The 56699-nt window shown below is 51.4% G+C and carries 53 protein-coding genes, 1 tRNA gene, 1 pseudogene and 1 riboswitch (1 of these 56 cut by a window edge); of the genes and pseudogenes, 24 read left to right on the top strand and 31 right to left on the bottom strand.

What is annotated here, in order from left to right:
* Positions 1 to 18: 18 nt before the first annotated feature.
* A complete protein-coding gene (locus JWJ90_RS00805; RefSeq protein WP_240194686.1) occupies positions 19 to 831 on the bottom strand; it encodes a DUF4198 domain-containing protein in 813 nt (270 codons plus the stop codon).
* A gap of 67 nt (positions 832 to 898) precedes the next feature.
* Positions 899 to 1213 (bottom strand): hypothetical protein, encoded by a 315-nt coding sequence (locus JWJ90_RS00800; RefSeq protein ID WP_205225276.1) that lies wholly within the window; start codon positions 1211 to 1213, stop codon positions 899 to 901.
* 193 nt (positions 1214 to 1406) lie between these two features.
* Here JWJ90_RS00800 and JWJ90_RS00795 point away from each other — a divergent pair, with 193 nt between their 5' ends.
* Together JWJ90_RS00795 and feoB are read left to right on the top strand one after the other, a co-directional pair.
* Positions 1407 to 1673, top strand: coding sequence for a FeoA family protein (locus JWJ90_RS00795; RefSeq protein WP_205225275.1), 267 nt, complete (start codon positions 1407 to 1409; stop codon positions 1671 to 1673).
* 83 nt (positions 1674 to 1756) lie between these two features.
* The gene (gene feoB, locus JWJ90_RS00790; RefSeq protein ID WP_205225274.1) at positions 1757 to 4261 is read left to right on the top strand and encodes a ferrous iron transport protein B; all 2505 of its coding nucleotides are present in this window, start codon (positions 1757 to 1759) and stop codon (positions 4259 to 4261) included.
* Between the two features lie 228 nt (positions 4262 to 4489).
* Here feoB and JWJ90_RS00785 read toward each other — a convergent pair whose 3' ends face one another.
* From JWJ90_RS00785 to JWJ90_RS00775, 3 genes are read right to left on the bottom strand one after another with little or no spacing between them, the layout of a single operon-like run.
* Complete coding sequence (locus tag JWJ90_RS00785) at positions 4490 to 5479, bottom strand: metal ABC transporter solute-binding protein, Zn/Mn family (RefSeq protein ID WP_205225273.1); 990 nt, start codon at positions 5477 to 5479, stop codon at positions 4490 to 4492.
* A gap of 16 nt (positions 5480 to 5495) precedes the next feature.
* Positions 5496 to 6371, bottom strand: a complete 876-nt coding sequence (locus JWJ90_RS00780; RefSeq protein ID WP_205225272.1) for a metal ABC transporter permease — start codon at positions 6369 to 6371, stop codon at positions 5496 to 5498.
* The gene (locus JWJ90_RS00775; RefSeq protein ID WP_205225271.1) at positions 6368 to 7108 is read right to left on the bottom strand and encodes a metal ABC transporter ATP-binding protein; all 741 of its coding nucleotides are present in this window, start codon (positions 7106 to 7108) and stop codon (positions 6368 to 6370) included. Before JWJ90_RS00775 ends, JWJ90_RS00780 begins: the two co-directional genes overlap by 4 nt.
* A gap of 341 nt (positions 7109 to 7449) precedes the next feature.
* Here JWJ90_RS00775 and JWJ90_RS00770 point away from each other — a divergent pair, with 341 nt between their 5' ends.
* From JWJ90_RS00770 to JWJ90_RS00750, 5 genes are all read left to right on the top strand, one after another.
* Entirely contained in the window at positions 7450 to 7896 is a 447-nt protein-coding gene (locus JWJ90_RS00770; protein WP_205225270.1) for a Fur family transcriptional regulator, read from the top strand.
* Positions 7877 to 8956 carry a permease gene (locus JWJ90_RS00765; protein ID WP_205225269.1) on the top strand — a complete coding sequence of 360 codons (1080 nt, stop codon included), beginning with the start codon at positions 7877 to 7879 and terminating at the stop codon, positions 8954 to 8956. The genes JWJ90_RS00770 and JWJ90_RS00765 overlap by 20 nt, the downstream gene beginning before the upstream one ends.
* A 9-nt stretch (positions 8957 to 8965) precedes the next feature.
* A complete protein-coding gene (locus JWJ90_RS00760; RefSeq protein ID WP_205225268.1) occupies positions 8966 to 9682 on the top strand; it encodes a TIGR03943 family putative permease subunit in 717 nt (238 codons plus the stop codon).
* A gap of 42 nt (positions 9683 to 9724) precedes the next feature.
* Positions 9725 to 9926: riboswitch (cobalamin riboswitch) on the top strand.
* Between the two features lie 52 nt (positions 9927 to 9978).
* Positions 9979 to 12102 (top strand): ribonucleoside triphosphate reductase, encoded by a 2124-nt coding sequence (locus JWJ90_RS00755; protein WP_205225267.1) that lies wholly within the window; start codon positions 9979 to 9981, stop codon positions 12100 to 12102.
* A complete protein-coding gene (locus tag JWJ90_RS00750) occupies positions 12086 to 12679 on the top strand; it encodes an anaerobic ribonucleoside-triphosphate reductase activating protein (RefSeq protein WP_205225266.1) in 594 nt (197 codons plus the stop codon). Before JWJ90_RS00755 ends, JWJ90_RS00750 begins: the two co-directional genes overlap by 17 nt.
* A gap of 102 nt (positions 12680 to 12781) precedes the next feature.
* Here JWJ90_RS00750 and JWJ90_RS00745 read toward each other — a convergent pair whose 3' ends face one another.
* From JWJ90_RS00745 to JWJ90_RS00705, 9 genes are all read right to left on the bottom strand, one after another.
* Entirely contained in the window at positions 12782 to 14113 is a 1332-nt protein-coding gene (locus JWJ90_RS00745) for a diacylglycerol/polyprenol kinase family protein (protein ID WP_205225265.1), read from the bottom strand.
* Positions 14110 to 15210 (bottom strand): BtaA family protein, encoded by a 1101-nt coding sequence (locus JWJ90_RS00740; RefSeq protein WP_205225264.1) that lies wholly within the window; start codon positions 15208 to 15210, stop codon positions 14110 to 14112. The genes JWJ90_RS00745 and JWJ90_RS00740 overlap by 4 nt, the downstream gene beginning before the upstream one ends.
* Complete coding sequence (locus tag JWJ90_RS00735) at positions 15203 to 17803, bottom strand: PEP/pyruvate-binding domain-containing protein (RefSeq protein ID WP_205225263.1); 2601 nt, start codon at positions 17801 to 17803, stop codon at positions 15203 to 15205. Before JWJ90_RS00735 ends, JWJ90_RS00740 begins: the two co-directional genes overlap by 8 nt.
* Positions 17796 to 18737 (bottom strand): UbiA family prenyltransferase, encoded by a 942-nt coding sequence (locus JWJ90_RS00730; protein ID WP_205225262.1) that lies wholly within the window; start codon positions 18735 to 18737, stop codon positions 17796 to 17798. The genes JWJ90_RS00735 and JWJ90_RS00730 overlap by 8 nt, the downstream gene beginning before the upstream one ends.
* A gap of 67 nt (positions 18738 to 18804) precedes the next feature.
* A complete protein-coding gene (locus JWJ90_RS00725; protein ID WP_205225261.1) occupies positions 18805 to 20067 on the bottom strand; it encodes a hydroxymethylglutaryl-CoA reductase in 1263 nt (420 codons plus the stop codon).
* A gap of 39 nt (positions 20068 to 20106) precedes the next feature.
* A complete protein-coding gene (locus JWJ90_RS00720; protein ID WP_205225260.1) occupies positions 20107 to 21666 on the bottom strand; it encodes an AMP-binding protein in 1560 nt (519 codons plus the stop codon).
* Positions 21663 to 22607 (bottom strand): hypothetical protein, encoded by a 945-nt coding sequence (locus tag JWJ90_RS00715; RefSeq protein WP_205225259.1) that lies wholly within the window; start codon positions 22605 to 22607, stop codon positions 21663 to 21665. Before JWJ90_RS00715 ends, JWJ90_RS00720 begins: the two co-directional genes overlap by 4 nt.
* 272 nt (positions 22608 to 22879) lie before the next feature.
* The gene (locus JWJ90_RS00710; RefSeq protein ID WP_205225258.1) at positions 22880 to 23452 is read right to left on the bottom strand and encodes a DNA-3-methyladenine glycosylase I; all 573 of its coding nucleotides are present in this window, start codon (positions 23450 to 23452) and stop codon (positions 22880 to 22882) included.
* 184 nt (positions 23453 to 23636) lie between these two features.
* Positions 23637 to 24059 (bottom strand): DUF5086 family protein, encoded by a 423-nt coding sequence (locus JWJ90_RS00705; protein WP_205225257.1) that lies wholly within the window; start codon positions 24057 to 24059, stop codon positions 23637 to 23639.
* A gap of 251 nt (positions 24060 to 24310) precedes the next feature.
* Here JWJ90_RS00705 and JWJ90_RS00700 point away from each other — a divergent pair, with 251 nt between their 5' ends.
* A complete protein-coding gene (locus JWJ90_RS00700; protein ID WP_205225256.1) occupies positions 24311 to 25738 on the top strand; it encodes a hypothetical protein in 1428 nt (475 codons plus the stop codon).
* A gap of 600 nt (positions 25739 to 26338) precedes the next feature.
* Here JWJ90_RS00700 and fic read toward each other — a convergent pair.
* Positions 26339 to 26950, bottom strand: a complete 612-nt coding sequence (gene fic, locus JWJ90_RS00695; RefSeq protein ID WP_205225255.1) for a protein adenylyltransferase Fic — start codon at positions 26948 to 26950, stop codon at positions 26339 to 26341.
* A gap of 463 nt (positions 26951 to 27413) precedes the next feature.
* Here fic and JWJ90_RS00690 point away from each other — a divergent pair, with 463 nt between their 5' ends.
* Positions 27414 to 27737, top strand: coding sequence for a type II toxin-antitoxin system RelE/ParE family toxin (locus JWJ90_RS00690; protein ID WP_205225254.1), 324 nt, complete (start codon positions 27414 to 27416; stop codon positions 27735 to 27737).
* A complete protein-coding gene (locus JWJ90_RS00685; protein ID WP_205225253.1) occupies positions 27734 to 28024 on the top strand; it encodes a helix-turn-helix domain-containing protein in 291 nt (96 codons plus the stop codon). Before JWJ90_RS00690 ends, JWJ90_RS00685 begins: the two co-directional genes overlap by 4 nt.
* Before the next feature lie 582 nt (positions 28025 to 28606).
* Here JWJ90_RS00685 and JWJ90_RS23870 read toward each other — a convergent pair.
* From JWJ90_RS23870 to JWJ90_RS00665, 4 genes are all read right to left on the bottom strand, one after another.
* On the bottom strand, positions 28607 to 28765 hold the full coding sequence (locus JWJ90_RS23870) for a DUF3313 family protein (RefSeq protein ID WP_205225252.1): 159 nt from the start codon (positions 28763 to 28765) through the stop codon (positions 28607 to 28609).
* Positions 28762 to 28941 (bottom strand): transposase, encoded by a 180-nt coding sequence (locus JWJ90_RS23865; RefSeq protein WP_205225251.1) that lies wholly within the window; start codon positions 28939 to 28941, stop codon positions 28762 to 28764. The genes JWJ90_RS23870 and JWJ90_RS23865 overlap by 4 nt, the downstream gene beginning before the upstream one ends.
* Positions 28941 to 29165 carry a sigma-70 family RNA polymerase sigma factor gene (locus JWJ90_RS23860; RefSeq protein WP_205225250.1) on the bottom strand — a complete coding sequence of 75 codons (225 nt, stop codon included), beginning with the start codon at positions 29163 to 29165 and terminating at the stop codon, positions 28941 to 28943. Before JWJ90_RS23860 ends, JWJ90_RS23865 begins: the two co-directional genes overlap by 1 nt.
* A gap of 551 nt (positions 29166 to 29716) precedes the next feature.
* A complete protein-coding gene (locus JWJ90_RS00665; protein WP_205225249.1) occupies positions 29717 to 30412 on the bottom strand; it encodes a transposase in 696 nt (231 codons plus the stop codon).
* A gap of 340 nt (positions 30413 to 30752) precedes the next feature.
* On the opposite strand from JWJ90_RS00665, the gene JWJ90_RS00660 reads away from it, so the two are divergent.
* Both JWJ90_RS00660 and JWJ90_RS00655 read left to right on the top strand, forming a co-directional pair.
* Positions 30753 to 31307: a Panacea domain-containing protein gene (locus JWJ90_RS00660; RefSeq protein WP_205225248.1), complete on the top strand. Its 555-nt coding sequence runs from the start codon at positions 30753 to 30755 to the stop codon at positions 31305 to 31307.
* Between the two features lies 1 nt (position 31308).
* The gene (locus JWJ90_RS00655) at positions 31309 to 31677 is read left to right on the top strand and encodes a hypothetical protein (protein WP_205225247.1); all 369 of its coding nucleotides are present in this window, start codon (positions 31309 to 31311) and stop codon (positions 31675 to 31677) included.
* 29 nt (positions 31678 to 31706) lie between these two features.
* On the opposite strand, the gene JWJ90_RS00650 is transcribed toward JWJ90_RS00655, so the two are convergent.
* Positions 31707 to 33815 carry an EAL domain-containing protein gene (locus tag JWJ90_RS00650; RefSeq protein WP_205225246.1) on the bottom strand — a complete coding sequence of 703 codons (2109 nt, stop codon included), beginning with the start codon at positions 33813 to 33815 and terminating at the stop codon, positions 31707 to 31709.
* 432 nt (positions 33816 to 34247) lie between these two features.
* Between JWJ90_RS00650 and JWJ90_RS00645 the strand changes: the two genes are divergently transcribed.
* Positions 34248 to 36296 (top strand): methyl-accepting chemotaxis protein, encoded by a 2049-nt coding sequence (locus JWJ90_RS00645; RefSeq protein WP_205225245.1) that lies wholly within the window; start codon positions 34248 to 34250, stop codon positions 36294 to 36296.
* 33 nt (positions 36297 to 36329) lie between these two features.
* Here the strand turns inward: JWJ90_RS00645 and JWJ90_RS00640 are convergent.
* Positions 36330 to 36404: transfer RNA gene (locus tag JWJ90_RS00640), tRNA-Thr, on the bottom strand.
* A 456-nt stretch (positions 36405 to 36860) separates the two neighbouring features.
* A complete protein-coding gene (locus tag JWJ90_RS00635; protein ID WP_205225349.1) occupies positions 36861 to 37322 on the bottom strand; it encodes an arsenate reductase ArsC in 462 nt (153 codons plus the stop codon).
* 647 nt (positions 37323 to 37969) lie between these two features.
* Between JWJ90_RS00635 and JWJ90_RS00630 the strand changes: the two genes are divergently transcribed.
* The 3 genes from JWJ90_RS00630 to JWJ90_RS23110 all read left to right on the top strand — a co-directional run bounded on the left by JWJ90_RS00630 (position 37970) and on the right by JWJ90_RS23110 (position 39314).
* Positions 37970 to 38278: a ferritin family protein gene (locus JWJ90_RS00630; protein ID WP_205225244.1), complete on the top strand. Its 309-nt coding sequence runs from the start codon at positions 37970 to 37972 to the stop codon at positions 38276 to 38278.
* 18 nt (positions 38279 to 38296) lie between these two features.
* Positions 38297 to 38719, top strand: coding sequence for a hypothetical protein (locus tag JWJ90_RS00625; RefSeq protein WP_205225243.1), 423 nt, complete (start codon positions 38297 to 38299; stop codon positions 38717 to 38719).
* Between the two features lie 79 nt (positions 38720 to 38798).
* Positions 38799 to 39314: a hotdog domain-containing protein gene (locus JWJ90_RS23110; protein WP_205225242.1), complete on the top strand. Its 516-nt coding sequence runs from the start codon at positions 38799 to 38801 to the stop codon at positions 39312 to 39314.
* A 111-nt stretch (positions 39315 to 39425) separates the two neighbouring features.
* Here JWJ90_RS23110 and dxs read toward each other — a convergent pair whose 3' ends face one another.
* Genes dxs through xseB form a run of 3 tightly spaced genes read right to left on the bottom strand, consistent with a single transcriptional unit; the run spans position 39426 to position 42455 of the window.
* Entirely contained in the window at positions 39426 to 41333 is a 1908-nt protein-coding gene (dxs, locus tag JWJ90_RS00615) for a 1-deoxy-D-xylulose-5-phosphate synthase (protein WP_205225241.1), read from the bottom strand.
* Between the two features lie 2 nt (positions 41334 to 41335).
* Positions 41336 to 42232 (bottom strand): farnesyl diphosphate synthase, encoded by an 897-nt coding sequence (locus JWJ90_RS00610; protein ID WP_205225240.1) that lies wholly within the window; start codon positions 42230 to 42232, stop codon positions 41336 to 41338.
* The gene (xseB, locus tag JWJ90_RS00605) at positions 42207 to 42455 is read right to left on the bottom strand and encodes an exodeoxyribonuclease VII small subunit (protein WP_205225239.1); all 249 of its coding nucleotides are present in this window, start codon (positions 42453 to 42455) and stop codon (positions 42207 to 42209) included. The genes JWJ90_RS00610 and xseB overlap by 26 nt, the downstream gene beginning before the upstream one ends.
* 206 nt (positions 42456 to 42661) lie before the next feature.
* On the opposite strand from xseB, the gene JWJ90_RS00600 reads away from it, so the two are divergent.
* The 8 genes and pseudogenes from JWJ90_RS00600 to JWJ90_RS23855 all read left to right on the top strand — a co-directional run.
* Entirely contained in the window at positions 42662 to 43585 is a 924-nt protein-coding gene (locus JWJ90_RS00600) for a tyrosine recombinase XerC (protein ID WP_275889039.1), read from the top strand.
* A gap of 113 nt (positions 43586 to 43698) precedes the next feature.
* Entirely contained in the window at positions 43699 to 44238 is a 540-nt protein-coding gene (gene hslV, locus JWJ90_RS00595; RefSeq protein ID WP_205225238.1) for an ATP-dependent protease subunit HslV, read from the top strand.
* Positions 44235 to 45656, top strand: a complete 1422-nt coding sequence (hslU, locus tag JWJ90_RS00590; protein ID WP_205225237.1) for an ATP-dependent protease ATPase subunit HslU — start codon at positions 44235 to 44237, stop codon at positions 45654 to 45656. The genes hslV and hslU overlap by 4 nt, the downstream gene beginning before the upstream one ends.
* 8 nt (positions 45657 to 45664) lie before the next feature.
* Entirely contained in the window at positions 45665 to 46189 is a 525-nt protein-coding gene (locus tag JWJ90_RS00585; RefSeq protein WP_205225236.1) for a zinc ribbon-containing (seleno)protein DG, read from the top strand.
* Positions 46190 to 46216: 27 nt separating this feature from the next.
* Positions 46217 to 47014 (top strand): SAM hydrolase/SAM-dependent halogenase family protein, encoded by a 798-nt coding sequence (locus tag JWJ90_RS00580; RefSeq protein WP_205225235.1) that lies wholly within the window; start codon positions 46217 to 46219, stop codon positions 47012 to 47014.
* 109 nt (positions 47015 to 47123) lie between these two features.
* Positions 47124 to 47756, top strand: a complete 633-nt coding sequence (locus tag JWJ90_RS00575; RefSeq protein ID WP_205225234.1) for a YiaD family glycine zipper/OmpA-like lipoprotein — start codon at positions 47124 to 47126, stop codon at positions 47754 to 47756.
* A 259-nt stretch (positions 47757 to 48015) separates the two neighbouring features.
* Entirely contained in the window at positions 48016 to 48303 is a 288-nt protein-coding gene (locus tag JWJ90_RS00570) for an antibiotic biosynthesis monooxygenase family protein (protein ID WP_205225233.1), read from the top strand.
* Between the two features lie 148 nt (positions 48304 to 48451).
* Positions 48452 to 48706 (top strand): annotated as a pseudogene (locus JWJ90_RS23855) (cupin domain-containing protein); the annotation flags it as partial.
* Between the two features lie 92 nt (positions 48707 to 48798).
* Here the strand turns inward: JWJ90_RS23855 and dnaE are convergent.
* The 6 genes from dnaE to JWJ90_RS00535 form a co-directional block, all read right to left on the bottom strand.
* On the bottom strand, positions 48799 to 52320 hold the full coding sequence (gene dnaE, locus JWJ90_RS00560; RefSeq protein WP_205225232.1) for a DNA polymerase III subunit alpha: 3522 nt from the start codon (positions 52318 to 52320) through the stop codon (positions 48799 to 48801).
* Positions 52321 to 52358: 38 nt separating this feature from the next.
* Complete coding sequence (locus JWJ90_RS00555; RefSeq protein WP_205225231.1) at positions 52359 to 52574, bottom strand: hypothetical protein; 216 nt, start codon at positions 52572 to 52574, stop codon at positions 52359 to 52361.
* 158 nt (positions 52575 to 52732) lie between these two features.
* On the bottom strand, positions 52733 to 53635 hold the full coding sequence (locus JWJ90_RS00550; RefSeq protein WP_205225230.1) for a pentapeptide repeat-containing protein: 903 nt from the start codon (positions 53633 to 53635) through the stop codon (positions 52733 to 52735).
* Positions 53636 to 53866: 231 nt separating this feature from the next.
* Entirely contained in the window at positions 53867 to 54730 is an 864-nt protein-coding gene (locus tag JWJ90_RS00545) for a motility protein A (RefSeq protein WP_205225229.1), read from the bottom strand.
* Positions 54727 to 55746, bottom strand: a complete 1020-nt coding sequence (locus JWJ90_RS00540; RefSeq protein WP_205225228.1) for an OmpA/MotB family protein — start codon at positions 55744 to 55746, stop codon at positions 54727 to 54729. Before JWJ90_RS00540 ends, JWJ90_RS00545 begins: the two co-directional genes overlap by 4 nt.
* A gap of 130 nt (positions 55747 to 55876) precedes the next feature.
* On the bottom strand, positions 55877 to 56699 hold the 3' portion of the coding sequence (locus tag JWJ90_RS00535; RefSeq protein ID WP_205225227.1) for a diguanylate cyclase domain-containing protein. It continues 776 nt past the right edge of the window; only the last 823 of its 1599 coding nucleotides appear in the window; its start codon lies off the right edge, out of view; the stop codon is at positions 55877 to 55879.

Below are 56699 nucleotides of genomic sequence, written 5' to 3'. Positions count from 1 at the left end.
CCTCACCCCCAGGAGGATTTACATATCCTTTGCCTGGAGCCAGACAACGGCATCACGGGAGCATTTTTTGCCCTTGTAGGTATATTCAGGATCAAGGTCAAGAGCGGCAAACCCCCACCAACCCGCCTTGGGGATACCAAATGTGAACACCCCGTTCTCATCTGCAAATATTGTCTGCAGCACAAAGGAATCCTGGGGTGCCTCGGCAGCGGCCTCCTTGGCAAAACCGTTTTTGTCAAGCAAGGGTTTATGATTCAGATACTCGATCTCAACCTCGGCTCCTGGTACGGGCTTCCCGTTGACAAGAACCTGCCCCTGAAAAACATTACCGGTCCAGCGGTCATAGGGTTTGGCCAGTGGGACAATCTCGGTCGGCAGCCCGACAGGCTCATGCCAGGCACCCGGCTCACCGCCAACATTAACAATGACCTTGGTGTTCTGCTTGATGTAAAAACCATCCCCCTCTTCCCAATACGGCTCGGGAATGAGGCAAAAGGCATGATCACCTCCGCGTGCCTGGTAGGTGGTTTCCCACGCCTTGCCGCTGTTGGTCAGGCTCGTCCAGGTGATCGGCTTAAGAGTCTTCAGCAGATCGGTTTTTTTGGGTGCATTCTCACCGCGGCTGCGGACCACAAAAAACTGCTCCGGGGTCCCCATATCCATGGTATGACCGGCCTCAAACGGATGAGTGAAAACCAGTTTCAAAGGAATCTTGCCTCCTTTGTCGAGCGCCATCTCCGGGGTGTAGATCATCTGAAAATGAGCCGAGGCCGCAACCGCAGACCCCAGGACCATGGCTCCGGTAAATGCCGCTGCCAGTAACTTGTTCATGGATCTCCTCCTAATTCTGATTACGTTTTTTAATTGCAACGAGTCGACAAAATACAATGCCTATGCATTACTCGACGATTTCCGCACCGGGCACAGTAATCTGATGCCCCTCTCCGGCATCAAAAATCACAGTGTATTCGCCCTCAGGCTTGGAAAAAGTGTACTCGGAATCCTCATTCATGTTCCCTTTTGTCAGCACTTGACCATCAGCGCCCTGCACTCTCAGTGCCACTCCGGAAGCAGACGATCCATCAGAAAATCCCCCCTCGCAAGTAATGGTCTGATCGCCGTTATCAAAACAAGAGCACAACGGCGTGTGGGCCTGCGCCAGTCCTGCACTAAAAAATACACTGAAAGCTGCAATACTTAGTCGACGAAACATAGGTCACCCAAATTTTGTTTGTTAGCGGTTGTAAAAGTTATCGGTCGTCGAACTTAGCCGTTCCTAAATTTTGTGTCAACTAACTTTTTAGCCTTATATAAAAAAATTTTATTCGCATAAATTTTATTGACCTGTGAAAAAAATTAGCATAGAGAGTAGGCTTATTTTAGAAAAGCCTAACACGGAGACCATAATGAAACATAGAAAGCGCAACCGGTGCTGCAGACTCTGCGATATCCCCCCCGGGCAAACGACGCGTATTCGCTGTCACCATGCAAAAGGTGCAATTCGCCAACGACTGCTCGATCTTGGTTTTGTACCGGAATCCGAGGTCGATGTGGTCCGCCGAGCCCCTCTTGGAGACCCGATCCAATGCAAGGTGGCCGATTATAACGTGACCCTGAGGAATGCCGAAGCAGCACTCATTGAAGTAGAAGAGGTATCCCCCGAATCCGCCTAATCGCCTCACCTCTGACCAACACCGTTGCCTCCGCTTACAAGCCGACAACACCCCATTCACCAGAACTCTGTACACGAACTCCAATGGAACAGAAGAAAAACCTTCTTGTCGGCCTGGCAGGCCAGCAAAACTCTGGAAAATCAACAACCTTTAACATGCTCACTGGGGCCAACCAACATATCGCCAACTACCCCGGTGTGACGGTTGACAAAAAGTCGGGCTCCTATACATTCGAAGGTGTCCGGGTGGAGACGGTTGACCTGCCCGGCACCTACAGCCTGACCTCCTTTTCCCTTGAAGAACGGGTGGCCCGTGATTTTCTGATCAACGAAAAGCCGGACGTCATTGTCAACGTCGTAGACGCCTCTTCGCTCAAGCGGAGTCTCTATTTTACCTTTCAGGTCCTGGAAATGGGCTTTGGGGTTGTGGTCGCCCTGAACATGATGGATGTGGCCACGCGTAACGGCATGACCATTGATATCGAAAAACTGCAGCATCGGCTTGGTGTCGATGTCATCCCGACGGTGGGACGGAAAGGGAGGGGGAAAAAAGAGTTACGCAGGGCTATTCTGGCGACCACGAAACGCAAGGAGGGGTTGCCGCTGACCATCTCCTACGAGGAAATCGAGCCACTGCTCAAAAAACTCCAGGAGAAACTGGCAACAACAGTACTGGCTGAGAACTACCCGCTGAGGTGGCTTGCGGTCAAACTTGTTGAAGGGGACAGCGAGGCAGAGCGTATCCTTATTGAGCATCTTGGCTCGTCATCTGCCGAACTGGAGTTGACCAGAAAAATTCGACGGGAATTTGAGGAAAACCACTACATGACGGTTGCCGATTATATGGTCGGCTGCCGAGACAGGCTGGCAAGCTCCATTGTGGAGAGCTGTGTGACCAGGGAGGCACAGGGCGGTTTTAACATCTCGGAAAAGATCGACAAACTCCTGCTCAACCGTTTCGCGGCCCCGATCTTTCTGATACTGACGGTCTTTCTCATCTATCAGCTTTCCATTGTCAAAGGGTATGAACTGACCCAGTATTGGTGGCCATTTCTTGCCAAGTTCCGGGCTATTGTCGCCTCCCTCTTGCCGGATGCAGGCCTGCTGCACGACCCCTATATCCGTTCCATGGGACTGTGGATGGTGGATTCCGCCAATGCACTGCTGAACTACATTCCTATTTTCCTGATCCTGTTTTCCCTGATCGCCATTCTTGAAGACTCGGGGTACATGGCAAGGATCGCCTTCATTCTTGACAAGATGTTCAACGCCTTTGGCCTGCACGGCCAATCAACCCTGCCTTTTATCCTTGGCGGTGTTTTTGCCGGCGGTTGTGCGGTTCCCGGGGTTATGTCCACCAAGGGGATCCCCGATGAGCGCTCGCGCATGGCGACGATTCTGACCGTCCCCTATATGAATTGCCTGGCGAAAATCCCCTTTTATACCCTGCTGGTGAATGTCTTTTTTGTTCAATACAAGTCCTGGACCATGCTGTTTTTGTCGACCTTCACCATCTTTGCAGCCCTGCTCGTCGCCAAATTCCTGACCGCCACTGTTCTGAAAACCAAGGAGACGGCTCCCTTTGTCATGGAGCTGCCCAATTACCATCCACCGACTCTTTTCGGTGTAGGCCAGAGGGCCATTGAGCGGACCTGGCAATACATCAAAAAGGTGGGTTCCATCGTCATTGCCGTCTCTGTCTGCGTGTTCACTCTCTTGCAGTTTCCTGGCCTTGATGACAACCGTGAGGCCTATTACCAGAAAGAGATGGATAAGGCTGTGACCAAATTCTATACAAAGATAGAGGGCAATGCCTATGCGCCGCAGTTTCAGGAAGAGGCATCCCTGGTCGCCCTGATCAACCTGTACACCGACTTCAAAACAGCCAGGCTCAATGTGAAAAGCGCCGACGCCTCAAAAGCGCTGGATGATGCATACCGGGAAAGCTACCCAAACCTCTTTGTCTTCATGAAGCCACGGGGGGATAAAGATGCCAAAACCATCAACAAAAATCTGCGTAGCCTCGCATCCAAACGAAAGTCACTCAGGCGGGAGATCAAAAACGAAAACATAGAAAATAGCTTCCTGGGAATGTTTGGCCGGGCCCTTGAGCCCATCACCCAGTTTGCCGGATTTGACTGGAAGATCAATGTGGCGATCTTTTCTTCCTTTGCCGCCCGCGAATCCAGCGTGGCCACCATCGGCGTACTCTATCAGGAAGGAGCCGATGACAACAAGAGCCTAGAGGAACGCATGGGTACGGAGACCTCATCTTCCGGCTTTACCCCGCTGCACGCCTTGGCGGTCATGGTTTTCTTTGCCCTCTATCCGCCCTGCCTTGCAACAACCATTATGATCAAGGTGCAGACCAATTCCTACAAATGGATGCTCTTCTCCATGCTGTTTCCCACAGCGCTTGGGTTTGTTGTGGCCTCATGTATCTTCACCGGTGGTATGGCTCTGGGGATGAGTGGTTTTCAGATGATGATCGCCTTTTACCTGCTCGTCGTCCTGACGACGATACTGGTCGGCACGAGGAACAAATGGCTGCCTTCGCGACACAACCGCACCAAGGCTATCTTGCAATAAATCGTGTGCAGGGGCAAAAGTATCCCCCCCTATTGCGGGCTCCACGTTGCAGAGGTCACCATTTCAAGAGTCCAAACCTGGTGACGACAAAACAACAAATAGAATTGTCGCAGACTACCTAATTGTAACGACACGGATTCAGGATACAAAAAAGCCGTCCTCCGCATTCAGCGAGAACGGCTTTTTTGTATCAACACATCAGGAAATTAAACACAACATGTTGCCCCGTCACAGCCCTCGCCGCATGGCAGAAACAATTTTCTCCACATTGAAGCGAAACATTGTCAGGTAGCTTGCAGCAGGCCCATCAGCTTTGGAAAGAGCGTCAGAATAAAGCTCTCCTTCAACCTGTACCTGAGCTTCCCGGGCGATCTGGTCAATCAAGCGACGGTCGCTGATATTTTCCACGAATACGGCACTGATCTTCTCTCTTTTGATCTGACGGATCAACTCCTTCACCCCACCGGCCGAGGCTTCACTTGCCGTGGTCACGCCCACAGGCGAGAACATTTGCACACCATAGGCATCTCCCAAATAACCAAACGCGTCGTGGGAGGTAATCATTCGCCTGTTCGCCTTGGGCACCGTGGCAAACTGCTCTTTCAACCAGGACTCGAGGGTCTTTATCTTACCGACATAAACCGATTCTGCCCTATGATAGGCCGCTGCATGAGCTGGATCAGCGGCAACCAGGGCCTTGGAAATATTTTGGGCATAGAGCATGCCATTTGAAAGGCTCTGCCAGGCATGGGGATCAACATCGCCATGATGGTGATGATGGTGCCCGGCCTTATGCTCCTGATCCTCATGCTGGGCGTGCTCATCCCCATGGTGATGCTCTTCCTCGTGAGCGTCTTTGTGCACCTCCATGACCATGGCACGAGGTGTCACACCTTCACTGGCGACAACGATTTGTCCTGAGAATCCAGAGGCATTGACCAACCGGTCCAGCCATCCTTCAAACCCCAGTCCGTTGACCACAACCAGATCCGCACTTTTGAGGATCTTGGCATCGGAGGGGGATGGCTCAAAAACATGTGCGTCCTCGTCTGGGCCCACCAGGGTCACCACCTCAACCGTATCTCCCCCCAACTGGGTGACCATGTCCCCCAGGATGCTAAAACTCGCCACCACTTTAAGTGGCGTTGCAGCCAGAGAGGTTCCGGTCATCCAGAGAAAAACGCACAGAAAGAAGGCGATTTGTCGTATTGACTTCATTGTATCCTCCAAAGAGTTATCCGGTTAAATGAGAGCCTGGCTGATAGCGACTCAGCAGGCTTCCTTTTCTGCCAAAAACAAGGGAAAAGAGATAACAGCCACCGGCCACCAGGATAATGGATGGACCTGTCGGCAAGTTGAAATGGTAAGAGAGGAGCAAACCGCAATACCCGGAGAACATGGCAATACAAACGGCCACCAGCGAGGTCGTCCAGTACTGGTTGCCCCAGAAATGGGCAGAGGCCGCTGGCAGCATCAACATGCCCACCGCCATCAATGTTCCCAGAGCGGTAAACCCGGCCACCAGGTTGAGCACCACCAGGACTAAAAAAAGACTGTGCATTGCCCCCCCATGTCCTCCCACAGATTTGAGGTAATCCGGGTCAAAACATTCCACCAGCAGAGGGCGATAAATAAAAGCCAGGGTGAACAGGGTGAGACTGGTAATGGAGGCAACCAGGATCAAGGCAGGATCGTCAACGGCGAGAATGGTCCCAAAAAGGACATGAATCAGGTCAACATTGGTACCACGCAGGGAAATGATCAATACGCCAACTGCGATGGACACCAGATACAAGGCAGCAAAGCTGGCATCCTCACGCAACGAGGTATAGCGCGAAACCAGCCCTGCGATAAGAGCCACCAGCAAGCCAACAACAATACCGCCAATGGTCATGGAATACAGTGACAAGCCTGAAACAAGAAAGCCGATGGCTGCCCCCGGAAGAACCGCGTGCGAAAGCGCATCCCCCATCAAACTCATGCGACGAAGCACAAGCAGCATGCCCACCGGACCACACCCCAGCGCCAGGGCAAAGCAGGCCACCAGGGCATGACGCATGAAGAGAAATTCCTGAAAAGGAGAGAGACAAATATCAACAAAGGTGTTCATTCCCCCTCCCTGCGGCAGATTTCTGCCTCCTGGTCCCAAGCCTGGGCCATGGCCCTTGATCGGGCAAGATTTTCCTCTGTCAGCACATTGGCCGTCTCGCCCCAGGCGATGGGCTCTCGGGCCAGCAGCAAACTCTGGGGAAAGGCCTCACGAACCAGATTAAAATCATGCACAACCACGAGAATAGTCCGCCCCTCGCCATGCCATTGCTGGATAACGGTCATCAAATCTGCGATGGTCTGCTGATCGACGGCACTGAAGGGTTCATCAAGGATAAGCACAGGGGCATCCTGCAGCGACATCCGGGCAAACATCACCCGCTGAAACTGTCCTCCAGAGAGCTCATTGATCGATCTGGATTCAAATCCGCTCAAGCCAACGGTCTCCATGGCCTGCTCTACCCTGCGCCAATGCTTGGGCTGCATGCCCGAAAAAATACCGATCTCAGGCCAGAGCCCGAGCAGGACGGTATCAAGAACTGTGATGGGAAAACTTCGGTCCACCTCCAAACGCTGAGGCAGGTAGGCAATCTGTTGTTTCTTGAGCCCACCACGATCAATCGTTCCATCCAGCGGGCGAAGAAAACCGGTGATTCCTTTGACCAGGGTACTTTTTCCCGATCCATTGGGCCCGATAACTGCCGTCATTGATCCCGAGGAAAAGACACCGGAAAGATGATGTACAGCTGGCCGACGCTCGTAGCCCAAGGTCAGGTTGTTCAATGTGATTGAAGACATAACCTGTTATTTCCCGCTCATGGGTGTATCGCCCAGAGCACAGCCCCCCAGAGCAGGGCAACAACGAAGGCGCTCATCCCAAGCCGCATCCATACGCTTGAGGCAAGAGGAGAAAATCTATTTTTCATGTTGGCGTGTGCTCCCGGTTGCGTCTTCCTTCTATCAGGCAACCGTTTTTTATTTGTATTTTTTATCGTTTACTAAAATAGTATTTTTAAGCATAAAAAATAACTCCGTCAATATTTATTCAATAACATATTAAAATCAATTGAAAATAGACAGGAGTTTGCATATATATGTCCAAAGAAATGGAATCCAATTAACGAAAATATTTTTTATTTATGAACACGCTCCCCCCTCTTCCAAAGGACAGGCTCAAGGCCGTATTCAACGATACAGGGCTTCGTTTTACAAGCCAGCGCGAGGTTATCTGGAGGCTCTTTGAAAAGCATTCCAATGGCTTGACCATAGCCCAGGCAACCAACCTGCTTGCCTCAAAAAAAATCAGCCAGACCACGGTCTATCGAACGGTCAAGGCCCTGGAAGGGATGGGCTATTTACGCTGGGTTCACTCTCAGGAGGGCGAGCATCGCTACCTGACCTCGCGTCCGGGCCACAGTCATATGCTCGTGTGTAGAATATGCTCCAAGGCGGTTGCGTGCACTGACTGTGACCTCTCCATCCTGGAGCAGCTTATTGCCAGTAAGACCGGGTTTACAGTGGAGGGGCATTATCTGGAATTTTACGGACTCTGTCCGGATTGCGCCCATGCCTCAGAAAACAGTTAAACCAATTCCGCTCCATCAGCCTCCGCAAATATCCGAGGCAGCAGGCCTGCGCATGGAACTGGCCTGGGTGGGCGGCATTCTCTTTCTAAGTATTTCTTTCCTTGTGCTCCTGCTTGGGCAAAGCCGACCGTACTCAGCTCTGGTGGGCACTATCTCAATCAATTTTCTCGCCATGATGGTCGAGGCACTGCCGTTTATGCTGATAGGGTCTCTGGCGGGTGGGATTATAGAAGTCTTTGTACCGGTTCCCTTGGTCGAGAAACTCTTTGGCCGGCACCGCATCTGGCCGATTTTTGCCACCGCTGCCATGGGGCTGACCTTTCCTGTCTGCGAGTGCGCGATCATTCCAGTCATCCGCAGACTGCTGGGCAAAGGACTCCCCTTTGGCGCTGCCGTGGCCTTTCTTCTGGGAGGCCCCATCGTCAATCCACTGGTAGCGGCCTCTACAGCGGTGGCCTACAACCTGGATTGGCAGATGGTCATTGTCCGCCTGGGATGCGGCTATCTCATTGCGGTTGTGGTCGGCATACTTCTTTCCTGCAAATTCAGTCATGCAAATGCGGTCATCCCTCACATGCACGGGCAGATCAGCCCCTGCTGCGGTCATGACCACTGCAGCGCCAACACGCAGAACACCAGCCTGAAAGCAAAACTCTTCCACGCAGCTGGACATGCAGCCGATGATTTTTTCAGCGTAGGCTACTATCTAGTCATCGGGACCTTCATCGCAGCCTTTATCCGCAGCATGGTGCCTCTGGAGGCGTTCACGCACTTTCTTGCGTCCCCCTGGCAGGGGATCCTGATCATGATGGTCATGGCTGTCCTGCTGAACCTCTGCAGTGAGGCCGACGCCTTCATTGCGGCGAGTTTCCGTGGTGTTTTGCCCGACAGCGCCCAACTAGCATTCATGGTGCTGGGGCCGATGTTTGATATCAAACTTCTTTTGATGTACTTCGGCGTCTTCACCAGAAAGGCGATTGCGGCTCTGGTCATCACCGTCCTCACCATGGTCTTCCTGACCACAATGGCGCTGCACTTCTTTTTTTTCCACCCATTATAAGAGAGGATCATGCTCGCCAAATTGCTCCATGGACTGGTGATGTTCACCTGGTCTGTTTTTTTCTTCTGGCTGTATTTTGTCGATCCCAACCAGCTGGCAAAGCTGCTCCACCCAAAACTGTGGTGGCTGGTCCTGACGGGCGGCACGATCCTGCTTCTCTTCAGTGTCATTACCTTTAAAACAGCCCGAACTCATCATCATGCAACACCGTTGCGCTGGAGCTGGCCCTCGGTCGCCATCATGCTGGTTCCTCTTGCCTACTGCTGGTCAACACAATCAGCCCAGCTCGGGAGCCATACCTTTCTAGCCAGAACAACAACCACCCCCAACATGTCGTCCCCTGCTTTTAGTGCCACTACAAACAACTCGCCCCAGCAACCGATGGCAGATAATCAAGTAATCACTTCCTTAAGCCAGGTCGCTTTCAATTCCAGGCAACTCAATGGGCAGAGGACCAGCCTCCTCTGCCAGACCATGAAAAACGAAAACCTGCCCGAAGATCTCTTCATCTGCTACCGGTTCAGGATCACCTGTTGTGCAGCAGACGCCCTACCAATATTTACCTTTGTCCAAGTCACCCCCCAAAATACTCTCCCCAAAAATGATGACTGGGTTCGTGTCAACGGGACAATCACATCTCAAACAGTGGAAGGCCGAACCTTTCCACTCATCATTGCGACTTCCCTGACATCCGAACAGGCCCCATCCTTTCCCTATATTTACTGAAGACAATCTTTATATTTAGTATTGACTTAGCTTCAACAGCACTATATACAGCGTACAAGCGGTTGCATCCTTACCTAAATCAGGATCAAAGAGGATGAAAAGGGAATCCGGTGCAATTCCGGAACTGTCGCGCAGCGGTAATCAGGAACGAACGTTGTCAAAACCACTGATCAATGGATTGGGAAGGGACAACCTGTAGGCTCAACCTGAAAGTCCGAAGACCTGCCGTGAAATCACCAGCCGGGAAAAATCGGCTGAACTCTATCCCCCTCTTACCTCGCGTCAAGGAGAGAGCCATGCCACAGGCACGTCAGCAGTCCTTTGCCCCCTTTTTCACCACCATCAAAAAACGAGATCACCGCTTTGTTCCCTTTGAAGCTGGTAAAATCACTCAGGCACTGAACAAGGCCGGACAGGCGACCGGGGAGTTTGGCCAGCCCGAGGCTCGTCGGCTGACCATGCAGGTCATGGCCATTGCCCACTCGCTCATCGAGAGCGAAACACCCACGGTGGAGGAAATCCAGGATGTGGTGGAGGAAGTCCTACTCTCCTCTGCCTTCAAGAAAACAGCCAAGGCCTACATCCTGTATCGGGATCAGCACGCACGCCTTCGCGCGATGGTCACCCAGACCGATCTTGAGCTGATCGACAGCTATCTGCAGCAACTCGACTGGCAGGTGCAGGAAAATTCCAACATGTCCTACTCGTTGCAGGGACTCAACAACTACATCTCAAGCGAACTCAGCCGCACCTACTGGCTCAATAAAATCTACGCTCCCGAGGTGCGCCAGGCCCATGTGAACGGAGATCTGCACCTCCATGATCTCAATCTGCTCTCGGTTTACTGTGTTGGCTGGGACCTTCGCGATCTGCTCCTGAGCGGTTTTACCGGAGCACCTGGCAAGGCCGAGAGCGCTCCCGCCCATCATTTTCGCAGTGCCCTAGGGCAGATCGTCAACTTCTTCTATACCCTCCAGGGCGAAGCGGCCGGTGCCCAGGCTTTTTCCAGCTTCGACACCTTACTCGCCCCCTTTATTCGTCACGATGAATTGGATTTTCGAGAGGTCAAGCAGGCGCTGCAAGAGTTCGTCTTTAACCTGAATGTGCCTACCAGGGTTGGCTTTCAAACGCCCTTCACCAACCTGACCATGGATCTCATTCCCTCATCCAGCCTGAAATCCACGCCCATCGTCATCGGCGGGCAGGAACAGGCATCGGTGTATGGAGAGTACCAGCATGAGATGAATATGCTCAATCAGGCATTTCTTGAGGTGATGGCAGAGGGAGACGCACGCGGGAGGGTGTTTACCTTTCCCATCCCCACCTATAACATCACCGCCGATTTTGATTGGGATCATCCAAGTCTTGAAAAATTATGGCAAACCACCGCCCGATACGGGATTCCCTATTTTGCCAACTTCATCAACTCCGATCTTCGGCCGGATGATGCCCGCTCCATGTGCTGCCGCCTGCGGCTTGATACACGGGAGCTGGAAAAACGTGGTGGCGGCCTTTTTGGAGCCAATCCGCTCACAGGATCAATCGGCGTGGTGACCATCAACATGGCGGCCCTTGGCCACCAGGCTGCCGATGAAAGCGATTTTTTCCGTCGCCTCGACAAGTTGATGGAGATTGCCAAGACCTCTTTGGAAACCAAACGAAAGGTACTGGAGACCTTTACTAAAAAGGGGCTATATCCCTATATCCGCTTTTATCTGCGCGCCATTCATGACCGTTTTCAGCGGTACTGGGAAAATCATTTCTCCACCATCGGGCTCATTGGGGTCAACGAGGCCTGCCTCAACCTTCTGGGCGTAGATATCGGTAGTGAACAGGGGCATGTCTTTTCTTTACGCATACTTGAACACATGCGCACTCGGTTGCAGGAGTTCCAGGCAGAGACCGGCAACCAATACAACCTGGAGGCAACCCCCGCTGAAGGCACCGGCCATCGGTTGGCAAAACTCGATGCCCAACGTTTTCCTGCAATGCGTTCATCCCTTACCTGCAAGGGCGAGAACAACATCCCCATTTACGCCAACTCAACCCAGTTACCCGTCAACTATACAGACGATATTTTTGCACTCTTGGATCACCAGGATCCATTGCAGACCAAGTATACCGGGGGCACGGTGGTCCACTGCTTTGTGGGGGAATCCGATATTGATCCCCAGGCAGTCAAATCCTTTATCAGAACCGTATGCAGCCAATACCGGCTCCCCTACTTCACCCTGACCCCGACCTTTTCCATCTGTCCCGAGCACGGCTACCTGGCGGGAGAGCAGGCTCATTGCCCCCACTGCGGAAGCAGCACAGAAATATACTCCCGCGTGGTCGGTTACCTGCGGCCCGTGCAACACTGGCATGAAGGCAAACAGGCCGAATTCGCCGCGCGGGTGACCTATGAGAACAACTTCTAAGCTGATTATTGGAGGCTACCACCCAGCAAGTTTTATCGATTACCCCGGGAGAGTGGCGGCAGTGATCTTTTTTCAAGGGTGTAACTTTCATTGCCCCTACTGCCACAACGCTCAACTGATTCCTCAAAATCGCTCCCCCACGTTTAGCTCAGAGGAGATTTTAAAGCGCCTGCATTCACGAAGGGGAAAACTCTCCGGAGTGGTTCTCACAGGTGGTGAACCAACCCTGCAAACAGGCCTGCTGCCATTTTGTAAGGACCTGCAAGAGATGGGGTATCCGCTGAAACTCGATACAAACGGCAGCAACCCGGAACTCTTGGAGCAACTCCTTGACCAACAAAGGATCAATTACGTGGCCATGGACCTGAAGGCTCCACTTTCCCTGTACTCTCTTCTTGCTGGGAAAAAGGTGGATACGGCCGCCCTCCAGCGCTCTGTAGAAATACTGAGCACAAGTGGCGTACCACATCACTTTCGTACAACCTATGATCAGACACGTCTCTCTAAAGATGATCTCCTTGCAATCAAAGGGCTCGTCCCATCGGGATCTGCACATGTGGTCCAGGCCTGTCGCTAAGTTGGTTTGACCTTACACCATGTTCCTTTCCGCACAACAAAATCATCAATTAATCATTAAAGAACAGTATGTTAAGAATCTCGCCTCTCGCTTTCCTGTAACCTAGTGCGCAAAAAAAATGGGAGCGAGAAAAGGGAAAGAAGAAACAGCAAACCCAATGCTCCCCTGGCGAAGGTAACGTCCCAGGTCCAGGGGTGAATCCCGAATCTGGGGCTGGAGGATACAAAAGAGTGGGCCACTGACAAGAGAGCAGGCCAGCCCAAGGAGAAGTTCCGCTGCCTGAATTTCATTGAAGGTAATTGCGGCATACGGGGTCATGATCATGGCGAAACTTAACAGGCCAGCCTGAATACTGATACGGGCAAGACTCCTTTTTCTCTCTTCAAAGGCCCATTGTGCGATAAAAAGGCAAGAAAGTTCAACCATATATGCCAGATTGTAACACAAAAAAAGCTCTCCATGACCTTGGCGGTAATAGAGCAGCAACCAAAAAAGTCCGGGCAGGGTCACGGTCAGGGTGGAGTGAATGGTGTGCACCCGTTCCTCCACCTTTTTTTTGACCGGACCAAGAAAAAAAGTATTGATGAAGAGGATACCCGGGGCAATAACCCACTGCCAACCGCCAGCAGTCACCGAGAGATAGGTAACCAGGCTTGCACCGAGGATGGCTGCATCATCAAGCTTCGTCCGAGAACGCACAAGAAAGAGACTAAGGGTAACAGCCACAATGAAGACAATCCTCATAAGGATTTGCAATGCTGTGAAGTCGTCGTAGACGTTGAGCAGAATACAGACGCACAGCGGTATGAAAAGGTTGTCGAGACCTTGCCAGGCAACAGCTTCGACAATGGTCACCAAAAGACCGATAAGCAGGGCTATGAGCAGACACTCGGCCCTACCGATAGTCGTCATCAGTAACAGGGGAACATGAATGCACAAAAAAGCCGCGAAAAAAAAGGTCAGGCTACCTTCCCAGGTTTTGTGTCCCTCGGCGGTGGTGTAATGCTGTTGGCCGTATCGGGTGCCGACCAGGGCGGCAAAGGCGTCGGCCAGGGTGAGCACCAACACCGAGAGGCTGTAATAAATCGGGCTTTCGAAAGAAATGTACCAGACCATGGCCACAGCGACCGGAAAAAACAGTTCTCCCAGGGAAGAACGTGCCACACCGTGCAGACTCGCGCCGATGGAGGTACGCAAGCCTGGCAATACCCTGACAACAAGAAGTGATGCCCCCGCAACTGTCGCCAACAGAAACACGGGCCAGGATTCCAGAAATATGAAGGGGAAGAACGCACAGATCAGCCCCATACCCATGTGGACCGTTTTACGGCTCACCTCGGCCGAGAGAGAGAATCGCTTGCAGCCGTAATAGCAGCTACCAAGAAGGAGCCCAAGGCTGGCCAGCACGAGAAGGATACCAAGCCAGGGATTCATACAATCTCTTCCACGATGAAGGCCGAATAGAAAAAAGCCTTGTCTTCATTCAAGAGCCTTGTCTCTAACTCATGCTTGCGCTCTACCCTATCCCCCCACTCCGGCGGACAACAACGAGGTGCCAGCATGTTCCAGTAGGCAAGTCGCCCACCGCTGCGGCCAGCAGCGACAATCTGTGCCAGTACACGCTGGGACGTCTCCTCCGACATATATTCAAAGATGTCGCTGAGGTTGAACCGGTCCACGCTTTTGGGGCCTTCAGCCTCCAGCACTGACTCCAGGGTGCCCAGGCGAATCTCCAACCGATCGATGTTATTGCGGATGACCTCAAAGTGTTCTTCCCGCAGGGCGTGCGGCAGAGCTTTGCCGTGGTGACCGGTGAGAATCCAATGCAGGTAGGGATTGTCGCCGGGATCGAGATCGCGCAGTGCATGCCGGGTCCGCTCAAGAATTTTGTCGGCAACGCTGCCCTTTACATAGGCAAAAAAGGACGGATCCCGGCCGAGTCGCCCCATCATCCAGCGGGAAAAAAAGAGGCGAAAAAGCATTCGCCAGCGAAAGGTATCCCAGGAGGCGTCGTAGAACGCTGCGCATCGTTGCGGGGAGCCCCCTTCCAGCAACTGTTCCACCTTTGTGCGGCTGTGAATAAGCGGGATAATATATTTGCGAAAGAGCATGAAATAGTGCTCAAACTTACCCGCCGCGCCGATGCCATCAGCAATACTTTTTTGGTTGTTGTCCCAGAAATTGCGGCTTTCTCCAGAAAGACTGGTCCGACATTGCCCATAGAGGGAAAGCCGCTTTTCACTTGGCCGAGACCCCATCAGTTCAAGCAGTTGGGTATACGAAAGACACCTGAAAGCGGCCACCCGCAACTCGATACAGGCCAACTGGGCTGGGTTTAAATCGACGGCAATAACCCGCTCGGGATTTTTAGTCAGGAGCGACAGGCAATTATCGCCTGCCGAGCCGATGCCCACACAGACATCTCCCTCCTGGACCTCCAGCCCCTGAAGGAGAATATCGGCATCCTCCCAGCACTGGGCATAGCGGATTGTCGTAAAGGAGGCCTTAGCCGCAATTTCCGTGTCAGGCATCTTCGTCTCCCCGGGCAAGCACTCGTACTCTGCCGGTGCCCCCATCAAGTTCCACCGTATCGCCATTGCGGAGCCAACTAGTCACCCCTGGCACCGAAACCACTGCGGGGAGCCCCAGCTCGCGGGCAACGATTGCCGAATGGGAGAGGAGGCTGCCCCGCTCCACAAGCAGGCCCGCAGCAGCCGGAAACAGCATGATCCAGCCCGGATCGGTCCGCTCGGCAACGAGAATGGCACCAGCTGGCAGTTCCACGCCTCTGGGATCGCGGACAACCCGTACCTGGCCACGCACCACCCCCGGACAACAGCCGATACCGTGCCGTATCCCTTGATCCCTTTCCTCGGGCTGCTGTTTTTCATCGCCCTGATAAAAGTCGTTACCGACAAAGACCTGTCCCCGGGTCTGGAAACGGTCGGCAATGGGTGGCATGGCTGCGTACTGTTGAAAATGGGCCTTACGCACCGCAACGATGCCTTTCAAATCCGGGCAGGAGGCAAATCCCTCGACAAAACCGAGGATCTCATCCTTTTCCAGGTAAAAAATATCACTATGCTCCTCTAGTTGGCCAAATGCGGCAAACCTTTTTCCGAGTTCGACCAGGATCTGTCGAACCCGGCCGAAGAGTCTGGTGCGCTCGAAACGAAGGTTTTCCCTGGCCTCAACCCGCGCCCGCGCATGTTTGAGGACGAAGGTGAAAATTCGGCGGCGAAGTCCGTTGCCGCCAAGAGCAGCCATTGCCTGTTTTTCCGCTGCAATTCGTGCATCAACGGCACCACCGGCTTGTACGTGCTCCTTTCGGGCCGCAAAATGGCCGATGGCCCGCAAAAGTGGCAGGGGGTTCTCATTAAGAGAGATACTTTCCAGCTTCAGCTCGTCTATGCACCGGTCCCCGAAGGTGTTCAAATACTCCCCAAACAGGTGGCCCATATCCTCGTGATCTTCCAGATAACTGAGAATCTCGCTGGGCGAAGCCTCCTGAAACAGGTTGACGGCTTCCTGATTCCCGCGGATACAGGCGGCAAGTTGGCCAACCCTCCTTGCGGGCTCGGCGCTGATGACCTTGCCGCTGCCCCCCACCAGATCATTTTGCAGGGTTCCATGGGTATCATTGCACCAGGACGTACACAGTTTGGCGAGCACGCCAAAAAAGATCATCGCAAAAAAATCGTTGATCAGGGGCGCATCCCAACGCAGAAGCAGCCGGGTTTCAAGATCGCGGTACGAGGCGGTCAGTTCGTCGGCTCGCTGATCGGCAAGAGCTATTGCCGGTTGGGCTAAGGCTGCATCAAGACGGCGATAGAACCGTTTGATCGTGCGCGGGAGGAGTAGATAACTCCATCCCATGCCAACTAGCGCCTTGCTCAGGTAGATAAAGCTTAATAGACGGTTCGACTTTGGCCGCGGAATGAGTGCAAGCAGTTCATCCCCCATCTCTTTGCGCACCCCCATCATCTGCTCCATAAAGCCGCGATTGATGGAAAAACCGGGAAAGCAGGCGAGCAGGCGATACCAGTTGATCAGGTTGTAGTACATTCTGCCGTGCATCAGGCCAAGCAGCCCGCGGTAGGTTTCCTGATTGGCGGCGATAACATGACGGGGAACGCCCATGATCTTGCAGAACTGCCTATACACCTCCTCGTAGATCGAGCGGGCAAAACTGTAGGTCAGTGGCGTGGTCACGCCTCCGTAGGATTCGGCGATGTTGGAGTTATCCCAGATGTTGGCCCGTCCTTCCGGATCGGGCACCTGGCCAAGACTGGTGATGGGCCGAGACTGGAGCAGGTAAAGCCTGCCATTCTCCCAGGCCCATTCAATATCCTGAGGGCATCCCCGATGTTTCGAGCAGAGCCTGGCAAGAGCCGCCACCTCTGTGGCCATTGAATCTGACAGAGAAAAAGACTGTGCCTGTTGTTGGTCGTGCTCCACCCGTTGGGGGGTACCATTTTCCAGATAGAGTCCAAAGGGCTTTATAGCAGCCTGTTTAAAGACAATTTCGCCTTTGCGCGTCACCCGGAAGGTGTCGGCATCAAGCTCGCCATCGACCAGGACGCTGCCCAGCCCCCAAACAGAGGAGACCAGCGCATGCTCCCAGTTACCACTGATTGGGTCGACCGCAAAACAGACACCTGCACACTGTGCCTGAATCATTCGTTGCACAATCACTGCAGGAGGAACGCAAGCGCCCAACCCGTGCTCGGCCCGATAGGCCCTGATATGTTCGGAAAAGGCAGATCGCCAGACCTCGACAATATGCTGGGCTACTTCAGCCTTGGCAACCCCAAGAAAGGAATCGAGCTGGCCCGCAAAACTAAATCCCTGGGAATCCTCATCCACCGCTGATGAACGGACCGCAAAGGTGGCATCTTCCAGGGAAGGCTGGTCAAGTGCCTCTTGCAGTTGTGCGAGCAGAGTATCGCTCATCTGCCAGTCAGCGGGATCTCTTTCCAGGCACCCTCTGGCGACAAAGGCGGCCGGCGTGACCACAAACCAAGCAGGAATGGGGAGCCCATGCAAGCACTGGAGGGCCGCAGCCTTGCCCCCCATCTCCTCAAGACGCATGGCATGCTGCGGAAATCGAATCATATCATCCATGGGCAAGCACTCCTGGAAGAAGACCAAGGGAGAGGTACAGGCAGAGCGTCCACAGGGCTGCCGCTAGTTCAAAGCCTTTGGCCCTCCCATCCGTCTGCCTCTGCCGAAATACAAAAACAAAGAGACCACAACCGCAGCCGCTGGCGATGAGGACACTGCCCACTGCGGTAAACGCACCAACCTTCCAGGCCGTCAGGCTGGCAAACAGCGCGGTCATCACGATCATGACGAACCAGACCAACGCCGCCTCGCGGCATCCCCAAAGCCGCGAGTAGGTTTCCACGCCCTCCTCTTCCTGGGGTGGGGTTCGTATTTTTCTGCCAATCTCGATGACAATGCCGTTGAAAAAACTGGCTGCGAGAAAATATATCAGCCCCTGTGGCGGGGCAGTGTCACCAACGACCAGCCAGTCGGTCGACGAGGCATAGAGATCGATCAACGGCATGATCAGCATGTGGGTCCAGAGATAGGTGATCGGCCGGGCTTTAAGCCAGTCACGGAGGCCAAACTCAAAGCTCATCATCGCCAGGTAGCTCCAGGTGATCAGGAGCAGCAGCACCAGCTGTGGCCTCCACCACAGCACGAGCCCCAACTGGATCAGGCAGGCGAATACAAAAACAAACGCAAGTTCGCGCAAGCGAACCAACCCACGCGGTACCGCCCGGTAGGGTCGATAGCGGCAGTCTTCTTTGTTGTCTTTGAACTCGTCTGCTATGCGCAGCTGAAGGAAAAAGAGCAGGCAGGAGATAAAGGCCACCGCAACAGAGGGCCACTGCGGCCAAACCTCGGCCCGAAGATGGGAGGAAATAGAAACCGCGCAAAAGCTGAAGGCCAAAATCAGCGGTCCATGGGCAATCAGGGGAAACCGTTCTTTTTGGTAGATCCAGAAGCGTTTCCAGAGAGGAAGGTTTACTTCATTCTTTACTTCATTCATATTGTATGGTGAACTGTCGTCGAAAAGCTCAGATTGATTGCATTACACCTCGTCGATCAGAAACGAATCATCGTTTCCGGGCGAGATCATCATGTGCCTTGGTAAAGTCGCCTGCCGAGAGGGAACCAATGATCGAAATCTCTCCTGCCAAAGCGGCGGCGGCGCAGACCTCGGCAAAAGCCTTGGCATGGCCCGCCCCGGCCAGCCCCATCAGCTCCAGAGCCGCCTGTTGACTTGGCAGTTTGGTCCCGCCCCCCACCGTGCCAACGATCATGTTGGGTAGGGTGGCAGAGACATACAGGGCATTGTCGTCCAGTCTGGCGAACCGGGTGATTCCCACAGCCGCCTCGGCGACACAGGCCGCGTCTTGGCCGCAGGCTATAAAGAGGGCTGCTAAACCGTTGGCATAGTGTCCCTGGACGCCAATGGTCCCGGTCATCACTCCGCCAAGGGCCGACATTTGCCAGTACTGGACCATTTTTTCCGGGGTGGTATGGAGAAAACGTTCGATCAATTTTCCAGGAATGACAGCCTCGGCGGTCACCTTCTTCCCACGAACCGTGGTGAACGACTGGGCGGTTGCCTTCTTGTCACCCGAGGCATTGGCCTCGACAAACCAGTACTGCGGCTTGACCGGCGTCTGGGCGATCACAAAATCGCAAACCGCCTGGGTGGCGATGGTGACCATGTTCTGTCCAGCCGCATCACCAGTGGTAAAGTCACAAAGCAGATAGAGATGGCTTCCCTGAGCGGCAAAACGAATGTTTTCAAGGATACCAAACCGGGTGGTTTTCGCGGCGGCCTCCTTCAGGCTCTCCTTGTGGGTAAGCACCCAGTGGGCAAAGAGCAGCATCTCACTGATGGAGGCAAAGGCAAACCCAGGAGAGCGGGTCACGCCTTCGGCAAGAATCACCGCCGAACACCCTCCAGCTTTTGAGAGCACCACCGCTCCGCGATGATAACTCGCCACCAGGGCTGCTTCGGTGGTAGCAAGGGGCAGGTAATAGTCGCCTTGGGCAAAGCTGCCGTTGACCCTGAGAGGCCCTGCAAGTCCCACCGGAACCTTGACAGTACCGATGCAGTTCTCGATGTTGGCACTGTAGACTTCCATATTCTCGCCATCATAGAGGGGCCTCGGGATGGGTGTTTCCTGACCGACCACTGTTTGCCAACGGCTGCGCATTGCCTCGGGATCTGATCCCTTGATATTGGAGAGCCGCTTGTAAGGTGTGGCCGTGTCCGGTGCAAGTCGCTGACAGACCTCCTCCGATGAATGATCGTGAAGAAGGGTGTTAGCCAGCTGTTCCATTTTCTGGGCATTCTGGGTCATTGTGTCTCCAGCATGGTTGAAACGACAGAGTTCAGGGAATTACGGCTTATGCACAGGGGTAAACTGCCGCAGGAGTTCCGGGTAGTTGACCTTGGCATTGTGACGTTTGTCCATTGGAATGGAGGAAATAATCAGACGGTCGATATGAAACCGGTCGATAAGAACGGCAAGCAGATTGGAGGTGGCAGCGTGATCGAGGTCAGTTTCCACGACCAGTACCCGCTCCTTGGCCAGTTGGCAGAAAGCGGCTGCGGTTATCCCCTGAAACTGTCTGGCAGCGGTCTCGAGAGCGAACGGATAGGCTGTGCCATGGGCGTCGTGAATGGCAGCGGAACAGCGGCCAAAAAGCCAGAGCCGTCCCTGCTCATCGAAGGAACCAAGATCGCCGGTGCGATGCCAGATCTCTCCCTTAACCGAAAACTTGTTGGCTGCATCACCGATCCCATCCAGATAACCGGTGAGTACATGTTCTCCGTGCACCACGATTTCTCCAACTTCACCTCTTGGCTTTGTCAGCTCCGCAAAGGCATCTGCACCAAGTATTCCCAGTGCCTTCCCCCACTGCTCGGTGATAATCCTGCAGTCGATCGCCTCCACCACGGTACCGGCAAGAAGCCCTCCCCCCGACTCCATACGGCGGTAGTCATTGTCGCTCATATCGACGCTGCACAGTTCAGCAATGGGTTCTGCTTCAGTGCTGCCATAAACCGCGATTATCCGTGTTCGAGGCAGCGCCGCTGCCAGCTTTTGCATAAGATCAGGAAAAACCGGGGCACCACCGGTATACAAAGCGCTTAGACATCCAAGATGTGCACGGCTGGGATGCTTGAGCAATCGCGCAAAAAAAGCCGGTGAGGCCACGCTGGTAGCCGGGCTGTATCGGGCGCAATCATCGAGGATGGGTCCGGCAGAAACCTGAGCCGGTCGTTTCAAACTGCCCCTTGGAATAATGGTGGTGACCCCACAGGCCATGTTTATCAAGGCGAAGATGGGTAAGGTGGCTAGGTCGCTTTCGCCCGGTTGCAGCTGCAGGGTCTCTTCAAGCACTCTTTTCTGAGCCAGCAGAAATCCATGGGTGCGTACGGTCCCCTTAGGCTGACCGGTGGATCCTGAGGTGAAGGTAATCAGTGCGGGGGTTTCGGGAGAACAGGCAACCGGAGTTGTTGTTGGTGCAGACTTTGAGCGACTCGACCAACGACGAACAAAGGGGAACCAGCCGATGGTCAGTGCTGGTTGTACCTTGCGAAGAGCCGGAATTTTCAGACGCAACACTTGGGCAATCGGGGTACCGATTATCCCCTTAGGTTTGGCTCTCTGACAACAGGCCTCCATGGTGCGGGCATCGGCTGAAGGGTCAATGAACATGGCTGTCAGCCCCAGACGCCACAGGGAGAGGAGAATGCAGTACAGCTCGATCGACATGGGCACAAAGATCAGGACCACATCCCCCGCTTCGAACCCCAGCGATTGCAACAAACCACTTCCCTGGGAAGATTGCTCGTTCAGGGTCTGAAAGGTGGTGCTTTTGCGACCGTGGCGAATCGCCACCTGTTTCCCACGTTGCGCAGCCTGGGCTGCCAGCAGTTCAACCACGTTCATGAAAGCGTCTTGGCAAAGAGGGTATACCTCCGGATGAGATCACTGTTTCTGCCTATATTGGCCGATACATTGCCGCTGTACATCAGAGCATGTATGGCCGAATCAAGACCATTTGTGAGCGCAGCTTGCTGAACCTCTTCCACGAGAATGGCACCAAGGCCGCCGTACCGCCTTTTACTGCTGACCGCCAAGGTTTTGATAACCAGACGACTGAGCGGTTGCCCCCGTTTGAGTTGGAGCAGATCGGGGATGGCAAAGACAAATCCGCAACAGGAGTCGACACTATCGTGTGCCAGTAGCACGTACCGGGGATCGATATGATCGACAAACGGGAGGTACTGCTCCAGGAAGGTCGACTGGTCAATCGCGGAATAGAGAATGTTGTTCGAAAAAGCTTCCCGGGAAAGGTCATAGACCTTGGTAAGTTCTTCCTGAAAATGACTAAGATCTATGGTCCTCCAGGTCACTCCGGCATCCATCAGCCGGGTCCTCGCCTTCACAAGCCGCGGATCGGTGGCGGCAAGGTCGCGCACAACAGTGGACATATATTCATGCCGAGGGACGAAACCAGACTCAAGCCAATATCCTGGCCATTCTGGCGGGTTCTCCGGCTCCATGAGAAAAGGGGCTGCCCCATCTGACCAGGTGACGAATCGGTAGGCTTTCCAGGTGTTGCCATTCATCGGGCCGTAGACCGTTGCACAGCCACTTTCCCGCAGAAGGTTGCAGGCCGTGGAAAGCAACTGATGACTCTGCTGGCTGTCTTTAGCCCAATAGTGGCCGATAACTCCATAGGCATCCTCAAGCATAGCCTCTGGAGCAAACCAAACGCCGCAACGGCTTTCGCCTGCAATGAGGCATTTATCCGGAGGATTTTGCCGAAACCCATTGAACTCGGGGGCAAAGGGAAGCTGGTCTATTTCAAGTATCTCGAGCGCCATAGTTCATGGAGAATTGAAGATTGCTGGACGCGTAAAAAGGAAAAAAAACATATAATTCAAAGCTCTTCCTCCCCCCTCTAAAACAGCTGCAGACAGGGACAAATACATAAAAGCCTATAGACGGGATAGTCTGAATATATAAGCAGTAATCTCTTATATCATGTTCTGGCAGCAGTTGGCCAGCTGATACGCGTCCCTCACAAAATTCTTCATCAGAGGTTGCGCTCTTGAACAAAGATTGATGCAATCCAGGACAAAGAGCGCCCAGGCCTTCAGGTTAAACGACAGATTTCTTCATGTCGAAAGCAATCAGTCAGGTGATCGTTGACCATTCCGGTTGCCTGCATAAAGGCGTAACAGATAGTCGGCCCGACAAAAGTAAACCCATGTTTTTTAAGATCCTTACTCATCAGGCTGGACTCTTTGGTCTGAGCCGGCACCTCGGCAAGACTCTTCCAGCTATTCTGCCGTGGAATCCCATCGACATATTTCCAGAGGAAGGTATCCAGTGATCCGAATTGTTCCCTGATCCCCAGCGTTGCCCGAGCATTTTTAACGGCTGCCTCTATCTTGAGGCGATTTCGCACGATCCCCTTATTGGCAAGTAACTCTTCTATTTTGCGCGGTGAATACCTGGCGATCTGTTCACAGCTAAAATTATCAAACGCCTGTCGATAGTTCTCTCGTTTTTTCAAGATGGTCAGCCAACTCAAACCAGCCTGCGCTCCTTCGAGAATCAGGAATTCGAACAGCCTCTGCGCATCATGGATGGGCACCCCCCATTCCTTATCGTGGTAGGCTATATACAACGCATCGTCACCACACCAATCACATCGTTTTATCATCTTTTCTCTTCTCTTAAAATTTATGGGAATCTTGAATAATTGCTTTTTCTGCCAATCCCGGCGTCATGCTTAAAATTTTATCCTCGGAATATCACATATATGCCTGCGGTAAAATTTTGCGCAATCCTTGGCCTTGATTGAAAAATCTAATTATGCATGACACCCGTATATCTGTGAGCACTCATCAGTCCATCAGTTTCGCTGTTTCTTGGATGCAGTCAAGCACAGTCGTGTCGAAGACCATCCCTCCCTTTCCCTTATTTTCCTGCCGCCATGCAGCGTAGGCACTATCAAATGATTCTGGATAAACAGCACCTTTTGTGAGTGGCTTTTTCACACTGGCCTTTAAAGCCTTCTCCGTGATTGCCATATGACGAACCAGACGCTCAACCTGCCAGGCCGGAGCATTATGCGCTCGACCGATTACTTCAATATGATATATTCCGCTATTGACAGAGTTTTCAATGTCATGGACTATCACCCACCGTTCCAGTTTTTCAGTGGGATCAATTGACCAGATCCCAGCTTGATGCGCAAAAAAGTCTACAGCAAATGCACTTGAACACGCGATGCTCAACATGACCATACAAATGATAAATCTGCCCACGTGAATTCCCTCCATGCAATGGACAAGGGGCAGCCACCGACTTCAGTTCGCATCCCCTCTTTTTCGCTCACCTGTTGATCGCTTGAAAATTCTGCAGCGGCTGCCTTTTGATATGTTCTTCTTACTCATTCACATCATTAATGATACGATTAAACCAGTACAAACGCATCAAGGAAATTGGACGACATATTATCAGGGACAAGCGCAACAAAATCACGCAATCGATAGTAATGCAAAAAAGGAGAAGAGCCATGGTCCTACAGCCAAAAACCTCTGTGGCAGCTTTCATCGCACTGTTTTTTTCCATCGCTCTTTTAGGGAGTTCAACCGCTTTCTCCGCGACCAAAAACGAAACGGTTTTAAAGAAGGTCAACAGCGCAACCTCTCTTCAGGAAATCAGTCGCGCAATTCAAAACGCTCAGCTCTCCAAGGCCGAACTCAAGAAGATGGAAAGAGAACTGAATTCGGCTCAATACAAGAAAAAGATAGAGCGGCTCATCTCCAAAGCGAAAATGAAGAACGAGACTCTTACCCAAACGCCGCAAGCAGCGGTCCATAGGCAATCAAGCGGACAGGCAACTCCAGTAAAAACGGCAAGACGGCCGATTCCAAAGACCCCAGATAAGGTGATAAAAGCTAAGCTCATGAAGGCCCGTCAGAACAAGTTGAAGGCGCAAAGGAGTCTGCCCCGAGCCTCTACAATGGTGAAGAAGACCGACCTTGCCATGATGAGAGGGCGGCTTGCCACCACTGGACCGGTCGCATCTATTTCCGGTTTGGCGCCTAGGTCGGGTGGTTCCGGTGCAACGGTTACCATCACTGGCACTGACTTCGGTCCACAGGGGCGAGTCGCAATTATCGTGGGGGAACCCAGCGTTGGAAGGGGGCAACTACTCTTTGCAGATATAACAAGGTGGACAAACAGCCGTATTACGGTGAATCTCCCCAGGGCGTTGCAGTCTGCAGTGGGCGAACATGAGAAGTCCGGTCTTATTTGGGTCAAGCTGGCGGGTGGTGAAACCGGGCCCTATAAGGAGTTCACCTTCAAACCCAATCTGGAAGCGCTGACTCCTGTTATTTCCGAGGTCACCCCCAACCCCATATCCCCCGATTCAAACATCTTGATCATAGGGGAGCATTTTTTGACATCGAGTAAGCCGACCGTCAAGGCCCTTACCTCAGGGGGTGAAGTCGAACTCAATGTCACCGAGTGGGGAGATGAGTACATCTACGTCACCTCGGAAAAGGATTACCATGGCACGCTCAACCGGATACCAGACGGGGGCTTTAACCTGCTGGTTAGGAACCATTTGGGCCAGGAAGTACGTAAGGCGGTGACGATGGCCCGCCGTATGGAGCGCAGGACCATTCATTACGGACATTCACATCGGGTGCAGTGCGAGGCCTGGAACTCGTCTAAAGATCGGCCTTCGGCATTCTGCCTAGCGGGAAAAAAGAAGACCTTCAGCTTTCCGTATACACGATGTGCTGGGTGGAATGTGATCGATTATACGGTTCGTATCGAGGATCGAGGTTGCTGCAGCGGTTATTCTTTTAAAAAGGAACCCTTTGGCAATGACCCGAGCTACGAGGTTGAGCTCTGGGCCAACGCCTACGGATATATTCAGCTTCAAGTCGACGTCGAGCTTGAAGGACCAGAAGGGACGAGTTGCTGGTAGTGGTTAAAGAGAAGTAAGGTTCATAGAGTTCTGGTCCATCTCAATATCGTGCAAAAGTTGACTGCCCAAAGGCCTAACCGCCTATTCAGCTAAAGAATTATATCGAAATCCTAAGCCGAGGCACCGATCTACCGGGTATGTGAATTTCAAAATCAGACAAATCTACGTGATCCGGAACGACAAAAACCTTGCATACTCTTGGCATCGAGAAGGGTTTACAGTTGAGAGATGCTGATATGCAACAAGATATCCAGCGACGATTCAGTATTGTTTGGGCTCGTACGGTATTGGAACTCAGGGGTACCCCTGCCTGTATTGAACTTGAGGACCAGCCCCCGCCAAAACAGCAGATAGTCACCTCAAGATCTTTTGGACAATTGATCACTTCACGATATGCGATGCGTCAAGAGAGAGCTGTAAATTTACGGAGAGAGCTTGCGCTAAACTGCGAAGTGGTGGGCCATATGCACGAGCCATTACGGCTTTTATTGAGACGAGTCGCTTCTTAGAGGATAAGGGGCCAGCAACACGGGGCGATGCATCGAGACGAGTAGTGGTCACCCCAATTTTATCCGGAACAGAGTTTACATCAATCAGGACCTACTCCCCAAGATCCTCTACTTTGTAAACGGCGTACCCTTCATAATAGTAACTCGCGTCAATGCCCTTCATATAGATTTCGCTGTCATTGATTTTGTCGGTCAGAGCCCGCTGCAATAGGAACTTGATTTCAATATCCTTAACGGGGCTGCGCTCCATGGCGAGAAGGTAATCATTCTTGTCGACGTGGCTCCAATCGACTACCTTTTGCAATTCCTTTTTCAGAATGAGATCGAGCCAGATACGTGTGCTACGTCCATTGCCTTCTCTAAAGGGGTGGGCGATGTTCATTTCCACATATTTTTCGATGATTTCATCGAATGTCAACTGGGGCATGGTTTCAATATTCTTCAAAGCGGCTTCCAGGTACATGACAGGCGCGAACCTGAAACTGCCTTTGGCTATATTGACTGTCCGGATTTCCCCAGCAAAGTCATAGATTTCTTCAAACAGGTATTTGTGTATCTCCGCCAGGGTCTTAAAGGTTCCTACCTCCAGGGAGTCCAACCTGCCGCTGGCAAAGAGGCGGTATGCCTTTGCCTTGCTGATACGCTCTTCTACACGGGCGAGTTCAACCGCATCTATGATACCGAGTTTGTTTTCCAGGGTCATGAGAGGCTCCTTTACCACAAAAACATCTTTTCAAGTCAGGCTTTATAGGGGCTTTGTATGAGTGCGGAAAAGCTAAAGAGAGTGGCCAGTGAAAAAATCCCATTCGTACAATTTGTACATCAAAAACCACAAGGTGTAAATAGACACAAAAAAAGGGCTTAACAGCATGTTATTGCCGTTAAACCCTTGTTTCTAGCTGGTCGGAACGAGAGGATTTGAACCTCCGGCCCCCTGAACCCCATTCACATTTTAAATCAATAATATTATATATTTATTTAATTAATGTGTAAAAATTTGTGTAATCTTTTACATCTCAAAAGAAGCTAATTTGACGAGCATCAAGAACAAAATTATTGAAAATCGATATTCACCCTACCCGTCCCCGCATTTTGATTGCAACCAAATCTTTCAGCACCAACATCATAGCCATTGACTTTGTTATCATCCATGATAACATTTAACCATGAACTGGCACATAACTTTTTACAACGACAAGGTCGAACAGGCCACGCTATCATTTCCTGCGGGGATTTTAGCCAACTTTCTTCACATAGCTGAGATGATAGAGGAATTTGGTCCGGCACTTGGTTTGCCATATACCAAGTCGGTAGGTGATGGGCTATTTGAGATACGAGCAAAAGGAAAGGAAGGTATTGGAAGATCCTTTTTCTGTACCGTAAAGGGCAAAGAGGTCATTATCCTCCACTCGTTCATTAAAAAAACTCAAAAAACACCAAAAAAGGAATTAGCAACCGCCAGGAAAAGATTAAAAGAGGTGAAATCATGAGGACATCACTTAAAGATTTCAAAAAGAAAGCATTGCAAGACCCCGAAGTCAAAAGTGAATACGATCGCTTATCTTCCGCCTATGAGTTGAGGAAGCAGCTCATAAAAATTCGTAAAGATGCGGGTTTCACGCAGGAGGAACTGGCTGAACTTCTCAACACGAAAAAAAGTAATATTTCTCGGCTTGAGAATGTCAATTCCAAAATTTCTCCAAAACTCTCTACCATCGAGGACTATGCACGGGCAGTTGGTTATAAGCTTGAAATTAATTTTGTCCCACAAATATAAGATATTGCATCACGAATGAGCTCAGCGTTCGCATGTCTGATGAAATCGAAATTCTAAAAACGCGATTTCAAGAGGCATTAACTGAGATAGATAAAGAGAGGATGTTTTGGAAAATCGTGTAATTAAAGATGGTAATGAACAGTAGTAGTGTTAATTTCTGAGGATTCTGAAAATTTTCAACCTTCGACGTGGCAATATTAACGTGAAGCTAGGAGCGCCAGCTTGAGTAAATAGCCCATAGCCGTTCTTTGATAAATTCCTGGAAAATAGACCCGGGTCCCTCAGCCAACTTCACAGCCCCCTGAACCTCATTCACATTTTTATTAATAATTTTATATTGCTACAGATGTTTCGTGTAAAATATTGTGTGAATAATTCTCATCTCAAACCTTATTTTTCGAGGGGTTAGGGAATAAATTTACAGAAGTCTAAATTCGATGCCCCCTCATCCGTATGTTTTCGATCAAACCTGCCAACACCCAGCAAAAGATTAACAGGAAGTGTTGACCCTGAACACTTGCCTAACAATACCCCACCACCCTTGCTCAAATGAAGCGCGGGTGGCGATGATTCCATAGCAGGTTAGTTTTTGCGCATTCTGTCGAGTCGTTTGCGAAACGTCTGCGCCCAGTAATCAAAAGCATCATTGGTGTCTTCCCATTCGCCACGGAATACTCCCTTACCCCCTTGTCGGCGATCTACAGCTGCAGCAGGTCTTTCCCCAGTTACTGAATCGATCATATCAAATTCGGTGCCGGCTTCACCCGTGCCCAGATTATTGTCAGGTTGCTGGCTCCCAAAGTGGCGACAAAGATCTCCGCTCTGCGGATCTCACCGGTCTTTCCATCCAATACCTGCATGGTCTGGCCGGAGTAGTCGGCAAAAAGCTTTTCTCCGGCGCGATGTTCCTGGCACATCACCGGGTCGACCGTGCCACGCCATCGTTCGTACTGTTGGAAAAACCAGCTGTATTACACCCCTCTGTATGCTTTTTTTTGTACTCCTGCCAGAGACCTGCCGCCTGGGCACGCAGCGGGTAATCCGCCACAGTGCTTCGGCTTACTGATACAATCAAGGCCACCTCACGATTGCTCAATCCGTGGCCGTAATTTAACATCAGTATTTTGTAAATCTTGCGCATGGATAATCTCTCCGCCGGCATCTTGTCCTCCTGTGAAAAAGGAGATCAGATACCAGTCATTATCCCGCGCCGCTACCCCTTCAACAGGGTGGCCGGATTCCACCGGAATACCCGGCCGGAATTGGTGGCCGACTTGCTCCGGAATACGCAACTTTTCCCCAGACGCGGAGGCCTACATAAGGCATATCGAGTATCGGGATAAAACGCTGCGCCGCTATAATCGAAATTTTTACGACACCATCACATATATTCTTTCAACTGAAAAATACTGCCTCGAAAATCCCTTATTCAGAAACAGTTAAGATGCCTTGGTCCCAGTTTCCGTTTGTCTTGACGCATAAATGATCTGATTATCGGTAAAAATGTTGATGATCGTTACAAGTGAATTCGCATGTAACTTACCGCCGGACAACGAGCAACGTTTATGTTGCGCGCAACATTAAATTGTCAACGATCAGTGAGTCGGGACAGAGCGAACAACGCATAACTACCTTTAATTACGTCAATAAACGAATAGACGCTGCCTGTTGAATTTTGGGCATTAAACTTGCTTAAGAAAGATGAACAGAATGTATGTCGTGGCAGCAAGAATCAACGCCATCGACCAATATCTCCCATACAAAAAGGTGCTTATGAATTTTACTCATGTTGCCATTTTTGTTGGCTTGCAGACGGCATAAAAAATCACCAAGGTTCTGCAGGATACCTCGCAATGCTGATAGATGCATATACGCGAGGTCACGAATAACAAGGTCGCCTTCTTTGACAACATCAATGGTCAGCGTTGAATTGGTTGCATCCTGGTCATTAAACGCATTCAGACTGAGATCAACGATGCTGCCAGAGACTAAATCATATTCAAATTGGATCCTGATACTGGCTGCGGATCCACTGCCGCCACTACCGGGGTAATACGTGGATAAAGATTGATCTATTTGAAAACAAACAGAATCTTTAATCAAAATTCTTTCAAATTGGTCACAGCTTATTAACGTCGCCCTTCCCCCGGCCAGCTGTTTGCTGAAGAGTTCAGCGAGGGCTGCGGTGAGAAAAGAAACCGCACGCTGGTTAAAGCGCTCGTTCAGCGATTGCTTTTTGATACATATGTCGTGATCCAATTCCAGTTTGATGGTGAGATCATTGAGACTCTCAAATGCCAATGCATCACTGTTAAAAGCCAGCAGACAAAGGAAGGTGAAACCGCCTAACTGGCTTGAGCGCTGAACGAACTTGCTCTCACGAGCCAAAGATTCGATTTCCTGCTCGGTAAAGAAGCAACATAGTTGTTTTCTGATCGATTCCTCAATCAGTAGATACTCATTTTTTTCAACTCTCTTAATGGTAAAAAATAATGCAAGTTGCTGAAAAAACGAGTATATTATCTAAAAGTCCAAGTCGTTATACCACCAACCTCCGAGAGTGATTAGTAATCATTCTCGGTAAAAGGGAGTGCCATTATGAGGCTGGGGGCTTTGAAAGTTTTTTTGCGCCTAATTTTCTGTTTTTTCGTGTTTAATTTGAATGCGTACCCCTTAGCCTGACGGCTATGGGGGAGTGTTGTCTCCCATTTTAGCTAAAGGGGAAATCTTGGGACATCGAATACTCTTTCACATCAGTCATAAAAAAGCACTTGAGGTGCTTGTGTGGCTTGCAAGTAACAAGTCGATGATAAATATTTACCATATTGCCAAAGTTCTGTTTTACGCCGATAAAATCCATATGAATGCGTATGGTAGACCCATTTTAGGCGATACCTATTACAAATATCCGTACGGTCCTGCCCCCTCGACCATCTTGCATATGGTGTATCAAAAAACTGAATTTTTTTCCCCGCGGCAGATTGAAGCATTTAACGCATCTATTCGTGTCGTTAAGGAACAGTATGTTTCGATCAGTGCGAAAAGGGAACCGGATCTCCAGTATTTTTCCCAATCAGACCTGGACGCTCTTCAGGAATCGTTGGATACATATGGAGATCTGTCATTTGATGAGATTTTTCATCTGACACATAAAGAGAAGTGCTATATAGCAACGGAAGATCAGCAGCCCATCGACTATGCGCTTATGCTGGATAATGATAACCCCCATAGGGATTCTATCTTAGAGAATATGACCGAATCCTCTCGATACATAACCATGTAATATGGCATTTACTCCTGGATCAGCATACAAAATCGTCTTTCCCCTGATGGAAGGGCTGGCAAAAGAGAAATACATTCTTTGTGTCGCGAACAGTGATAAGTATCTGGTCCTTTTTATTGAACCAGAGAAAAAGCAATATCAAGAAGATTCCTCTCAGGTGCGTGTATCTCCTGCGGATCTACCTTTTTTGTCCTGTGAATCGTTTGTTAATACGGCAGAAATTATCATCTGTAACCCTGTGACCTCGCAAATAGTTGCTGACTATGGGCAAATTCCCCAGCAAATACTCAGAGAAATCCTTACTGTTGTGCATACGAGCAAAACGCTTGCGGCAAGGCATATTGAAACGATCCGCCTTTGCCTGGGATAAGGGGCAGAGAGGGACTAGCCAAGAAGCGATCAGTCAAGAGCCTCCGGTTTAGAAAACAGGTATCCTTGTATTATGCGTAAGGGGGTGTTCTTAATCAGATCAAGCTGAGCGGTGGTCTCAACCCCCTCAGCCACCAGTGAATATTGATGCAGTTCTGCGATATCGCAGATTATTTTGAGCAGGTGGAAGGCTTTGGGGTCTTTTTCCATCTGATGGATAAAGCTTTTATCGATTTTCATCTCATCGAAATCGATGTTCACCAGATAGTTCAGTGAAGAGTAGCCTGTGCCAAAATCGTCTATAGAAATTTTGACACCAATTTGGTGGAGCTGTTGTATGGTTGCCGAGACCGCTCGGTGATCACTAATGAGCACATCCTCTGTAATTTCCAGTATGAGCCTGTCGGCTACCATTGCATGCTTGCTGAGCATGCTGTCAACGTATTCCACAAACCCCTGGGCGAGAAAAGAAAGCGGAGAAATGTTGACCGATACCGTGATCCCCTCGCCGTATTTAACGCAGAGCTTGCGGTAATCGCCCAGCACCCTGTCCAGCAGGTAACGGGTGAACTGATCTGTAAGGTTGAGCCGGGCGATGGCCGGGATGAAGATTCCCGGAGATATAACCCCGAGTTCCTCAGAACACCATCTGGCCAGAGCCTCCACCCCGGTACAGGTCATAGTGCTGTAGTCTATCTTGCTTTGATAGTGCGGCACAATTTCATTGTCCATGATGGCATTGCTCAGGTGCCTGCTCATGAGCAGTTCATTTTCGATCTGCTCACGCATATCGTCTTGATAGATGTGGATGTTGAAATCGTTGCTCTCTTTGGCAACTTTCATTGCCATTGTTGTCTTTTCGTAGAGTTCGTCAAAATCGCCCGTCTCCTGGGCACACATGGCCATGTGAAAGTCTATTCCTGCTCCTGATACCTCCGCTTTGATGGAGGATTTGAGAGTATCCCTGAAACCGTAAACAATTTCTTTAACCGTCTCTTTCTGGTTGTTTTCAATCCAGAGGGTGAACTCGTTGCTGCTGGTCCTGGCTATCTGGTTGATCCCCCCGGGGTGGGTCTTATGGTGCTCAGCAATGAGTTTGAGCACCCTGTCTCCCTGTTGGAAGCCCATGGTGGAGTTGATGACTTTGAGTCCGGCAATGTCAAGCTGCACCAGATAACCTGTGGCATTGGCGTTTCTGATGCGGCTGTTGACCTGCTGGTTTAGGCCGTACCGGTTGTGCAGGCCTGTGAGTTCGTCAAAGTAGGCCAGGTATTCCAGTTTTCGGTTTTTATTTTCGATATTTTCTCTGGCTTCTCTGAGGGCGAGGATCATGCCGTTGTACCCATCAACGAGATAGGCGATTTCATCTTCGCTCTCTGTCTGCTTGATCAGTTCGTACTCGCCCTGAGCAACCTTTTCCAGCCCGCCAACGATTGTAAAGATGGGTTTGACGATTTTTTTGACACTTCTCACGCCGATGATTCCCACGGTCCCGACTATGCCGATGGTGAGGGAAAGGATGTAAAGGAGAATCATGCGGGCATCGCGATTGAAGTCCTGCTTGTAGGCAGTAGCGACGACAACCCAGCCCCAGTCCGGTTCATATGCACTGTAGGAAATCTTCTTGCCCACTTTGTTGGAATGGGGAAGCAGCCAACTGTACGAGAAAAATCCACCTCCCTTCCGGGCTATTGCAATCTGTTCCTGTACCAGGAAGGTGTCTTTGTTGGCCATATCCCGTACATTCCATACATTCTTCCCTTCCAGGGTCGGATGCATGATTTCAACTCCTTTCAGATCGTAGACAATGAAATAGCCGTTTTCTCCCAGGTTCACATGGTTGTGCAGATCGCGCGTGCCATTGGGGTTGAGGGGGGAGAGCAGGGTGGCCTTGATGTATTCCTGCGCGGAATCAAGACTTTTAACCCCGGATTCTACTTGGGCCTGTTCTGCCTGAATGAGCTGAATAGCCTGAATGACACTATTTTTTAATATGATCTCACCCTTTTGATTCAGCGCATTTCTGGCGGTCATGAAACTGACGGCACCAATGGTGATGGTGCCTAAAACCAACATGGCGATGAAATTTTGGATAAGTTTTTTCTGAACAGAGCCTGACTTTAAACGTGATGCATTCATATGAGCCCTCCAGCTTCGTACAATCTATTCTACGCTACTGATTTTTCGATGGAAAGCGCATGGGATAAAAAATGCTGATTTTACGGAGGAAGAACTCTGGTTTTCAGACATTGCACTGAGATGAGCTTGCAGCCCGCAAGTCCAAAATGGGATCTTTCTGTATTTTTAGGAGCAGTTAAAAATAGAATATATAAATGTTGTTTCTTGCTGTATTGCATATTGATTGTTGTGTGAAGATCGTCTTCGTACAGTGTTTGATTTTCTAGATATCGCTTGGCCCGTTCTCCAAATTATTAAGTATAGAGGAAAAATTCCTTGGAATATTTTTTTGTTTACGCTGAAATGTATGGCATGGCTTATTGCTATGCTCCTCTGTAAAGAGGTGCATAGCCTTGGGTGTAACGATACTTTTAATTTATGGAACAGAACAGAATGTACAAAAATATGCAATTAACGACAAAAATGATGCTTTCTCTAGGCATTATAGTCCTTGTCTCGTTTGTGGTCACTGTTGGATACGTGGCCAATAATGCGACTCGTTTGTCACAGGAAGAGGCGCAGCTCCGTTTTGAATCAGTCGCGAGAGAATTTTCCAATCAGATTCAACTGGAAATTGATAATGCATTCGCTAGTGCAAGAGGCCTTGCCTATGCAACTCAGCAGTTGAAAAAGGATGGCAGTACTGTCAGCCGATCAACCTTGCTGAGCATGATGAAGGGGATTTTGCAAGGTAACTCCAACTATTTCGGTATGTGGATGGTTTGGGAGCCCGGTGGTCTGGATGGTCAGGACGAAAAGTTCAAAGGGCAACCAGGGCATGACGGAAGTGGAAGGTTTGCCCCCTATTGGAACAAGATGGGGGGGATACACCTGGAGACCTGTGTTGATCTGGATAAGGAATGGTATACCAAGCCCAGAGACAGCAAACATGAAGTGATTATCGATCCTACCGCTTACGATATCGCAGGGCAGCGGGTTTTTGTTGTCAGTGTTTGTGTGCCCATTGTTGTGAATGGCCGCTCGGTCGGGGTGGCGGGGGTAGATTTCTCCATGGAGCAGATCAGTGGACTGGTCTCCAAAATTCAGCTATATGAGACCGGTTATGCTGTCTTGGCTACAAGCAGTGACATGATTGCCGCCCATCCTCAAGCGGAAATGGTCACCAAATCAATTCAATCGTTGTATCCAAAAGAGATCCTGCAGGCGAGTGGTGAAAACAGGACCACCCATGCACACTTTTCGCTGGAAACATCCGGTGAGCCGTCCCTGATGTTTATCACCCCTGTTGCCACGGGGAAGACGCAGACTCACTGGAAACTGTTCATTAATGCACCCACAGAGCGAATTCTTGAACAGGTGGTGAAGATGCGAAACGGGAGCATCATAATTTCGATACTTGCTTTTATCTGTCTTATGGGGGTTATTTACCTGCTTGCTCGTTTGGTCATTGTTCGACCTGTGAATAGCGTTATCGCAGGGCTTGAGGATATTGCCCAGGGGAAAGGTGATCTGACGCTGCGTCTGGAGGTAAATACACAAGACGAGCTGGGCCAACTTGCCGCCGTATTCAATACCTTCATCGATAAGTTGCACACCATGATCAAGGATATTACCGGAGGCGTGGGCACGCTTTCACTTTCCTCTGCGGAGCTTTCCACCGTTGCCGAGCATCTTGCCCAAGGGGCACATAATACATCGGAAAAATCAAATTCCACGGCGCAGGCAACTGAAACCATGGTAGGGAATATGCAATCGGTCTCTGCGGCTATGGAGCAGTCGAGCACCAATATAAGTATGGTGGCCACGGCAGTGGAAGAGATGAACAGCACCATCAGTGAAATTGCAAAAAGTGCTGAGAGTGCCCGAGGAATTTCCGAACAGGCTGTTACCAAAGTGACAGACTCTTCAGAAAAGATGGTGGAACTGACCGCGGCAGCCTCAGCCATCGGTAAAATTGTTGAAACAATAACCGAAATTTCCGAACAGGTTAATTTACTGTCACTTAATGCTACCATCGAGGCCGCACGGGCTGGAGAAGCCGGGAAAGGATTTGCCGTGGTGGCCAATGAGATTAAGGAGCTCGCCCATCAAACCTCAAAGGCCACTGGGGATATCAAGGACAAGGTGGGACGGATTCAGGAAAGTTCATCAAGTACCATGTCGGGAATTGATGAAATAAAGATCGTCATTGATAATGTTAACGAGATTGTGCAAATAATCGCAGCAGCCGTTGAAGAGCAAAATGTGGCCACGCACGAAATAGCGGAAAACCTGAGCCAGGCATCAGTCGGTATTGATGAGGTCAATCAAACCGTCAGTCAGAGTTCTGTTTCAGCCGTGGAGATAGAGCAGGACATTGCTGGCGTGAACAACGCGGCCGCTGATATTGAGCAAGGTGGGCTTCAGATTAAGGCCAGCTCAGAGAGCCTGGCCCAATTGGCGGATACGTTGAATGCAATGGTGGGGCAGTTTAAGGTCTAAACCGGATGAAAGGGGGGGGATATAAAAAAGCGGTGGAGCCCACGATCGGATTTGAACCGATGACTTCCTCCTTACCAAGGAGGTACTCTACCCCTGAGTTACGTGGGCACAATGGAGTGCTTGAGGGCTTCTTGGATACGTGCAGAACAATAAACCCGGGTCGCAACTGATACCAGTAACCCCTTTCTTGTGTCAATGAAAAATTGAACGATCTTGAATCGTTGAGCCGATAGGATTAGGCCGTGCAGCTTGTGCACCGCCACTCTGATCTTGCCAAAAGAAAGAAAAGATCCCTACATACAGGCTGATCCTTTTCTCTGGGTTGGGAACCGCTGGGATTCATGTAGCAGAGCATGTATTTTTTTTAGGCGGAAGAGGAGCACACCATACGAGGTATAACGTTCCTCTCATCAAATTATGACTGAGGGGTAACCTTATCTTATTCAAGCTCCTGTTAATTACAATCGTTCTTCAGGTCCTCACGGTCTAACGAACGCTCCTACCTCCGTGCCCCTTTGCTGGTTTCCCCCCTTTCTTTCCAGCAAAGGGGCCACCTTTTTTTCCTTACTCCGGTTTCTCCATCTCCTCCAACCCCTGCGGTAAGCTGAGAATAAATTCTTTTATGGCATCACGGACCTGCCGGTAACAGTCAAGCTGTTCTTCAGGGCCTGCTCCTTGGCCGGCAAGTTGTTGCGCCATCTTGGGGGGATCATCAAAGCCGACATGGATGACCCGTGTCGTACCGGGGAAAAAGGGACAGGTTTCATGGGCATGCCCACAGACGGTTATGATAAGGTCTAATGGAACGTCTCGAAAATCACCAATATGTTGGGATTTTTGGCCGGAAATATCCACACCGACCTCAGCCATGACACGCACAGCCATGGGATTGAGTCCGTGTGTTTCGATTCCGGCAGAATAGACGGTGAACAGGTCACCTTTGAGGTGACGGGTCCAGCCTTCAGCCATCTGGGAACGACAAGAATTGCCTGTGCAGAGAAAAAGCAGAGAGATTTTTTTTTGCATCGCCTTGAGAGTAAAAAAAGATCCTGAATCCGTGAGCATTCATAGGATACCTTGTTCTCAGTGACCGCCCGCCGTCACGGATTAAGGAAGATATTAAAAATAGCCTGATAAACATATCAAAGAAGTGTACACTTCAATCCATGAAAATACCTCGAATACTTGCTTCACTCTTAAGTTTGATTATTGTTAGCATTGGTTTGCGGGCTATTTTGACTGCAGAGTACATTGCACGAAGCGGCAGGCTCGGGGTAGAGCTTGTTCTCAGCGGGCCGGCAGCTGTTGCTTCAGGTGTGTGTGTGCTCTGTCTTGGGTTATTGCCCCTGAGCTTGTGGTTTTCCGAGAATAGGCGGTTGCAGTTCGCCTGGTGCCTTGGTTGCCTGATTGCTGCCTCAATTGCCTATTATATCTCATCGCTTTATCCCATCTGAGTCTGTTTGACACGCATGTAGCTTTTGCTTCGAAGGCTTGCTCCGTGGTCGGTTAGGCTTGCATTCCACCGTGGACGCGTTAGTCTGCATTGAAAGATTTACGCGTCCATCGCAATAGTTTTGTTCCAAAAAATTACGGTGAGAGGCAACATAAATCACAGCCCTTTCACGAAATTTCCTGAACCCCAAAAGCCCCCGTTCATGGGGGAGGAGGACGGTATGCCTGAATTTGGAGCCCCTTTTTCTGGTCTGGCAAATGGGAAAAAACTCACTGATGAAGAGTTGATCCGCGCCATTCGTTTTATGGTTGCAGCCGAGTATGAGGCTATACAGCTGTACATGCAGCTGGCTGAATCTACGGATAACGAGCTGGCAATCAGTGTACTGAAAGACATTGCCGATGAAGAGCGTGTCCATGCTGGAGAGTTTTTGCGCCTGCTCTACGAATTGGCCCCTGATGAGGCAAAACTTTATGCAGAAGGCGCCGAAGAAGTTGAGGAAGAGATCGAGGAATTAAAGAAAAAATAATCTGAGCGTGGAGGCAACATGCACAAGAAAGTGTTGGTTTTGATTCTGGGGGTATGTTGCCTCTTGCCTTTGCAGGCCTTTGCTGCCGGTGGGGTGACTTATCGTGGGTTAACCCCCGGCATTTCCACTCTGGCTGATACCCTGCGCGTTTTGGGCAGGCCCATCTCGAAGGTGTATCGCGATGACCGCATCGTCTGCAAGTACCGGACAGTCTTGGTTAATATCCCTAAAAAAACTGAAAAAGTTCAGTATATTATCATCACGGATCCTGATTTTCGAGATGTGAACGGTATAGGCCTTGGCACATCATACGCTGCGGTGCAGAAAAAATTGAAGGTCAATGGTACCGGTAACTCGATCGTGGATATGGAAAAGGCCATTGGCTATGTTTTTGATAAGTACCGTCGAGTCTCACAGATTATTTACGGGATAATACGCTGATAAGTTGAATCCGGGCGGTGCTGGCTACAGGCATCTGCAATCACAAATTTTATTCCCCTTTGGTCATGGAGGAGAGTTCGTGGAAATAGTTCGGGAAGAACTCAAGCCAGTAAAAAACTTTGAGGATCAGACCTGTTTTGGCTGCGGGAGCAAGAATCCCGTTGGTCTGAGGATGGAGTTTTTGACCGACGATACGCGCCTTTACTCCTTTGTCAGTGTGCCCAAGACCATGACCGGTTGGGATTCCACCGTCCATGGCGGCATCCTGACCACCATACTTGATGAGATGATGGGGTGGTCGGTCATTTACCTTTTGGGAAAAATCGGGGTGACCAAGTCCATAACCGTGGATTTTAAAAAACCAGTGGCTTCGGAAAACCCACTTATGGCTGTTGGCTCAATTCAAGAGGTGGTCTCCGAGCGTAAGGCAATTGTCACCGGTGAGATTTATAATCAGGACTCCATTCTCTGCGTGCAATCCACCGGAACCTTTGCTTCCATGACTGCTCAGGCCGCCGTGCGCCTTGGGGTGATGGGCACCGACTATATGGAGCGTTTTCTCCCCCTGCTGCGACAAAAGGACGGACCGACGTAAGAGAGGAAATATGTATGCGAGAGTGCCATAAAAAATGCCACCTGCCTTCAAGGCAGGTGGCATTTTTTATGGGGCTTTTGACGTTCAAGGGCTTTCCCTGGAAACAGGGCGTTACCTACCCGCAAGCTCAACCGCCGCCTGAACAATACCCTGGCTGTCAATTCCCGCATTTTTCCAAAGGACTGCCTGGGAGCCATGTTCAACAAAGGCGTCTGTGTATCCAAGCATCCTCACAGGTACCTGCAGGCCGTTTTGCTGGAGCAGCTCCAGTACCGCGCTGCCAAAACCTCCTTGGATGGCATTATCCTCAATGGTGATGACTTTGCCAGTCTCTCGGGCTAATTCGGTAATCAGTTTGCCATCAAGCGGTTTGATAAAACGGGGGTTGATCACGGCGGCATTGATCCCCTGTGCTTCTAAAAGCTGAGCCGCTTCAACGGCAGCCGCCACCCGATTGCCCACAGGGAGCAGCAGGAGATCTGCTCCTTCACGTAGCATTTCGGCTTCCCCATGGGGGAGCTTGACAAAGTCGGCCTCAAGCGGTACCCCCTCGCCACTGCCACGCGGGTAACGGATGACCACCGGCCCCTCGTACTCCAGGCAGAAGGCGAGCATGTGCTGCAGTTCATTTTCATCCTTGGGGGCAAGTATGGTGAGGTTGGGTACGTAGCGCAGGAATGAGAGATCAAAGACGCCGTGATGGGTGGGGCCGTCTGCTCCGACAACGCCGGCCCTGTCAAGGGCAATGGTCACCGGGAGGTTAGGCAGGCAGACATCATGGATTAGTTGATCCAGAGAGCGCTGCATAAAGGAGCTGTAGACCGCAAAGAACGGGCGGAGCCCCTCCAGGGCCAAACCGGCAGCAAAGGTGACGGCATGCTGCTCGGCAATGCCCACATCAAAAAAACGATCAGGAAACTCGGCAGCAAAGGGTGCCAGGCCGGTCCCGGCGGGCATGGCGGCCGTGATGCCAACCACCCGTTTATCCTTTCTGGCCAGCCGTGAGATGGTCTGTCCAAAGACCTTGGTGTAGGAGATCGGGGCGCTGGAGTTTTTCTTTTGAATACCTGTTGCGATATCAAAAGGCCCAACACCGTGATAATCACCGGGGTTCTCTTCCGCTGGTTTGTATCCCTTGCCCTTGGTGGTAATGACATGCACCAGCACCGGGCCATGGTTATGATCACGCACGTTTTCCAGGGTGGCGATCAGATCTTCGAGTTCATGACCGGGAATCGGCCCTACGTACTTGAATTTGAGCGCTTCAAAGAGCATGCCCGGGGTGAAAAATCCCTTGAGACTCTCCTCACTCTTGCGCAGTACAGAGAGGATATTTTCACCCACGGAAGACAGGGCCATGAGTCGGTCTTCGATGTGATCACGCAGGCGGCGAATGGTGCGGCCGGTCATCTTGCGGCTTAAAAAGCTGGAGAACGCGCCCACATTTTTGGAGATCGACATCTCGTTGTCGTTGAGGATCACCACCAGGTTTTTGCCCAGATCACCTGCGTGGTTGAGTCCTTCAAAGGCCATGCCCGCAGTCATTGAGCCATCGCCGATGATGGTAACCACCTTGGCAGAATCCTTCTGGCGGCATTTTGCCGTGGCCATCCCAAGACCATAGGAGATCGATGTGGAGCTATGACCCGCTTCGACCGTATCGTAGGGGCTCTCACCACGTTTGGGAAAACCGCTGAGTCCTTTGTACTGACGCAGGGTGGAAAAAGCATCCCGTCGGCCGGTGAGCAGCTTGTGAGCGTAGGACTGGTGGCCAACATCCCAGACCAGCCGATCCCGTGGCGTATCGAACACGTAATGCAGCGCTATGCTTAACTCCACCACACCCAGACTGGGGGCGAGGTGGCCGCCGTTTTGAGCAACGGTGTTGATAATGGTGTCCCGAAGCTCCTGGGCCAGTTGCGACATCTGCGAAAGACTGAGGTGACGGAGATCGCGGGGCGAATTGATAGTGTCCAGCAGGGTGGAGGGATGGTCGGTGAGGGAGTCCACAATGAGCATAACTATTTTTTTCTATCGACTATATAATGTGCCAATGCCCGCAACGGATCTGCATGGGCATCAAAGTTTTCCAGTGCGGTCAGGGCTTCCTTCACCGCCTCGCGGGCCATGGTGCGGGTTGTTTCCACTCCAAAGAGTGAGGGGTAGGTGACCTTGTCGGCTTCGGCATCACTTCCCGCCGGTTTCCCTAATTCTTCTGTGGTGGCCTCGACATCCAAAAGGTCATCGACAATCTGAAAGGCCAGACCGATATTGTTGCCGTAGGTCCGCAGGGCTGCTTCCTGTTCGGCTGAACCACCGGCAACCATGGCACCGGTCAGTACCGAGGCTGTAATGAGGGCCCCGGTTTTGCTGCGATGAATGGCCCGCAGGGTTTCATAGCCGACCTGCTTGCCTTCATAGAGCATATCAAGAGATTGTCCGCCCACCATTCCCAGAGGGCCAGCTGCCTTGGCGATGGTGTTGATAATGCGAATGCGGGTGGAGTCATCGACTCCCTTGGTTGCCTGGCTGCTGAGCAGGTCAAAGGCGTAGGTCAACAAACCGTCACCGGCAAGAATTGCCCCCGCCTCACCATAAATGGTATGGTTTGTCGGTTTGCCCCGGCGAAGATCATCATCGTCCATGGCAGGGAGATCGTCGTGAATCAGCGAGTAGGTGTGAATGCATTCAAGGGCGCAGGCCACAGAGAGCGCTTGTGTCCGGACCTCTTCTCGGCTATCTACCGCTGCCGCCCCGGCAATACAGAGAATGGGACGAATACGCTTGCCGCCGACAAAGAGGCTGTAGCGCATGGATTCAATATGTTTGCTGAAATCGCCGGATTTTTCGAGCATTAATTCGGCAAGCCGGTCCTCGACCAGCTGCCGCTGCTCATTGAGATACGTTTTGATCTCCACTGGTTTCCTCGGTAAAAGGGACTGCTTCCAGGGTACCGTTTTTTTTCAGCAACAGCTCGACCTGAGTTTTGGCCTCGTCGAGTTTGCCATTGCAAAACTGCACCAGGCTCATTCCCTCGTTAAATTTTTCCAGACTTTTTTCCAGGCTCAGGTCTCCGTTTTCCAGTTCTTCGGTGATCTGTTCTAGTTTAGTCAGTGCGGTTTCAAAAGTCTTTTTTGCCATAAAGCGGTTCCATCCGCCGGAGAATATACATAAAATTTAAAAGCGCTTTCCTCCATTACTCCGTGCAAATGTTGTTTGACTTGGGGAGGGCTGCGGCTCATTATTGTTCTCAGGTGAGGAGAACATAATTTTATTTGCCCAAATAGAGGAGCAAGAGTAAACAAGCATACTAAACATTCTCCAAGTTCCTTTCAACCTCATCTTTTATGATGTCTAGACTTGTTCAACAATTTGTCAGCTGGCTGCTTGTGGAAAAAGGGTATTCACCCCATACAGCAGACGGCTATCAGCGAGATATTGTAGATTTTTATCAGTTTGCAGGAGAGACGCTTGTGCCAGCTGATATGACCTCGCAGCTGGTGCAATCTTACGTTGGTTCACTCTACGGACGCAATGCAGCCGCCTCGGTTGCACGTAAGCTCTCAGCGTTGAGAACTTTTTTTCGGTTTCTTAAACGGGAAGGCGTGCTCAGTGTTGATCCACTTGCTGGGGTGGCTGGCCCGAAACAGGGACAGCACATTCCCGCTTTTTTGACCGTTGACGAGGTTTTTGCCCTGCTTGAGGCACCAGTTGTTTCCGATCGATACTGGCGGCGGGATCGCGCATTGCTTGAGATGCTCTATGCCACGGGCATGCGGGTCTCCGAGCTGGTGGGCTCCAACCTTGAAGACTTAGATCTGGTCGCTGAGATGGTGCGCGTGCGCGGCAAAGGCAACAAGGAACGGATCGTGCCCTTTGGACGTGCTGCCCATGAGGCGATCGAACAGTACCTGCCGGAGCGGGAATCTCTGATCCTGGCTCGGGCCAATCGAGGCAAGCCATTGGAGAGAGAGGCCGTATTCTTAAACGGGCAGGGGAGTCGTCTCAGTGTGCGCAGTGTGGAGCGTAGTATCTCCAATTATGCCCAGCGTGCGGGCATCGTGGTTACCGTGACCCCCCATGCATTGCGCCACTCCTTTGCCACTCATCTCCTGGAGATGGGGGCTGACCTGCGAACGGTCCAGGAGTTACTCGGGCATGTCAGTCTCTCCACTACCCAGCGCTATACCCACTTAAATATTAGTCATCTCTCCCGTGTTTATGATCAGGCCCATCCACAGGCCAAAGGGAGTTCTCGCTCACAGGGCTGAGGCTTGACGGAGTTTTTGATCGTGGTTACAGGTCATCCTCAACTTCTCTGTTTTCTGAAACAAGGTATAAACGGCGTTTGAACGCTGATCATAATTTTTCCCCTATATTTCTTATGCAAAAACCTAAAATTCGTTCCACCACCATTGTGGCAATTCGTCATAAGGGTGAGGTCGTTGTCGCCGGAGATGGCCAGGTAACCCTGGGCTCCACTGTTATTAAGCATCAGGCGCGTAAGGTGCGTCGGCTCTACCATGACAAGGTGATCACCGGTTTTGCCGGTTCCACCGCCGATGCCTTCACCCTCTACGACCGGTTGGAGCAGAAATTAGAGCAGTTTAACGGTAATTTGATGCGTGCAGCCGTTGAACTTGCCAAGGATTGGCGCATGGACAAGATGCTGCGTCGTCTTGAAGCCATGCTTATCGCGGTTGACAGTAAGCACTCGCTTTTACTTTCCGGAACCGGCGATGTGATCGAGGCCGATGACTCTATCTTAGCCATTGGCTCCGGAGGGCCCTATGCCCTGGCCGCTGCCCGTGCCCTGGTGTCGCATTCTGAACTGGATGCCGAGGCCATTGCCCGCAAGTCACTGGAAATTGCCGGATCAATCTGCATCTACACCAACTCCAATATCGTTGTTGAAAAAATATGAAAGGTATAAATTCACAGACTCCCCGGCAAACCGTCGCCGAGCTTGACCGCTATATCATTGGTCAGGCCGATGCCAAACGTTCAGTCGCCATAGCACTGAGGAACCGTTGGCGCCGGCAGCAGGTCGAGCCGCCGCTGCGTGAAGAGATTGCGCCCAAAAACATCATCATGATCGGCCCGACTGGTGTGGGCAAAACCGAGATCGCCCGTCGCCTGGCCCAACTGGCCAAGAGCCCCTTTATTAAAGTTGAGGCGTCCAAGTTTACCGAGGTCGGCTACGTGGGGCGCGATGTGGAGTCTATGATTCGCGATCTTACCCAGTTGGCTATCAATATGGTCACCAAAGAAGAACAGGAAGGTGTCCAGGAAAAAGCAGAGGTCATGGCGGAAGAGCGGCTGCTGGATCTACTCCTGCCAAGCTCTGGTGGAACCGCCCCCGCAAGCCAAACGCACCAAACGCAGCCAAGCAACGTGATTTCTCTTGGTTTTGATACCGAGAACAGGGAAGGCAGCGAAAAGGAGACTCACTCCCAGACCACCCGCGAACGGTTTCGCGAGATGCTGCGCCAGGGGGACCTCGACGAGCGGGAGGTTGAGATGTCGGTCTCTACTGCCGGTGGGACTCCGGTGGTTGAGGTCTTTTCTGCCTCGGGCATGGAGGAGATGCAGAATTCCCTGCAGGACGCCTTTTCCAAGTTTTTTCCAAAAAAGAAACAGAGCAAAAAAGTCAAGGTGCCAGAAGCGCTGGAGTTGCTCAAACGGGAAGAAGCCGAGCGGCTGGTCGATAACGAGAGCGTGACCGAAAAGGCTATTCGCCGCACCGAGCAGTCGGGAATCATCTTTTTGGATGAGATCGATAAGATTGCCGCACGCAGTGGTTCCGGCTCCGGTTCACCGGATGTCTCCCGCGAAGGGGTGCAGCGTGACCTGCTGCCCATCGTCGAGGGAACGACTGTCACCACCAAGTATGGGCCGGTAAAGACCGACCACATTCTCTTTATTGCCAGTGGTGCCTTTCACATGGCTAAACCCTCGGACCTGGCGCCCGAGTTGCAAGGGCGGTTTCCAATCCGGGTCAATCTGCATGCATTGGGCGAGGAAGAGTTCTTCCGTATCCTCACCGAGCCGCAGAATGCCCTGATTAAACAGTATCAAGCCATGCTGGAAACCGAGGATATCAACCTGGTCTTTGAAGAGGACGCCATTCGGGAGATGGCTCGCATCGCTGTGCAGGTGAACCAAAAGACCGAGGATATCGGTGCCCGTCGTCTGCATACCGTGGTTGAGCGGGTTCTGGACGAGGTCTCATTTGATGCTCCGGATCGGGAAGACCTGACCTTTACCGTGACTGCAGAGTATGTGCGTCAGCAACTCGATGACATTTCAGAAAATCAGGATTTGAGTCGCTATATTCTGTAAAGGTTTGCATGAAACGAAAAGATATAGACCCCGAGCTGAAATACTGCCCCCGGTGTGCTGAAGAATACCGGGCCGATATAGAAACCTGCGGTGATTGCCAGGTGCCCCTGGTCTTCGGCCAAGCAATTCTTGCGGCCCAAGCTGCAAGTGAGCCAGATACGCCGTCTTCGCTTGTAATCGGTCCCGACGAGCCAGTGGTGAGTATTCGCCGCGGTCCGCTGTTGCAGCTTAAAGAGCTGCAACGGGTCGTACATGGCCAAGGGGTGGCCGCACGCCTGGCAAAAGAAGATGGTGGAGGCTGCGGCTGTAAAGGGCCGGAGGTGCTGCTCCAGGTCCGTGAACAGGATCTCCAGCAGGTTATGGCGGTTCTCAGTGATGATTATTATCAGAGTACAGGCTTGAATGACCATGATGTCAAGCATGTAGGGGCTGTCTTTGATGATGAGCAAGAGGAAACCAATTGCCCCGCCTGCGGAACCCGCTTTTCCACCAGCCAGACCACCTGTCCTGACTGCGGCCTTTGTTTTGGTTAACAGGATTCAGGTGTCTTTTTCAAGACCATGCAAACATTCCCTCCTATCATCACCCTGATTACCGATTTTGGCCTGGATGATCCCTATGTGGGGCAGATGAAAGGGGCCTTGCTTAGCGGATGCCCGCAGGCAACCCTTGTGGATATCAGCCATGCTGTGTGCCCCTGGGATATACATGCTGCAGCAGTGACCCTGGCAACCTCCTACGACAGTTTCCCTCTGGGGACAATTCACCTTGTGGTGGTTGATCCCGGCGTTGGCAGTGAGCGCGGCATGATAGCAGCGCAAGGAAACGGTCATTTTTTTGTCTGCCCGGATAATGGCATACTCAGTCTGCTTCTGGAGGAGGAAAAGATGGTCGAGGCGCATCAACTCGATGCTCAACCCCCAGGTCGCACAATAAGCCCCACTTTTCACGGCAGAGATATTATGGCCCCGGCTGCTGCCGCCCTAGCAAAGGGGAAGACGTTGGCGTCTTTGGGAAATGCTCTGCACATCTCAAAACTCAAGCGGCTGGCTTTCCCTCTGGCACAACCCGACAAGGCAGAAACGCCGGGGCGGGTGTTATCCATTGATCACTTTGGCAACGTACGCACAACAATTCGTGCAGCGAGCAACCTGGATAATCAGCCATGCATGCAGCGGGTTGAGATTTGTGGACAGATACTTACAACCTTTGCAAACAACTATGCTCAGGTCGAGAAAGGGGCGTTGCTGGTGCTTGTTGACAGCGCGGGTTTTTTGGAGATTGCAGCAAACCAGGCCAGTGCTGCTGCTCTTTTGGGGTGTGGCCCTGGTGATCCTGTTACCTTATTTTGTCTCTAACGGGAAATCCATTCGGCTCCAGGCTTTTCTTTTTTCATTCCTGTCTTAATTTATAAAATCATCTTCAAGCTAAAGCGAAGAACATTTTTTTCAGAGAGGAGGCTTTGTTATGCATAAACTGGCCAAGTTTTCAGCAGTTGTATTTGTATCACTTGCGCTGACATCGTGTGCGACCAATCAGCAGACCGGGACCGCTGTCGGTGCGGGGGCTGGTGCAGGCATTGGAGCAATCCTTGGCCAGGCAATTGGTCATGATACCGGAAGCACCCTCATTGGAGCCGGTATCGGCGCGGCAATCGGAGGTCTTGCAGGCAACCAGATTGGCCTGTACATGGATAATCAAGAGCGTGCCTTACGGCAGATGACGGATGCCAGCATCCAGCGCGATCAGGATGTCCTGACCGCAACCTTTAAAAGTGATATGTTTTTTGATTATGATTCTGCTCAGTTGAAACCCGGTGCGTACAGTGAGCTGGGGCGGGTAACTAACGTCTTGAATCAGTATCCGCAGACCACAATTCGCGTTGAAGGGCATACTGATGCCTCGGGCAGTGCAGCCTACAATCAGGAGCTTTCCGAACGTCGCGCTCTGGCCGTGAAGAATGTTCTGGTGCAACAGGGGGTTGATTCGAGAAGAATCGATGCGGTCGGATATGGGGAATCTCAGCTGATCTCCTCTAGCCCTGCTATGAACAGGCGTGTGAGTATTGTTATCAATCCTGTGCGTCAACAGGCCTACTGAGCAAGCCGCATTCATTGTGCAGTACGTGCTTCGTGACAGCGGGCGGAGCTGCCAAGCAGTGCTCCCCGCATCATGCGGCGTTTAATTATACCCTCCTTGAGTATTCGTTCAAGGAGGGTATTTTTTTAAATACATTTGCAGGAGAGTTGCTTACAAATCTTTGCTTCCTTGGCTGGCTCGGCCTATAATACGTTTAGTACAGACGGCTGGTTATCTGTTTTTCCGTCCAAACACCCAATCCGAACAGGAGGAGGATCGTATGGCTGTAAAGATTTTAATCAAACGAAAAGTGGCCAAGGAACTCACCCCTCAACTGGATGAACTGCTCAGAAAAATGCGAGCCCTCACCCTTGCTCAGAAAGGCTATATTTCGGGAGAAACATTCTCTCAGATCGATGAACCTGGGGTAAGCATGGTGATCAGTAGCTGGCAGAGCCTGGACGACTGGCGGGCCTGGACGCTCAGCAAAGAGCGGGTGGATCTACAGGAGAAAATCGATCAACTCCTGGGCGAACCCACCAGGTATGAAATTTTTGAAAATGCCTGAGAAGGCGGCGTAAAAATCCAGGTTCACCGACTCTCCTTACAACCGTTAGCAGCCAGCCCCAGCAACGCAACGGATGTACGGAGCAAAGAAGCGGCCAGGCAGATTCTTGCCTTGGGCCGCTTTTTTTGATGGGATCATCGCCTTTTCCGACTCTGGGGACTATACGAGGTGAACAAAATTTAGGAGCGGCTATTCAACGGAATATTTCGGGGCAAAAAGTCATAACTACCCCGAAGAAATTTTCGTCATTTCCGGTAGGCTCTATGATACGGCTTTTGATTTATGGCTTGAGCCAGGCTTTTACGCAAGCAGACCACCTGGTGAGATGCATGGTCCCTTCATTGCAGATGGAGAGGTCGTAATTTTGGAAATGTCAAATCCCAGTCAATCCATTACACAGTAGCAGATAAGGGACAAGGGATTCGACCTGCGCCGTATTCTAGCCGGGGATGCCTGAGTAATTCGGCTTCAACATTCCTTTCAGCAATTTTTTATTCAGTTACTTGGCTTGCCCCGCCGTCTGCCGTTACCGCGTTGGCGGACCTCGGGTTGCCGCATCAGCACCTGCAATGATCGGGGACCACAGAGGTCTGTGATTTTATGAAAGAGTTCCGATGAGGGGCGAACACTCATATCTTTGAGTACCTGAATATCCACCTCGCCCCTGTTGTCAAAGTGGAGGGTCAACATCACCGGAGTCATCCCGTGGTGCTGGTAGAGCAGTTCCTTGAGCTCGAGCATATGCTGACGAGAGGTGTGAGTGGCCCGGAGGGTGATAATAGCCCGGTCTGTATATTTTTCCAGGGCATTGCTTAAGGTCCTGACCTCCTGAGCAATGATCTTGGCACCTCGTTCTCCCTGCTGTACTGTCCCTAAAACCACCAGCGGTTGGTCTGTGAGCAACAGCTCGGAGCATTCGGCAAAGGTGGAAGGGAAAACAATCACCTCGATCTTGCCGGTCATGTCTTCCAATGTGGTAAACGCCATGCGGTCGCCTTTTTTGGACTTATGCTCCTTGTAGCTGGCAATGAGTCCACCAATGCGGACCATTTGATCCTCACTGAGTTTTTCCACACCTTCAATGTCGGTATCTATGGAACGTTGCAGATCTTCCATGACCCCTTCCAGAGGATGGCCGGTGAGAAAGAAGCCCACGGTTTCTTTTTCTGCGGCCAGCCTCTCCAGGTTTGGCCACTCCTCGATATCAGCGGGTAATTCAACCTCCACGGCCTCGCTCTGTTTTTCCTCGGACTGTCCCACGGCAAAGAGGTTCATCTGGCCACTGAGGCGATCACGCTGAATGGCCTTGGCCTGATCCAGACATTGCTCGAGAATAGCCATATACTGGGCGCGTTTGCCTCTCATGGAGTCAAAGGCCCCGGCCTTGATCAACGATTCGATGACCTTGCGGTTCACCTTGGAGCTGTCGATTCGGCTGCAAAAATCACTGAGCGAGCGGTAATGACCGTTTGTTTCCCGTTCCTCGATAATTGAATCAAGGGCTGCACCACCCACGTTTTTCACCGCAGCCAGACCAAAGCGGACCCGGTCATTGATAACCGTAAAATCTTTGAACGATTCGTTGATGTCCGGTGGCAGCACCTCGATATCCATGGAACGGCACTCATTGATATACTTCACCACCTTGTCGGTGTTGTCGTAATCGCAGGAGAGCAGGGCTGCCAGGAACTGTGAGGGATAATGGGCCTTGAGGTAGGCGGTCTGGTAGGCCACCAGGGCATAGGCCGCCGAGTGCGATTTGTTGAAACCGTAGCCCGCAAATTTGGCCATTAGGTCAAAGATGTAGGTTGCCTTGTCCTCCGGGACATTGAGTTCCTTGGCACCTGCCATGAACTTGCCGCGTTCGGTCTCCATGACCTCGGGGATCTTCTTACCCATGGCGCGGCGCAGAATATCCGCATCACCCAGGCTGTAACCAGCCAGGATGTTGGAGATCTTCATGACCTGTTCCTGGTAGACGATAACGCCGTAGGTCTCCTGGAGTACCTCTTTGATCTGGGGCAGGGGATAGTCCGGTGGCCGTCTGCCGTGCTTGGTCTCGACAAAGGTATCCACCATGCCCGAGTCCAGGGGACCCGGACGGTAGAGGGCCACCAGGGCGATCAGGTCGGTGAACTGCTCGGGTGCCATCTTGATCAAGAGCTCCCGCATGCCGTCACTCTCCAGCTGGAACACGCCCAGAGAGTCGCCGCGGCAGAGCAGGTCGTAGGTCTTGGGATCATCCATGGGAATCTTTTTGAGATCCACATCACGATCCAGGTCAAACTTGATCAGCTTCAGTGCCCGGTCTATAACGGTCAGGGTTTTCAGACCGAGAAAGTCGAACTTGATCAGTCCGGTCTTCTCGGTGTATTTCATGGCGTACTGGGTCAGGATCTCCTTGTTGGGCCCCACGCAGACCGGCAGATACTCGACCATGGGTTCCGGGGAGACCACCACGCCAGCCGCATGGGTGGATTTGTGGCGGGAAAGCCCTTCCAGTGTCTGGGAGATTTTGAGTAGCTCTCGAACATCGGGATCCTTCATGGCCTCACGCAGGCGGGGTTCCTTGTCGATGGCCTTTTTGATGGTGATTTTCATCTCCTCAGGCACCAGCTTGGCGATGCGGTCTACCACGGGCAGTGGGATATCCAGTACCCGGCCAACATCGCGCAATACCGCCCGGGCCTTCATCGAACCATAGGCCACAATCTGGGCTACATGGGCATCCCCTCCGTAGCGTTCACGTACGTAATCAATGACCTCATCACGCCGCTCCTTGCAGAAGTCGACATCAAAATCGGGCATGGAAACACGTTCTACGTTGAGAAAACGCTCAAAGAGCAGGCCGTAGGGAATGGGATCAATATCGGTGATGGACATACAAAAGGCTGCGATACTGCCCGCACCCGAACCACGGCCCGGGCCAACGGGAATATCGTGATCCTTGGCCCAGTTGATAAAATCGGCCACGATCAGGAAGTACCCTGAAAACCCCATCTCCTGAATAACGCCGATCTCGTATTTGAGTCGCTCGTAATAGGTCTTTTCAAGCTCTTCGGAGACCTCACCCATCTCTTTGAGGTGGGCCATGCGATTTTCCATGCCATCCCAGCAGGCCTGGGAAAAGACCGACTCCAAGGTTTCGCCTTCTTCAAGCGGAAAAATGGGAAAGTAGTGGTCGGAGAAATCAAGCTCCAGGTTGCACCGTTCGGCGACTTCCAGGGTGTTGCTGACGGACTCTGGGCAGTAGCTGAACTGGGTCGCCATCTCATCGCCGGATTTGAAATAGAGTTCGTCAGTATTGAATTTGAACCGGTTCGGATCGTTGATGGTCTTACCGGTCTGAATGCAGAGGAGTACCTCATGGGCGTAGGATTCCTCTTTGGTCAGATAGTGGCAGTCATTGGTTGCCACCACTTTGATCCCCAGTTCCTTGGAAAGTTCCAGCAAACCTTTATTGGCGATGGCCTGTTCCGGGATGCCGTTTTCCTGAATCTCGAAGTAGAGGCGGTCACCAAACACTTTCTGTAATTCCAGGGCTCGGGCGCGGGCGGTTTCCTCGTCGTTATGGCTCAGGCGCCAGGGAATCTCGCCTTTGAGGCAGGCGGTGAGCACCAGCAGGCCCTCTTCGTATTTGTAGAGGGTCTGGCGGTCGATACGTGGCCGATAGTAAAAGCCTTCGGTCTGGGCAAGCGAGGCCAGTTTCATCAGGTTTTTATAGCCGGTCTCGTTCATGGCCAGGGCCACGAGGTGGAAGTTGTGGCCCGCGCTGCGGTCATGGATATGCATGCCGTTTTCAGCGATATAGAACTCACAGCCCACCAAGGGCTTGATCCCGGCTTTTTTAGCCTTTTCGTAGAACTCCAGAGCCCCGTACATGGCGCCGTGGTCGGTGAGAGCAACCGCCTCCATGCCAAACTCCTTGGCAGTCGAGATCAGATCGCCGACGCGGATGGCGCCGTCGAGCATGGAGTACTGGGAGTGAACGTGGAGATGAACAAATGGTGTGGACATAAAAACCGTCTGTAGGTAGTAGTGAAAAAAAGAGCGTGTTATTTATTCGGAGTGGGAAGGATATTTTTCTGCACCCAGGGCCAGTTGAGATAGACGTGGTAGACTGCGAGAACGACCAGAGCCCAGCCACATGAATGGAGAACTTCAAAGACCCCGTTGGGTAGTACGTCGTGCAGCATACCTGAAAGTGCTTGTAGGGCCAGAAGAACTGCCAGTGCCGGGTTCACAAATCTGAGTTGTTTTTGCTTATTCATGTGTCTCTCCTTGTTCGTATGCCCACCTAGCTAAGGAGGCAAAAAAAATATTGAGGTAGCATGAAAAAGGAGTACGGCAGCTGGGTTAGGCTCTCAATAGCTCTGTGTTAAAAAATAAGGCCGGTACATTTTTTTTGGGGAAGATGCATGGAGAGCTTTTACAGCCCGCGCGTCCCTTCCTTCAAGACCTCACTGAGATTGGCTCCTTTAAGTTTTGCCCCGGTGAGGTCTGCCTTGATCAGGTTCGCGCCCTTGAGGTTGGCGCCTCTCAGATCAGCCCCACGCAGGTCTGCCCCAGGGAGGTTGGCGTAGACCAGGGTTGCCTGTTGCAGGTTTGCTTTTTTAAGGTCGGCCCGGCGCAGGTTCGCCATGCTCAGGTTTGCACCTTGAAAATTTGCTCCGGCCAGATTTGCCCCAATAAGCTCCGCCCGTCCCAGGTCCACCCCCGCAAAGTTACAGCCCGGACAATTTTGAGCCATAAAGGCGATGGTGGCCTCCGTGTCCTGTCCTGAAAATGTGCTGGAACCACTCTCTTCAATAAGCGTTGCCGTTCTCTTTTGCTGCTGGGCCTTCCGCTGCTGTTTTTGCTCTGCTTTTCGCAGGGATTTTCGTAAGCTTCTCTTGCTCCTGTCTTCGGGGATAAAACTTGACTGGCTGTCTCCCTGTTCCATGAGAACCCTATACCGCAAGACACCATTTTCCGTGGCAAGTCGAAAATCATCGTTTCCGGTTTCGTAAACGCTGAAACATCGCAGATCCCCATACCACCAACTGTCCATACGAAAACAGAGGTCGCCCCCCTCGCTGACGTCCCAGTTGCCTGTATCGGTATCGGTGCTGAGATCGCTTTTCGCGAAAATTTTTCCGGAAGGCGCGAAATAGAGATGAGCATCTTCGTTGTACGCCCGTACCTGCAGTGTATTCCCTTGAACCAGCTCCATGACTTCAACACCCAGCATTCGGTGACCGTCATTGTGTTCAATCAGGGAATCCACAGTTGTTGGGGCACATCCTGAAAGGAGCAGGAGGCCGAGCAGCGTCGGGAGAAAAACGTTTCGCATAGAAAACCTCTTTTTCGTGTATATGCAGAAAGTAGTGCTGTTAGTGCAAGGTGTGTGTGGCCACCTTAAAAAAAGTATAATACACCAGAGTTCGTTTTTTTCCTTGTTGATTTTCTTAACGAGTGCCTGGCATCCCGATGATAAAATTTTGAACACAACGCCAAAATTGGGCAGGTAAGCTCAGACACCAAAAAAATGTTTCTGGAAGGACATGAACGAGGGGAACCGGGATCAGTTGCCCCCGGGGCCGAAGGAGCCGTGGGGCTCATGCTGAGAGTTCTGAGAGATCTCAACATCAGAAATATGAAATCTTTTTTGAATATGGGAGAGGGGCACAAGATCATCTTTGCGATCAGCCGGGGTGAGGAAGGATAGAAGCTTGGTGCGCAAAACCGTGGGGTTTAACTCGCTTTGGATGGCGATAATTCCCTCCATAATGATTTTTTGCAACAAAAGCTCCTGGTTCGTGCGTTCTCGAAGATTTGCCGCCAGAGGAGTAAAAAAGAAGTTGGCCAGGATGAGCCCGTAGAGAATGGAGGTCAGGGCCAGAGGCACGGTCTTGAGGATGATACCGGTGTCATCGATGCCCGCCAGCATGGGGATGAGCCCGGCCACCGAGCCCACGATGCCAAAGGCGGGGCTGAAATCGGCTGTGGTCCGCAACACCCGTTCTGAATCTTCACGCCGCAGTTTAAAAAAATACATCTCTGTATTGAGGATATCGCGTATCTGTTGGGGGGAGTAGTTGTCAACCAGGCAGCCCAGGCCTCGGCGGAGAAAAAGTACAGAGGTTTCGTTTTCGTCCTCCTGCAGGGAGAGGATGCCTTCCATTCGTGACTTGATGGCCAGGTTGATTAAAATGTCAACGATCTCGGCCTCTGATTTCAGGCGGCGGCCGTAGGAAGAGCGAATCACCTTGAAAACGATGCGCAGGCGGGCGAGTTGAAAGCTTAAAACCGCAGCCGTTGCCGTCCCTCCCACGACGATCATCAGGCTGGCTATATTAAAGTAGAGGGGCAACTTTCCCTTGAGGAGAAAACCTCCCAAAAAAATCAGGCTACAGAGAAGCAGGCCAATGATATTGAGACGTTTCATTGGCTGACTCCTGCGACCGTTTCGAGCGTGTTGGCCGCCACGCTGGGCAACTCTTTGGAGAGAACAATCTCAACCCTGCGGTTACGGGCACGGTTTGATTCACTGGTATTGGGAACCAGCGGGCGGTACAGGCTGTAACCGGTTACGCGAAACTGTGTGGGCGGCAGGTCGGTCGAGTCGATGAGAAAACGGGCAACCTGACTGGCTCGGGCAAGGGAAAGTTCCCAGTTGGAGGGGAAGCGGGCGGTTTTTACGGGCTGGTCATCAGTATGACCAATGACGTTAATCATATAGGGGGACTTATTAATAATCTGCGAGAGGATCTTTAATGAGGCCAGTGCATTTTCTGAGAGTTCGTCTTCGCCGGTCGCAAAAAGCAGGTCACCGGTGAGGATGATACGCATGGTCTTATCGGGGATAAGTTCGACCGTGGCCAGCCTTTGAAGTTTTTCATCGGCAAGTGCCAGATTGGAGAGATCATAAATCTTGGTGATCACTTCCTTGGCAGGTTGTATTTGTGGCTCTTCCACGGGTAGTGTTGGTGTTGGTGGTGGAGATGCTGGGGGCTCAAGTTGGGCAGGTTCAACCATTGGGGGAGGCACCTGGGCCGTTTGATGACGAACCAGAATATCCGAGCCGGATTGCTCCTGAGGGGGAGCAAGAATTTCCTGGGCGTTTTTTGATATTTTCATACTCACATCCTGCGATATGGGATGAAAGACCAGGCTGTTTTCGATATCACTGACCTGTACCGGAATATTCTCATCGGCGATGCGATTTGGCACTCCATAGGCGGTGGCATTTTCCTGGGATTTCAAGTGCACAAAGAGGGTGAGAAAGAGAATGAACATGGTCATCATCAGATCTGACCAGGCGATTGACCAGTGCAGGGGACGGGCAGGTGTGCGAGAGCGGGAGAAGGAGTCCTCAACCGTAAATACGGACTGGGTCTGTTGCTCCGGAGAAGAGGAGGTGGCGGGCTTGGTGGAAGCAGGCCATGTGGATCGATTGTTCATACATCTTTTTCGGCCAAAGCGCTCTGGAACTCAAGGGGTTTTATAAGAAAACGTTAAAAGGCTTTGTTTTTCACGCAATGTAATCAACTGGTTAGAAGTGGTGAGGAGTCTTTTTTGTCAGCTGCCATGTCTAGGAATGGACGCAATTTCGGCCACTTTGTTTTGCCTGGTAGAGGTGTTGATCTGCCAGTTCGATAAAATCATGCATGCTCTGGTTGTGCTCAGTAACCTGGGGAATGATCGTGCTCACCCCCAGGCTTACGGAAACGTGGGCAGATACATCAGAGGTACGGTGTTCGATGTGTAAATCCTGGATACCCTGACGCACGCCTTCTGCAACCTTACAGGCACCCTTATTTTCGGTGTTGGGTAAGATGAGAGCAAATTCTTCGCCACCGTAACGGGCGGCAAGGTCAGCAGGGCGGCGAATATGTTTTTGCATGATTTCGGCTATGGCAATCAGGCAGCGGTCCCCCTGCTGATGACCGTAGGTATCGTTGTAGTGTTTGAAAAAATCCACATCAAGCAGAATGAGCGAGAGAGGGGTCTGCTCTCGCATGGCTCGATGCCATTCTTTGCTGAGGTAGGAATCGAACATGCGCCGGTTGGCAATAGAGGTCAGCCCGTCCTGGACAGAGAGGATGATGAGTTGTTCATTAGCCAGTTGCAGTTCATTGGTTTGTTTACCAATGGTCTGGACCATGGTGTCTATACTTTGGGCCAGGAGTCCAATCTCGTCCGTTCGACGCATGGCAATACGGCGGGAAAAGTCTTTTTGCTGCTCGATCAATTGGGCATGGTCTGTCAGCCGTTTGAGGGGCTGCATGACCACCTTTTGCAGGGTCAGATTCAAGATAACAATAATACAAATTCCCAACGCGATAACCAGGGCTGCAGCATAGCCCATACTGGCAATACCTTTGCGGGTGATTTCTCGGGGGAAGAGATATTCA

The sequence above is a fragment of the Desulfobulbus rhabdoformis genome (assembly GCF_016919065.1).
Classification (GTDB): Bacteria; Desulfobacterota; Desulfobulbia; order Desulfobulbales; family Desulfobulbaceae; genus Desulfobulbus; species Desulfobulbus rhabdoformis.
Note: the sequence above shows the minus strand (reverse complement) of the source record. Positions and strands in the feature narration are given on the sequence as shown.

Excerpts from the sequence above, each read along its gene's own strand:
- JWJ90_RS00805 (WP_240194686.1), bottom strand. The coding sequence starts at position 831 with ATGAACAAGTTACTGGCAGCGGCATTTACCGGAGCCATGGTCCTGGGG.
- JWJ90_RS00800 (WP_205225276.1), bottom strand. The coding sequence starts at position 1,213 with ATGTTTCGTCGACTAAGTATTGCAGCTTTCAGTGTATTTTTTAGTGCA.
- JWJ90_RS00795 (WP_205225275.1), top strand. The coding sequence starts at position 1,407 with ATGAAACATAGAAAGCGCAACCGGTGCTGCAGACTCTGCGATATCCCC.
- feoB (WP_205225274.1), top strand. The coding sequence starts at position 1,757 with ATGGAACAGAAGAAAAACCTTCTTGTCGGCCTGGCAGGCCAGCAAAAC.
- JWJ90_RS00785 (WP_205225273.1), bottom strand. The coding sequence starts at position 5,479 with ATGAAGTCAATACGACAAATCGCCTTCTTTCTGTGCGTTTTTCTCTGG.
- JWJ90_RS00780 (WP_205225272.1), bottom strand. The coding sequence starts at position 6,371 with ATGAACACCTTTGTTGATATTTGTCTCTCTCCTTTTCAGGAATTTCTC.
- JWJ90_RS00775 (WP_205225271.1), bottom strand. The coding sequence starts at position 7,108 with ATGTCTTCAATCACATTGAACAACCTGACCTTGGGCTACGAGCGTCGG.
- JWJ90_RS00770 (WP_205225270.1), top strand. The coding sequence starts at position 7,450 with ATGAACACGCTCCCCCCTCTTCCAAAGGACAGGCTCAAGGCCGTATTC.
- JWJ90_RS00765 (WP_205225269.1), top strand. The coding sequence starts at position 7,877 with ATGCCTCAGAAAACAGTTAAACCAATTCCGCTCCATCAGCCTCCGCAA.
- JWJ90_RS00760 (WP_205225268.1), top strand. The coding sequence starts at position 8,966 with ATGCTCGCCAAATTGCTCCATGGACTGGTGATGTTCACCTGGTCTGTT.
- JWJ90_RS00755 (WP_205225267.1), top strand. The coding sequence starts at position 9,979 with ATGCCACAGGCACGTCAGCAGTCCTTTGCCCCCTTTTTCACCACCATC.
- JWJ90_RS00750 (WP_205225266.1), top strand. The coding sequence starts at position 12,086 with ATGAGAACAACTTCTAAGCTGATTATTGGAGGCTACCACCCAGCAAGT.
- JWJ90_RS00745 (WP_205225265.1), bottom strand. The coding sequence starts at position 14,113 with ATGAATCCCTGGCTTGGTATCCTTCTCGTGCTGGCCAGCCTTGGGCTC.
- JWJ90_RS00740 (WP_205225264.1), bottom strand. The coding sequence starts at position 15,210 with ATGCCTGACACGGAAATTGCGGCTAAGGCCTCCTTTACGACAATCCGC.
- JWJ90_RS00735 (WP_205225263.1), bottom strand. The coding sequence starts at position 17,803 with ATGGATGATATGATTCGATTTCCGCAGCATGCCATGCGTCTTGAGGAG.
- JWJ90_RS00730 (WP_205225262.1), bottom strand. The coding sequence starts at position 18,737 with ATGAATGAAGTAAAGAATGAAGTAAACCTTCCTCTCTGGAAACGCTTC.
- JWJ90_RS00725 (WP_205225261.1), bottom strand. The coding sequence starts at position 20,067 with ATGACCCAGAATGCCCAGAAAATGGAACAGCTGGCTAACACCCTTCTT.
- JWJ90_RS00720 (WP_205225260.1), bottom strand. The coding sequence starts at position 21,666 with ATGAACGTGGTTGAACTGCTGGCAGCCCAGGCTGCGCAACGTGGGAAA.
- JWJ90_RS00715 (WP_205225259.1), bottom strand. The coding sequence starts at position 22,607 with ATGGCGCTCGAGATACTTGAAATAGACCAGCTTCCCTTTGCCCCCGAG.
- JWJ90_RS00710 (WP_205225258.1), bottom strand. The coding sequence starts at position 23,452 with ATGATAAAACGATGTGATTGGTGTGGTGACGATGCGTTGTATATAGCC.
- JWJ90_RS00700 (WP_205225256.1), top strand. The coding sequence starts at position 24,311 with ATGGTCCTACAGCCAAAAACCTCTGTGGCAGCTTTCATCGCACTGTTT.
- fic (WP_205225255.1), bottom strand. The coding sequence starts at position 26,950 with ATGACCCTGGAAAACAAACTCGGTATCATAGATGCGGTTGAACTCGCC.
- JWJ90_RS00690 (WP_205225254.1), top strand. The coding sequence starts at position 27,414 with ATGAACTGGCACATAACTTTTTACAACGACAAGGTCGAACAGGCCACG.
- JWJ90_RS00685 (WP_205225253.1), top strand. The coding sequence starts at position 27,734 with ATGAGGACATCACTTAAAGATTTCAAAAAGAAAGCATTGCAAGACCCC.
- JWJ90_RS23870 (WP_205225252.1), bottom strand. The coding sequence starts at position 28,765 with ATGATCGATTCAGTAACTGGGGAAAGACCTGCTGCAGCTGTAGATCGC.
- JWJ90_RS23865 (WP_205225251.1), bottom strand. The coding sequence starts at position 28,941 with ATGTGCCAGGAACATCGCGCCGGAGAAAAGCTTTTTGCCGACTACTCC.
- JWJ90_RS23860 (WP_205225250.1), bottom strand. The coding sequence starts at position 29,165 with ATGCGCAAGATTTACAAAATACTGATGTTAAATTACGGCCACGGATTG.
- JWJ90_RS00655 (WP_205225247.1), top strand. The coding sequence starts at position 31,309 with ATGGCATTTACTCCTGGATCAGCATACAAAATCGTCTTTCCCCTGATG.
- JWJ90_RS00650 (WP_205225246.1), bottom strand. The coding sequence starts at position 33,815 with ATGAATGCATCACGTTTAAAGTCAGGCTCTGTTCAGAAAAAACTTATC.
- JWJ90_RS00645 (WP_205225245.1), top strand. The coding sequence starts at position 34,248 with ATGTACAAAAATATGCAATTAACGACAAAAATGATGCTTTCTCTAGGC.
- JWJ90_RS00635 (WP_205225349.1), bottom strand. The coding sequence starts at position 37,322 with ATGCAAAAAAAAATCTCTCTGCTTTTTCTCTGCACAGGCAATTCTTGT.
- JWJ90_RS00630 (WP_205225244.1), top strand. The coding sequence starts at position 37,970 with ATGCCTGAATTTGGAGCCCCTTTTTCTGGTCTGGCAAATGGGAAAAAA.
- JWJ90_RS00625 (WP_205225243.1), top strand. The coding sequence starts at position 38,297 with ATGCACAAGAAAGTGTTGGTTTTGATTCTGGGGGTATGTTGCCTCTTG.
- dxs (WP_205225241.1), bottom strand. The coding sequence starts at position 41,333 with ATGCTCATTGTGGACTCCCTCACCGACCATCCCTCCACCCTGCTGGAC.
- xseB (WP_205225239.1), bottom strand. The coding sequence starts at position 42,455 with ATGGCAAAAAAGACTTTTGAAACCGCACTGACTAAACTAGAACAGATC.
- JWJ90_RS00600 (WP_275889039.1), top strand. The coding sequence starts at position 42,662 with ATGATGTCTAGACTTGTTCAACAATTTGTCAGCTGGCTGCTTGTGGAA.
- hslV (WP_205225238.1), top strand. The coding sequence starts at position 43,699 with ATGCAAAAACCTAAAATTCGTTCCACCACCATTGTGGCAATTCGTCAT.
- hslU (WP_205225237.1), top strand. The coding sequence starts at position 44,235 with ATGAAAGGTATAAATTCACAGACTCCCCGGCAAACCGTCGCCGAGCTT.
- JWJ90_RS00585 (WP_205225236.1), top strand. The coding sequence starts at position 45,665 with ATGAAACGAAAAGATATAGACCCCGAGCTGAAATACTGCCCCCGGTGT.
- JWJ90_RS00580 (WP_205225235.1), top strand. The coding sequence starts at position 46,217 with ATGCAAACATTCCCTCCTATCATCACCCTGATTACCGATTTTGGCCTG.
- JWJ90_RS00575 (WP_205225234.1), top strand. The coding sequence starts at position 47,124 with ATGCATAAACTGGCCAAGTTTTCAGCAGTTGTATTTGTATCACTTGCG.
- JWJ90_RS00570 (WP_205225233.1), top strand. The coding sequence starts at position 48,016 with ATGGCTGTAAAGATTTTAATCAAACGAAAAGTGGCCAAGGAACTCACC.
- dnaE (WP_205225232.1), bottom strand. The coding sequence starts at position 52,320 with ATGTCCACACCATTTGTTCATCTCCACGTTCACTCCCAGTACTCCATG.
- JWJ90_RS00555 (WP_205225231.1), bottom strand. The coding sequence starts at position 52,574 with ATGAATAAGCAAAAACAACTCAGATTTGTGAACCCGGCACTGGCAGTT.
- JWJ90_RS00550 (WP_205225230.1), bottom strand. The coding sequence starts at position 53,635 with ATGCGAAACGTTTTTCTCCCGACGCTGCTCGGCCTCCTGCTCCTTTCA.
- JWJ90_RS00545 (WP_205225229.1), bottom strand. The coding sequence starts at position 54,730 with ATGAAACGTCTCAATATCATTGGCCTGCTTCTCTGTAGCCTGATTTTT.
- JWJ90_RS00540 (WP_205225228.1), bottom strand. The coding sequence starts at position 55,746 with ATGAACAATCGATCCACATGGCCTGCTTCCACCAAGCCCGCCACCTCC.